The organism is Rossellomorea sp. RS05 (assembly GCF_039822645.1).
GTDB classification, from domain to species: Bacteria; Bacillota; Bacilli; order Bacillales; family Bacillaceae_B; genus Rossellomorea; species Rossellomorea marisflavi_B.
In genome coordinates this window covers 115,343-172,128 of the sequence record NZ_JBDKWY010000008.1, presented here as the reverse complement: position 1 = coordinate 172,128, position 56,786 = coordinate 115,343, and the positions used below count along the sequence as shown (strand labels likewise).

64 protein-coding genes and 1 pseudogene (2 of these 65 running past the window's edge) are annotated in these 56,786 nt (G+C 47.0%); 29 read left to right on the top strand and 36 right to left on the bottom strand.

The window, feature by feature from the left end:
* Positions 1-23, top strand: the 3' portion of a protein-coding gene (locus tag ABJ225_RS18460; RefSeq protein ID WP_218245155.1) for a YesL family protein. It extends 610 nt beyond the left edge of the window; the window shows 23 of its 633 coding nt (coding positions 611-633); the start codon falls outside the window, past its left edge; the stop codon is at positions 21-23.
* A 90-nt stretch (positions 24-113) separates the two neighbouring features.
* On the opposite strand, the gene ABJ225_RS18455 is transcribed toward ABJ225_RS18460, so the two are convergent.
* The 5 genes and pseudogenes from ABJ225_RS18455 to ABJ225_RS18435 form a co-directional block, all read right to left on the bottom strand.
* Positions 114-305, bottom strand: coding sequence for a hypothetical protein (locus tag ABJ225_RS18455; protein WP_053428721.1), 192 nt, complete (start codon positions 303-305; stop codon positions 114-116).
* 387 nt (positions 306-692) lie between these two features.
* Positions 693-857 (bottom strand): annotated as a pseudogene (locus ABJ225_RS22420) (KGG domain-containing protein); the annotation flags it as partial.
* A 673-nt stretch (positions 858-1,530) separates the two neighbouring features.
* Entirely contained in the window at positions 1,531-1,845 is a 315-nt protein-coding gene (locus ABJ225_RS18445) for a carbon starvation CstA 5TM domain-containing protein (RefSeq protein WP_347321294.1), read from the bottom strand.
* A 66-nt stretch (positions 1,846-1,911) separates the two neighbouring features.
* Positions 1,912-2,745, bottom strand: coding sequence for a YihY/virulence factor BrkB family protein (locus ABJ225_RS18440; RefSeq protein WP_056533054.1), 834 nt, complete (start codon positions 2,743-2,745; stop codon positions 1,912-1,914).
* A 21-nt stretch (positions 2,746-2,766) separates the two neighbouring features.
* The gene (locus ABJ225_RS18435) at positions 2,767-3,171 is read right to left on the bottom strand and encodes a hypothetical protein (protein ID WP_218245152.1); all 405 of its coding nucleotides are present in this window, start codon (positions 3,169-3,171) and stop codon (positions 2,767-2,769) included.
* A gap of 191 nt (positions 3,172-3,362) precedes the next feature.
* Here ABJ225_RS18435 and ABJ225_RS18430 point away from each other — a divergent pair, with 191 nt between their 5' ends.
* Positions 3,363-3,584, top strand: coding sequence for a DUF1128 domain-containing protein (locus ABJ225_RS18430; protein WP_048006826.1), 222 nt, complete (start codon positions 3,363-3,365; stop codon positions 3,582-3,584).
* A 57-nt stretch (positions 3,585-3,641) separates the two neighbouring features.
* On the opposite strand, the gene ABJ225_RS18425 is transcribed toward ABJ225_RS18430, so the two are convergent.
* The 14 genes from ABJ225_RS18425 to motA all read right to left on the bottom strand — a co-directional run bounded on the left by ABJ225_RS18425 (position 3,642) and on the right by motA (position 19,189).
* Positions 3,642-4,154 carry a type 1 glutamine amidotransferase domain-containing protein gene (locus tag ABJ225_RS18425; protein ID WP_347321293.1) on the bottom strand — a complete coding sequence of 171 codons (513 nt, stop codon included), beginning with the start codon at positions 4,152-4,154 and terminating at the stop codon, positions 3,642-3,644.
* Positions 4,155-4,233: 79 nt separating this feature from the next.
* A complete protein-coding gene (locus ABJ225_RS18420; protein WP_347321292.1) occupies positions 4,234-5,535 on the bottom strand; it encodes a lysine N(6)-hydroxylase/L-ornithine N(5)-oxygenase family protein in 1,302 nt (433 codons plus the stop codon).
* A 99-nt stretch (positions 5,536-5,634) separates the two neighbouring features.
* Entirely contained in the window at positions 5,635-6,624 is a 990-nt protein-coding gene (locus tag ABJ225_RS18415) for a class I SAM-dependent methyltransferase (protein WP_218245150.1), read from the bottom strand.
* On the bottom strand, positions 6,621-7,931 hold the full coding sequence (locus ABJ225_RS18410; RefSeq protein WP_347321291.1) for an FAD-dependent oxidoreductase: 1,311 nt from the start codon (positions 7,929-7,931) through the stop codon (positions 6,621-6,623). The genes ABJ225_RS18415 and ABJ225_RS18410 overlap by 4 nt, the downstream gene beginning before the upstream one ends.
* Positions 7,932-8,088: 157 nt before the next feature.
* Complete coding sequence (locus tag ABJ225_RS18405) at positions 8,089-10,503, bottom strand: PAS domain-containing protein (protein WP_218245148.1); 2,415 nt, start codon at positions 10,501-10,503, stop codon at positions 8,089-8,091.
* 151 nt (positions 10,504-10,654) lie between these two features.
* Positions 10,655-11,590 carry a pseudouridine-5'-phosphate glycosidase gene (locus tag ABJ225_RS18400; RefSeq protein WP_218245147.1) on the bottom strand — a complete coding sequence of 312 codons (936 nt, stop codon included), beginning with the start codon at positions 11,588-11,590 and terminating at the stop codon, positions 10,655-10,657.
* Between the two features lie 18 nt (positions 11,591-11,608).
* On the bottom strand, positions 11,609-12,703 hold the full coding sequence (locus tag ABJ225_RS18395; RefSeq protein WP_053428731.1) for a carbohydrate kinase: 1,095 nt from the start codon (positions 12,701-12,703) through the stop codon (positions 11,609-11,611).
* A 394-nt stretch (positions 12,704-13,097) separates the two neighbouring features.
* A complete protein-coding gene (locus tag ABJ225_RS18390; RefSeq protein WP_347321290.1) occupies positions 13,098-14,033 on the bottom strand; it encodes a siderophore ABC transporter substrate-binding protein in 936 nt (311 codons plus the stop codon).
* Between the two features lie 29 nt (positions 14,034-14,062).
* Positions 14,063-14,824, bottom strand: a complete 762-nt coding sequence (locus ABJ225_RS18385) for an iron ABC transporter ATP-binding protein (RefSeq protein ID WP_218245145.1) — start codon at positions 14,822-14,824, stop codon at positions 14,063-14,065.
* A complete protein-coding gene (locus ABJ225_RS18380) occupies positions 14,821-15,771 on the bottom strand; it encodes an iron chelate uptake ABC transporter family permease subunit (RefSeq protein WP_347321289.1) in 951 nt (316 codons plus the stop codon). Before ABJ225_RS18380 ends, ABJ225_RS18385 begins: the two co-directional genes overlap by 4 nt.
* Entirely contained in the window at positions 15,764-16,714 is a 951-nt protein-coding gene (locus tag ABJ225_RS18375; protein WP_079515375.1) for an ABC transporter permease, read from the bottom strand. The genes ABJ225_RS18380 and ABJ225_RS18375 overlap by 8 nt, the downstream gene beginning before the upstream one ends.
* Positions 16,715-17,268: 554 nt before the next feature.
* The gene (locus tag ABJ225_RS18370; RefSeq protein ID WP_309517994.1) at positions 17,269-17,445 is read right to left on the bottom strand and encodes a hypothetical protein; all 177 of its coding nucleotides are present in this window, start codon (positions 17,443-17,445) and stop codon (positions 17,269-17,271) included.
* A gap of 174 nt (positions 17,446-17,619) precedes the next feature.
* Complete coding sequence (gene motB, locus ABJ225_RS18365; protein ID WP_218245141.1) at positions 17,620-18,411, bottom strand: flagellar motor protein MotB; 792 nt, start codon at positions 18,409-18,411, stop codon at positions 17,620-17,622.
* Entirely contained in the window at positions 18,398-19,189 is a 792-nt protein-coding gene (motA, locus tag ABJ225_RS18360) for a flagellar motor stator protein MotA (protein WP_056533013.1), read from the bottom strand. Before motA ends, motB begins: the two co-directional genes overlap by 14 nt.
* 152 nt (positions 19,190-19,341) lie before the next feature.
* Here motA and ABJ225_RS18355 point away from each other — a divergent pair, with 152 nt between their 5' ends.
* Positions 19,342-19,527, top strand: a complete 186-nt coding sequence (locus ABJ225_RS18355) for a histidine kinase (RefSeq protein ID WP_218245140.1) — start codon at positions 19,342-19,344, stop codon at positions 19,525-19,527.
* A gap of 51 nt (positions 19,528-19,578) precedes the next feature.
* On the opposite strand, the gene ABJ225_RS18350 is transcribed toward ABJ225_RS18355, so the two are convergent.
* The gene (locus ABJ225_RS18350) at positions 19,579-19,956 is read right to left on the bottom strand and encodes a DnaJ family domain-containing protein (RefSeq protein WP_218245139.1); all 378 of its coding nucleotides are present in this window, start codon (positions 19,954-19,956) and stop codon (positions 19,579-19,581) included.
* A 130-nt stretch (positions 19,957-20,086) separates the two neighbouring features.
* Between ABJ225_RS18350 and ABJ225_RS18345 the strand changes: the two genes are divergently transcribed.
* A complete protein-coding gene (locus ABJ225_RS18345; protein ID WP_218245138.1) occupies positions 20,087-20,254 on the top strand; it encodes a hypothetical protein in 168 nt (55 codons plus the stop codon).
* Between the two features lie 38 nt (positions 20,255-20,292).
* Here the strand turns inward: ABJ225_RS18345 and hmpA are convergent, their stop codons facing one another.
* Positions 20,293-21,465 (bottom strand): NO-inducible flavohemoprotein, encoded by a 1,173-nt coding sequence (gene hmpA / locus ABJ225_RS18340; protein ID WP_347321288.1) that lies wholly within the window; start codon positions 21,463-21,465, stop codon positions 20,293-20,295.
* Positions 21,466-21,627: 162 nt separating this feature from the next.
* Between hmpA and ABJ225_RS18335 the strand changes: the two genes are divergently transcribed.
* From ABJ225_RS18335 to ABJ225_RS18320, 4 genes are all read left to right on the top strand, one after another.
* On the top strand, positions 21,628-22,086 hold the full coding sequence (locus ABJ225_RS18335) for an RrF2 family transcriptional regulator (RefSeq protein ID WP_218245136.1): 459 nt from the start codon (positions 21,628-21,630) through the stop codon (positions 22,084-22,086).
* Positions 22,083-22,241 carry a hypothetical protein gene (locus tag ABJ225_RS18330; RefSeq protein ID WP_347321287.1) on the top strand — a complete coding sequence of 53 codons (159 nt, stop codon included), beginning with the start codon at positions 22,083-22,085 and terminating at the stop codon, positions 22,239-22,241. The genes ABJ225_RS18335 and ABJ225_RS18330 overlap by 4 nt, the downstream gene beginning before the upstream one ends.
* A 41-nt stretch (positions 22,242-22,282) precedes the next feature.
* Positions 22,283-23,515, top strand: coding sequence for an aminopeptidase (locus ABJ225_RS18325; RefSeq protein ID WP_309517998.1), 1,233 nt, complete (start codon positions 22,283-22,285; stop codon positions 23,513-23,515).
* Positions 23,516-23,635: 120 nt separating this feature from the next.
* Positions 23,636-24,013 (top strand): hypothetical protein, encoded by a 378-nt coding sequence (locus ABJ225_RS18320; RefSeq protein WP_347321286.1) that lies wholly within the window; start codon positions 23,636-23,638, stop codon positions 24,011-24,013.
* 1 nt (position 24,014) lies between these two features.
* On the opposite strand, the gene ABJ225_RS18315 is transcribed toward ABJ225_RS18320, so the two are convergent.
* Entirely contained in the window at positions 24,015-24,872 is an 858-nt protein-coding gene (locus tag ABJ225_RS18315; protein ID WP_218245133.1) for an alpha/beta fold hydrolase, read from the bottom strand.
* Positions 24,842-25,561, bottom strand: coding sequence for a DUF6944 family repetitive protein (locus tag ABJ225_RS18310; protein ID WP_347321285.1), 720 nt, complete (start codon positions 25,559-25,561; stop codon positions 24,842-24,844). The genes ABJ225_RS18315 and ABJ225_RS18310 overlap by 31 nt, the downstream gene beginning before the upstream one ends.
* Positions 25,562-25,778: 217 nt before the next feature.
* Here ABJ225_RS18310 and ABJ225_RS18305 point away from each other — a divergent pair, with 217 nt between their 5' ends.
* The 10 genes from ABJ225_RS18305 (at position 25,779) to ABJ225_RS18260 (ending at position 35,182) form a co-directional block, all read left to right on the top strand.
* Complete coding sequence (locus ABJ225_RS18305; protein WP_218245131.1) at positions 25,779-27,068, top strand: MDR family MFS transporter; 1,290 nt, start codon at positions 25,779-25,781, stop codon at positions 27,066-27,068.
* 206 nt (positions 27,069-27,274) lie between these two features.
* Positions 27,275-27,403 carry a DUF2639 domain-containing protein gene (locus tag ABJ225_RS18300; protein ID WP_079514766.1) on the top strand — a complete coding sequence of 43 codons (129 nt, stop codon included), beginning with the start codon at positions 27,275-27,277 and terminating at the stop codon, positions 27,401-27,403.
* Positions 27,404-27,584: 181 nt separating this feature from the next.
* Positions 27,585-28,088 carry an acyl-CoA thioesterase gene (locus tag ABJ225_RS18295; RefSeq protein WP_347321284.1) on the top strand — a complete coding sequence of 168 codons (504 nt, stop codon included), beginning with the start codon at positions 27,585-27,587 and terminating at the stop codon, positions 28,086-28,088.
* Positions 28,089-28,219: 131 nt separating this feature from the next.
* Positions 28,220-29,191, top strand: a complete 972-nt coding sequence (locus ABJ225_RS18290) for a BMP family lipoprotein (protein WP_218245130.1) — start codon at positions 28,220-28,222, stop codon at positions 29,189-29,191.
* 26 nt (positions 29,192-29,217) lie between these two features.
* Positions 29,218-30,876, top strand: a complete 1,659-nt coding sequence (locus ABJ225_RS18285; protein ID WP_347321283.1) for a methyl-accepting chemotaxis protein — start codon at positions 29,218-29,220, stop codon at positions 30,874-30,876.
* Between the two features lie 375 nt (positions 30,877-31,251).
* A complete protein-coding gene (mreBH, locus tag ABJ225_RS18280) occupies positions 31,252-32,256 on the top strand; it encodes a rod-share determining protein MreBH (RefSeq protein WP_218245128.1) in 1,005 nt (334 codons plus the stop codon).
* Positions 32,257-33,088: 832 nt separating this feature from the next.
* Positions 33,089-33,268: a hypothetical protein gene (locus ABJ225_RS18275; RefSeq protein WP_218245127.1), complete on the top strand. Its 180-nt coding sequence runs from the start codon at positions 33,089-33,091 to the stop codon at positions 33,266-33,268.
* 190 nt (positions 33,269-33,458) lie between these two features.
* Complete coding sequence (locus ABJ225_RS18270; protein WP_347321282.1) at positions 33,459-34,025, top strand: RNA polymerase sigma factor; 567 nt, start codon at positions 33,459-33,461, stop codon at positions 34,023-34,025.
* Entirely contained in the window at positions 34,022-34,741 is a 720-nt protein-coding gene (locus ABJ225_RS18265) for an anti-sigma factor (protein ID WP_347321281.1), read from the top strand. Before ABJ225_RS18270 ends, ABJ225_RS18265 begins: the two co-directional genes overlap by 4 nt.
* Positions 34,742-34,954: 213 nt before the next feature.
* On the top strand, positions 34,955-35,182 hold the full coding sequence (locus ABJ225_RS18260; RefSeq protein WP_056532971.1) for a hypothetical protein: 228 nt from the start codon (positions 34,955-34,957) through the stop codon (positions 35,180-35,182).
* Between the two features lie 38 nt (positions 35,183-35,220).
* Here ABJ225_RS18260 and ABJ225_RS18255 read toward each other — a convergent pair whose 3' ends face one another.
* From ABJ225_RS18255 to ABJ225_RS18230, 6 genes are all read right to left on the bottom strand, one after another.
* Positions 35,221-36,288 (bottom strand): nitric oxide synthase oxygenase, encoded by a 1,068-nt coding sequence (locus ABJ225_RS18255; RefSeq protein ID WP_347321305.1) that lies wholly within the window; start codon positions 36,286-36,288, stop codon positions 35,221-35,223.
* An 82-nt stretch (positions 36,289-36,370) separates the two neighbouring features.
* Entirely contained in the window at positions 36,371-36,880 is a 510-nt protein-coding gene (locus tag ABJ225_RS18250; protein ID WP_347321280.1) for a GNAT family N-acetyltransferase, read from the bottom strand.
* Positions 36,881-36,931: 51 nt separating this feature from the next.
* Positions 36,932-37,879, bottom strand: coding sequence for an NAD(P)/FAD-dependent oxidoreductase (locus ABJ225_RS18245; protein WP_347321279.1), 948 nt, complete (start codon positions 37,877-37,879; stop codon positions 36,932-36,934).
* A gap of 16 nt (positions 37,880-37,895) precedes the next feature.
* Positions 37,896-39,764 carry a ribosomal protection-like ABC-F family protein gene (gene abc-f / locus ABJ225_RS18240; protein ID WP_347321278.1) on the bottom strand — a complete coding sequence of 623 codons (1,869 nt, stop codon included), beginning with the start codon at positions 39,762-39,764 and terminating at the stop codon, positions 37,896-37,898.
* Positions 39,765-39,953: 189 nt separating this feature from the next.
* The gene (locus ABJ225_RS18235) at positions 39,954-40,067 is read right to left on the bottom strand and encodes an RAxF-45 family protein (protein ID WP_283957840.1); all 114 of its coding nucleotides are present in this window, start codon (positions 40,065-40,067) and stop codon (positions 39,954-39,956) included.
* 248 nt (positions 40,068-40,315) lie between these two features.
* A complete protein-coding gene (locus ABJ225_RS18230; RefSeq protein ID WP_347321277.1) occupies positions 40,316-41,677 on the bottom strand; it encodes an aminotransferase-like domain-containing protein in 1,362 nt (453 codons plus the stop codon).
* 130 nt (positions 41,678-41,807) lie between these two features.
* On the opposite strand from ABJ225_RS18230, the gene blaOXA reads away from it, so the two are divergent.
* The 3 genes from blaOXA to ABJ225_RS18215 all read left to right on the top strand — a co-directional run bounded on the left by blaOXA (position 41,808) and on the right by ABJ225_RS18215 (position 43,906).
* The gene (gene blaOXA, locus ABJ225_RS18225) at positions 41,808-42,647 is read left to right on the top strand and encodes a class D beta-lactamase (RefSeq protein WP_481900640.1); all 840 of its coding nucleotides are present in this window, start codon (positions 41,808-41,810) and stop codon (positions 42,645-42,647) included.
* Positions 42,648-42,714: 67 nt separating this feature from the next.
* Positions 42,715-43,107: a hypothetical protein gene (locus tag ABJ225_RS18220; protein WP_347321276.1), complete on the top strand. Its 393-nt coding sequence runs from the start codon at positions 42,715-42,717 to the stop codon at positions 43,105-43,107.
* 247 nt (positions 43,108-43,354) lie between these two features.
* Complete coding sequence (locus ABJ225_RS18215) at positions 43,355-43,906, top strand: DUF6241 domain-containing protein (protein WP_218245121.1); 552 nt, start codon at positions 43,355-43,357, stop codon at positions 43,904-43,906.
* Between the two features lie 41 nt (positions 43,907-43,947).
* On the opposite strand, the gene ABJ225_RS18210 is transcribed toward ABJ225_RS18215, so the two are convergent.
* The 3 genes from ABJ225_RS18210 to queF all read right to left on the bottom strand — a co-directional run bounded on the left by ABJ225_RS18210 (position 43,948) and on the right by queF (position 46,476).
* Positions 43,948-44,796 carry a YitT family protein gene (locus tag ABJ225_RS18210; RefSeq protein WP_347321275.1) on the bottom strand — a complete coding sequence of 283 codons (849 nt, stop codon included), beginning with the start codon at positions 44,794-44,796 and terminating at the stop codon, positions 43,948-43,950.
* 173 nt (positions 44,797-44,969) lie between these two features.
* Positions 44,970-45,860 (bottom strand): EamA family transporter, encoded by an 891-nt coding sequence (locus ABJ225_RS18205; protein ID WP_347321274.1) that lies wholly within the window; start codon positions 45,858-45,860, stop codon positions 44,970-44,972.
* A 118-nt stretch (positions 45,861-45,978) separates the two neighbouring features.
* Positions 45,979-46,476 carry a preQ(1) synthase gene (queF, locus tag ABJ225_RS18200; RefSeq protein ID WP_048006792.1) on the bottom strand — a complete coding sequence of 166 codons (498 nt, stop codon included), beginning with the start codon at positions 46,474-46,476 and terminating at the stop codon, positions 45,979-45,981.
* 261 nt (positions 46,477-46,737) lie between these two features.
* Here queF and ABJ225_RS18195 point away from each other — a divergent pair, with 261 nt between their 5' ends.
* The 4 genes from ABJ225_RS18195 to ABJ225_RS18180 all read left to right on the top strand — a co-directional run bounded on the left by ABJ225_RS18195 (position 46,738) and on the right by ABJ225_RS18180 (position 49,252).
* Positions 46,738-47,388: a cobalamin B12-binding domain-containing protein gene (locus ABJ225_RS18195; protein ID WP_053071995.1), complete on the top strand. Its 651-nt coding sequence runs from the start codon at positions 46,738-46,740 to the stop codon at positions 47,386-47,388.
* A gap of 128 nt (positions 47,389-47,516) precedes the next feature.
* Positions 47,517-48,017, top strand: coding sequence for a hypothetical protein (locus ABJ225_RS18190; protein ID WP_048006791.1), 501 nt, complete (start codon positions 47,517-47,519; stop codon positions 48,015-48,017).
* An 18-nt stretch (positions 48,018-48,035) separates the two neighbouring features.
* A complete protein-coding gene (locus tag ABJ225_RS18185) occupies positions 48,036-48,593 on the top strand; it encodes a beta-class carbonic anhydrase (RefSeq protein ID WP_048006790.1) in 558 nt (185 codons plus the stop codon).
* Between the two features lie 188 nt (positions 48,594-48,781).
* Positions 48,782-49,252, top strand: a complete 471-nt coding sequence (locus ABJ225_RS18180; protein WP_347321273.1) for a DUF6434 domain-containing protein — start codon at positions 48,782-48,784, stop codon at positions 49,250-49,252.
* Here the strand turns inward: ABJ225_RS18180 and ABJ225_RS18175 are convergent.
* Positions 49,231-49,950, bottom strand: coding sequence for a 5-formyltetrahydrofolate cyclo-ligase (locus tag ABJ225_RS18175; protein ID WP_079514750.1), 720 nt, complete (start codon positions 49,948-49,950; stop codon positions 49,231-49,233). The two genes, ABJ225_RS18180 and ABJ225_RS18175, sit on opposite strands and share 22 nt — an antisense overlap.
* Positions 49,951-50,138: 188 nt before the next feature.
* Between ABJ225_RS18175 and ABJ225_RS18170 the strand changes: the two genes are divergently transcribed.
* Together ABJ225_RS18170 and ABJ225_RS18165 are read left to right on the top strand one after the other, a co-directional pair.
* Positions 50,139-50,645 carry a peroxiredoxin family protein gene (locus ABJ225_RS18170; protein ID WP_347321272.1) on the top strand — a complete coding sequence of 169 codons (507 nt, stop codon included), beginning with the start codon at positions 50,139-50,141 and terminating at the stop codon, positions 50,643-50,645.
* Between the two features lie 169 nt (positions 50,646-50,814).
* Positions 50,815-51,834 carry an NADP-dependent oxidoreductase gene (locus ABJ225_RS18165; RefSeq protein ID WP_373921159.1) on the top strand — a complete coding sequence of 340 codons (1,020 nt, stop codon included), beginning with the start codon at positions 50,815-50,817 and terminating at the stop codon, positions 51,832-51,834.
* Positions 51,835-51,858: 24 nt separating this feature from the next.
* Here the strand turns inward: ABJ225_RS18165 and fosB are convergent, their stop codons facing one another.
* Positions 51,859-52,296, bottom strand: a complete 438-nt coding sequence (gene fosB / locus ABJ225_RS18160; RefSeq protein WP_079514749.1) for a metallothiol transferase FosB — start codon at positions 52,294-52,296, stop codon at positions 51,859-51,861.
* Positions 52,297-52,430: 134 nt separating this feature from the next.
* Between fosB and aldA the strand changes: the two genes are divergently transcribed.
* Complete coding sequence (gene aldA, locus ABJ225_RS18155) at positions 52,431-53,876, top strand: aldehyde dehydrogenase (protein WP_079514748.1); 1,446 nt, start codon at positions 52,431-52,433, stop codon at positions 53,874-53,876.
* A 1,635-nt stretch (positions 53,877-55,511) separates the two neighbouring features.
* On the opposite strand, the gene ABJ225_RS18150 is transcribed toward aldA, so the two are convergent.
* A complete protein-coding gene (locus ABJ225_RS18150) occupies positions 55,512-55,691 on the bottom strand; it encodes a hypothetical protein (RefSeq protein ID WP_347321271.1) in 180 nt (59 codons plus the stop codon).
* Positions 55,692-55,830: 139 nt separating this feature from the next.
* On the opposite strand from ABJ225_RS18150, the gene ABJ225_RS18145 reads away from it, so the two are divergent.
* Positions 55,831-56,373: a GNAT family N-acetyltransferase gene (locus ABJ225_RS18145; protein ID WP_347321270.1), complete on the top strand. Its 543-nt coding sequence runs from the start codon at positions 55,831-55,833 to the stop codon at positions 56,371-56,373.
* Between the two features lie 94 nt (positions 56,374-56,467).
* Here ABJ225_RS18145 and ABJ225_RS18140 read toward each other — a convergent pair whose 3' ends face one another.
* On the bottom strand, positions 56,468-56,786 hold the end of the coding sequence (locus ABJ225_RS18140; RefSeq protein WP_056532917.1) for a BglG family transcription antiterminator. 1,595 nt of this gene lie beyond the right edge of the window; 319 of the gene's 1,914 nt are visible here — the last part of the coding sequence; its start codon lies beyond the right edge, outside the window — the gene reads right to left on this strand; its stop codon occupies positions 56,468-56,470.

The following is a 56,786-nucleotide window of genomic DNA, read 5'->3' as shown; positions in this document are numbered from 1 at the left end:
CACTAGCGAAGGGAATCGACTGATTATCAACCCGGATTCTCATTCTAATTCAAGCATGAACGGCATAAGCGCATAAAAAAAGACAGGTCCCGAGGACACTGTCGATTTGATGATTAGCTACCCATTTTCCGTCGGGTATTGCTTGGCTTTTTCGTTTGCTGACTCTGCATGCGCTGATTCGAAGCAAGACCATTCTTACCCTGTTTCCCACTTGATTGGGCTTCTTTCTTCTTGGCGAGCTGCTGCTTCATGGCCTCTTGAAGACTGATCTTCTTCGGCTCTTTAGACGAATCCTGATTTGTCATAATGGAATCTCCTTTTGATTCGGGATGATTTCATTATAATACACGCCATCCACAAATGGCACCCGCTAATTCGTGAAGTGAGTTTTTCATTATAAAAGGGGCCAGTGAATGGCCCCTTTTGTAACCCGCTCTAATGATATCCGTTTTGACCATTTGCTGAGCCGGATGTTTTATTTTTCGGCTTTTGATTTTGATTCTGCTTGGTGCCACCGTCTTTTTTGGACTTCTTACTCATGTTCCTCACTCCCTATCACAAGAATGGTGAAACATGCTTAGTATGCCCTCCTCTCTCCATTCAACAGTTGGTAATTTTTCCGGTACCTAAAAGGACCTTCTTTTTCAAGAGGCCCCTTTGGTTTATGATCAGTTATTCGATTGATTTGAACCGTTTGAGCTATTGCCGCCCTTTGCACCAATCTCTTGGTAGAACTCTTTATCATGATTGTTGGATGTGGCTTGTCCGCCTTTTTCTCCGATATCCTGATAGAATTCTTTACCGTGATTATTAGAAGTAGCTTCTCCACCTTTTCGTCCAGCATCTTCGTAGCTCATCTTATTATTGTTGTTTTGGTTGCTGCTACTTACGTTCTGGTTGTTGTTACTGTTGTTGTTGCTGCTGTTACTGTTATTAGTGTTATTGCTATTATTGCTGTTGTTGCTGTTGTTGCTATTACTGTTGTTACTGTTACTATTATTGTTACTATTGCTGTTACTATTGTTATTGGTATTATTGTTGCTGTTGTTATTATTATTGTTTGCCATGGAAAAATCTCTCCTTTTAGGTATCATTTATTTTACTGATCAGGTTTTGTACTCGGTCTCAATTCGCTGATATCGCAGTGAGATAAAATGCTGTGTCATGTGATTTGCCGACTTTTCCCGATTCTTGATACATTCATGTTTTACCGACTGTACGTAAGTTGAACTGGAACTAACTGCTTTCTTTTAGTGAAGATCACCATAAAAAAATTACATATTTTGAATTTCCTCCCTTCTCTGTAGGTTACATTTGCTTATTTACCATCCTTTTGGAAAGATAAACATTCGAAAATGGATCTATTTTCCGCCAACCTTAGAGCGGCAGTGTTTTGCGAATGAAAAGTTTTTTTATCCTTTAAACGCCTTTTTGTCTCTTAACAAAACACCTCTTTTTTATGCAACGGACAAAAAAATAAGCACCCGCTGAGTCATCGCCTCAGTGGGTGTCTTCATTTTTTTTGCCATATTACGATGCAGCTGGAACCTTTTCATCCACTTCAATTTCGATTCCTCCAGCCAGCCGCTTTCTTAATGTATAAGCGAAAGCGACAATGGCTGCTGTTGTGACAAGCCCGGCTCCCAGATAAGAAAGGTTCATGGAAAGACCGAATCCGATCGGGGCATTCAGGATGTACGTGAAGGTCACCATGGTCATGAAGATCGCAGGCAGCGTCGCGACCCAGTGCGGTTTCCGCTGCAAGCCGAGGTAAATGGCTCCGACCCAAAGGGCAATCAATGCTTTCGATCGGTTGGATGGCAAGGGTTCGGCTAATCCGTTCATTTTTATCGTCATTACCCAGTTCACACATAGAAAAAAGCCCCTCTTGGTGAAGGGGCTTCTTGACGTTCAGCAGGCAACATTGTCCTTCTTGGTTCTCATGGCATTGATCTCTCCACCGATCATGATGATGATCCCAGTCAGATAGAACCAGATCATCAGGACGATGATTCCCCCGATGCTTCCATACGTGGCAGAATAGTTTCCGAAATTCCCCACATAAAAGGAGAAGGCAAGAGAGGCGAGCACCCACCCCACTGTTGCAAAGATGGCACCTGGCAAGGCACTAAGGCACTTGATCTTCATGTTTGGGGCAAAGTAGTACAGGACCATGAAAATGACGAAGAGGATGAGGGGACTGATGGCCCAACGGATCCCGCTCCATAGGGTAAGGAACTGATCGGAAAACCCGAATTGCGAGAAAAGGAACAAGCCGATCTGCTTACCGAATACAGGGAGCAACAGCGCGACAACAAAGACCAGGATCATACCGAGCGTAAGGGCAACGGATGTCAGGCGCTGAACGATGAACGATCTTGTTTCCTCGATGTCATACGCACGATTCAAGCTCTTTACAATGGCATTCATTCCGTTGGATGCCGACCAGATTGTCGCGATGATACTGATGGATAGCAATCCTGAATTACGGTTCGACATGACATCCGAGAGGGTTCCTTCAATCATTTTAAGCGTTTCCCCTGGCGCGTAGTCTCTTACCACCCCGAGCAGGTCATCCTGCTGTACAGGTAAATATGGCAGGAGCGTCACGACAAATATAAGCAGCGGGAAAAGCGACAGGAGAAAGTAATAGGCAATCTGAGCTGCCAAGCCTGTCACATCATTGGCGCTGATCTGTTGAAACAGGCCCTTGGAGTACTCCTTTACCTCTTTCTTTCGAGCCATGTGCTCACCTCATTCCATTCATTAATACCCTTTGAATGAAGAATCGATGGGTTGATCCCCATCCTCCAGTTCGTTGGGTGCTTCCTTGAACGCTTCCTTATAAGCTTCAGTAGAGTCTTCGAACGTTTCTTTTGTTTCTTCAATCAGGTCTTTCACCTGCGGGGTCATCCCCTTCAATTCATCCACCTTTTCACTGATGAAGCGGAAATCCCGGGTAACCTGATCTGCCGTGACGGACAGTTTTTCGTACACTTCCTTGGAAGCTTCGACCAATTGCTTCGGATCTTTTGCATAAGTGGAGATGTAGCTGGTTCCATTCTTGAGTGAAGCCCCCACTTCCCTGCGAGTTGTCTTGTCCAATAGGGATAATAATCCCCCGGCCACCGCACCTAAGAGTACACCCTGGAAGAATTTACTTTTACCCATATGTATGACCCTCTTTCCTATTTAATTGAGAACGTTCAAGGAACTTATCCTTTACTTTCCCATTCCTTAATAGTGTAAAACATTCCCGTGAAAAAATCCTCTCAATATGATTCTGTCTGAGCTATGTTGACAGGTGACTCGAATCATGGAAAGATAAGCTTAGTGATTTACCAGGAAAGGGTGCTGACTAAATGGATTTGACACAGAATTCGGCTGAGAATATCGATTATATGGTGACCGCCATCAAGGAGAAACTGAACGTCGTCAATGCAGGTGCCATCAAGTCTGAGGACTTCAATGAACAAATGTATGAAGATCTTCAGGATCTCTATGAAATGGTCATTAAAAAGGACCGCTTCAGTCCGAGCGAAATGAATGCCATCATCGATGAACTGAGAAGCTTGCGCAAATAATGTAGAAAGGGGGCATCCCCGGGCAGTAGCCCTGGGGACGCCCCCTTTTCATTTGAATTATTTCAATAGTGCAAGTGCCTCACGGTTGAATGCAGGGATGTCATCTGGTGTACGGCTTGTGACAAGTTGGTTGCCGCAAACGACGACTTCCTTATCCTCGAAATTAGCTCCTGCGTACTCCATATCCACCTTGATGGACGTGAATCCAGTAGCTTTTCGGCCTTCCAGTGCCTTCGCCGTGATCAATAGTTGAGGTCCATGGCAGATGGCAAAGACAGGCTTCTTCTCATCCATGAAATGTTTGGTGAATTTCACGAAACGATCATCTGCACGAAGCTGATCTGGTGAGAATCCTCCAGGAAGAAGAAGCGCATCAAAATCTGCTGGATTGACGTCGTCAATTCCTTGATCGATGGTTACGCTGGCGTCTCCCTGCTTCCCTTTGACGGTTTTCCCATTTTCCGATTCGATGGTCACGACTTCATGACCTGCTTCCTTGAATGCTTTTTCCGGATCTGTAAATTCCACATCTTCGAACATATCGGTGATTAATGTTGCGATTTTAGCCATGCGATTAAACACTCCTATTTTAGAATAATGTTGGTTATGGTATATGTTTACCCGGTGCAAGTTCCCTTAAACGTTCTTTTTACTTTCGGGAGAACTGGGAGAAGATCGTATTGCTCTGAACTTTATACACGTCTTTCCTGCAAATTGCGTTGATGATCCGCATATTCCTCTCGACGGATAGTCCAAGGTTCGTGGCACTCGATCCATGTGAATGCTCGAGATTCGTCACTGTAAAGAAGTAGTGATCACGTTCAGGTTTCTCCTTGAACTGAAGCTGATAATCACGGGAGACTTTGAATTTCTTCTCATCCTCCCACACGATCTTGTCCTCGAATTCTTCAAAAAACCATTCGGGAATATTTGGTTTATATCCAGTGGCGAGGACCACCTTATCCGCTTCGTGAGTGAAAGAGTCCCCTTCCTGCCACTGCTCGCAGCTCAGTTCATATCTCCCATCAAGTTCACGGATTTCCTTTACCTCAGTAAGGGGCTGGATCGTAATATTCAACGGATCACCGCTCGATGAATGGTGGTAAAGGACCTTGTAGATCGCGTCCAGGGTTTCCTGATCAATGCCGTGCCTCAGTCGGTCAAGGGTCTCCAGGGCCTTCTCCCGTTCTTCAAACGATAAGGCATGGAAGTAGTCAACATAGTCCGGTGCCAGGAGCTCCTGCCCGAGCTTTGACGCTTCAAGTTGGAGGATTCCTTCGGATCGAGTGAACCAATTGAGCTCGTATTCGTGATGCCGCTTTTCTTTCAGAAGGTCATAGAATACTTCCGCTGCGCTTTGCCCCGATCCGATCACGGTGATCGATTTCCCCTTCATCGTCGATTCTTTATGGAATAGGTACTTGCTCGTATGATGGACATCTTCCTCAGGCAAACCTTCCATCCCTTTAAGAATAAGGGGCTTGCTTCCCGTTCCGAGGACCACGTGATCGGCTTCATACATTTCCATCTCTCCTGTGGTCCTGTTTCTCACGTTCACGCGATAGCCGTCCTCTATTTCTACAACATCCGTCACTTCGCTGTTGAATTGGCAGGTCGGCAGCTGCCCTGCCACCCAGCGGGCATAATCGTTGTATTCCTGCCTCGGCATCTCGAATGTCTGGAAGAAGAAGAATTTGTACAAACGGTTATGAGTATGTAAATAATTTAGATAGCTGAACTTACTTTGAGGATTGGCGAAGGTCACCAGATCCGCCATGAACGGTACCTGGAGATCCGTCAGATCGATGAGCATACCGGGATGCCACATGAATTCCGGTGTTTGATCGAAGAACTTCACCTCGAGGTCTGTCCCTTCTTCCATCAAAGCAGCCAACCCGAGATTATAGGGACCGATGCCGATTCCGACACAATCCAATCGTTGTTTTACCACAAGCTATTCCTCCTTCTTCTCTTTTCCCTTATTTTTACCCATAATTATGACGGCGCTACCCTATTTTTGATAAATCACCAAAAAAACCGATCCATGGGATCAGTTCTTTTTGAACGTCATGGCGTACCATCCGCCTTCTTTCACAATCGGCTCCACTGCCTCGCATGTAAAGCCCGTTTTCTCAGCAAGGGTTTCCATCTCTCCATGGGAAGGGATGGGATATAGATTCTGAAAGCTCATGAAGAAACTGTTAAAGGCGCTGGAAAACTGCTGGCCGTGCTTCGACTTCTGCATGGGGCTCAGGACGAAGAAGACCCCTCCTTCTTCCAGCCATTCCGATGCCTTATAGAAGAAGTCTTTACGTTCGGAGGGATCAATATAGTGGAAAAGGTTATTGGCCATGATCATGTCGAAGCCGTTTTCCGGTTCATATGAGTGAAGATCCGCACACACGACCTCTATATTCGGATAGGATTCAAGCGCTTCGGCAGCAGTTTTGGCAACGCCTTCATGAATCTCGATGCCGACCATCTTTTTATCAGGATGGCGCTCCCCGATCCGACGTATATAGCCTCCCTCCCCGCATCCGAGATCGAGAATCGTCGAGACATGGTGCTTCTTGATTGCTTTCTGAACCTTCGGAAAAGCGAATCGCTCCAGGAGAATCGATGTCTTGGCCACGGTCGAACCGTGGAGGTCAGAGTTGAAGTGCTGCTTTCGCTGATTTCTGAGCAGTTCCGGGTAGGAAAGTAGGGCTGGGATATGAAGCTCCATCATTTCCTTGAGGAGGATACCCGATGAATGGGGATCGCTCTTTGAAGAAGGAAGCTTCCACTTCCCCCTGGTCGACACTTTTGAATCGTCCTTCCTTCTTAAATGCTTCAGGGAGATGCCTACCTCCACCCACTGCTCCAACAGATCCATTTCAAGATTTTTCTGGATGGCGATTTCCTGTATGGTGGCGGGTCGGGAGAAGCTGTCGAACAGATCGAGCTCATACCCGACATAGGCGTGCCAACTATATAGAAACGGAACATTCTTCTTCATCCATGACCGAGCCCTCCACACCTTCACGATTTCACCGATCATATCAGTTCCTCCTTTTCCTTCCATGGATAGTCTTGCTCTTCCGTGAATGATGCACCGAGTTTCTCTTCCTTTGATAAAAATGATGTACGGAGGGGAAAAAGCCCCCCTTGGACCATCCGGTCATACAGGGTTTCCCTCCACATACCGAGACCTGAAATATTCAGCATCTGTTTGAACTGGGAGACTCGATCCTTCTCCATGCGCTGCAGGCTTTTATTCCGAAGCCACCCCACCGGTCTGTAGGGATAAGAGTAGGCAAGTGCTGAAAGATGACTGAGATGGAGCTGATGGGAGACCCTCCGTTTCCGCACCTTTGGATACCACTCAAGATTGGCGGGATCCAGTCTGTCAGATGCATACATATCACATAGCAGTTCCCCGAGTACGCTTCCGTCCTGGATCGCCATATTCATTCCTTCCCCTGCCATAGGGTGAACCGTATGGGCCGCATCACCGATCAATGCGAGATGATCTTTCACATAGGTATCAGCATGATATTTCATCGGGACCATAAGCTGGATCTGCTTCCACTCGGTAATCTGATCCACGTATCCTTCAAGATCGGGACAGAGCTCTATGTAAAGCTTATGAAATTCCGAGATCGGCTTCTTACGCAATGACTTGTATTCCCCTGCAGGGATGAGATACACAGAACGTACTTCCTCGTTTGGAAGAGGGAAAAGACCGAGAAAGGATTGGTACGTCGACACGATCCGTCCTTTTGTCATATCGAGGGGTCTAGGGAAGGTGACCGTCAGAAAGTGATGATTGTACTTCTTCTCGCTCACTTCAATCCCCATGTAATTACGGGTAACGGAACTTCTGCCTTCTGCCCCTATGATGAATTCGCATTCGATATCAAAGGGTTCTTTTTCACTCCTGTCTTCCACTGTAACCGTCTTGCCGGAGATCTTTTTACATGCTGTGTTCCCCATATAGTGAAAGCTGGAGTATTCCTCCCCTTTGGCCCGTAGGATGTCTTTTAACTTCTCATGATGGATCATAAGGGAGTAAGGATATTTCCCTGGAAGGATTGAATAGCTCATGGAAGAATGCTCCGCCCGCTTCCCCTTCAGTTCCACCAGCTCCAGTTCCGCTATGCGGTGACCATGGGAAAGCACCGGCTCGATCACACCTAATGAATCAAAAATATCCAGGCTTTTTGGTTGAAGAAGCTCCCCCTTATAGACAGGGCTAGGTCCGGGCAGCCTTTCGATGACCGTTACATCGATACCGCATCTTGCCAACTTAAGTGCCAGGGTCAGTCCGCCGATTCCACCGCCGCTAATCAGAACATCCGTCTTCATTCCTTCTCACCTCTTTCCTATTAAGTAACCTCTTTCCAATTCCATGAAACGTCATAATGTGTTGTTTATTTCCCGGAAAATATCATTTCCTGTCTTTTTCATGACCAAATTGCTGTCGAATCAACAAAAAAACTCGCCGAATGGCGAGTTTCTTCTATTAATGAGTGAGTGAGGCAAGGGGAAGAAGGATATCAACCGATGTTCCCTCTTCAACATTACTCTGGATGGAGAGCGAGCCATTATGTTCCTTGATGATTTTCTGACAAATCATCAGACCGAGACCCGTCCCTTTTTCCTTCGTGCTGTAGAAGGGTTCGCCGAGATGCTTCATTCTCTCAGGAGGGATGCCGCTTCCATTATCCTGGATCGAAATCTTGGCGTGGTGGCCGTCATTCTCCAGCTGGACGTTCAATAGCCCACCGTCCTGCATCGCCTCCAGTGCATTCTTCATCACGTTGAGGATGACCTGCTTCATCTGATTGGAATCGCAATACACTTGAGCTTCTTCCACGGCGAAGCGGACATCGACTCCCTGTTTGAGACACTCCATCTTGATGAAATCAACGGAACTTGTCAGGAGCCTCGTCAATGATGTGAGTGAAAACTGTACCGCCCTCGGGCGTGCGAGAGCAAGGAATTCATTCGTGATGATCTCGATCCTGTCGAGTTCTCCCTTGATGACAGTGAGATAAAAGTCGTCTTCCTCCCTTTCATCCATGAGCTGAAGAAATCCTTTAAGGGTGGTCAATGGATTCCTGATTTCATGGGCAACACCTGCTGCGAGCTGACCAATCATGGCAAGCTGTTCAGATTTCTTCAATAGGTTTTCGTGATGCTTCTTCTCGGAAAGATCACGGATGATGGCAGAAATCCCGATCAGTGACCCTTCATTATTCAGTATCGGATTCATATTGAAGGAGATCTCGATTGATGTCTGGTCCTTCCGGTATCGGAGAGCTTCCTGGTCCTTGATGCGTTTCCCCGCTTTCACGACTTCCAGGTTTTTCTGAAACTGATGGTACTGGTCGGATCGGTGCAGGAAGGTGACCACATCTCCAACGATCTCTTCATTCGTCCACCCAAACATATCTTCGAATCGTTGATTCACCTTCAAGACCCTTCCGGTCGGGTCGAGGAGGACAATCCCATCCCCGGAATGTTCGAAGTATGCTTCGAGGAGTTCCTTTGCTTCCATTAGTTCATCTTCCATATTTAATTTTTCCGTCACATCCTGACCAAACCCATAGATGCCGATCACTTGACCTCTCACCCGGATCGGGATATTGGTGATGGTGACCCGCCTCTCTTTTCCTTTACCGTCTCTCACGATGGCCAAGTAACGGGATGATGTTCCGTTCAAGGCAATCTGGAAATTCTTCACTGCGTCTTCCTGGGATTCCTCAGCGAATAGAGACGTGTAATGCCGATTGACAAGATCTGAAAACCCATATCCCCAGTGTTCATACACAGCCGGATTGACGGACTGGATAAATCCGTATGTATCCACCATCAGAATATGGTCCGGGCTGTATTTCACTATGGATTTGTATTTTTCCTCGCTTTCTGCGAGCTGTCTTTGGATATCCTTCATCAGGGAAATATCCGAGATGGAGCATATCGCTTCGACCACCTTGCCATCTTTTTTGACCGGGACGATGGAGGCGAGATACTCAAGTCCTTTGTAGGCATCTTCGTACGTGTATTCTTCTCCTTTTGCCCAGACCACTTCTAGTTTCGGACGGATCTTTTCCAGATGGACCCTGTCGAATACTTCCTCGATCCTCTTGCCGTTCATCCTTTGAGGTGTGAGATCCAGTCTCGACAGCATTTTGCCGGAGGCGAGTTCAATCACAAAGTCATGACCGTATCTTACCACTTTGTAGGTGATCGCTTTTTGAAGACGGAGGATATTCTCCATTTCCGTCTGTAGGAGGACAAGCTCTGCCTGGGCGTTTTTTTTCTCGGTGATATCGTGGAAGATGATCCCAACGCTATCGATGCACCCACCACACTTGTAATCGATGGGTGAAACGGTGATGGTGCAGGTCAGCTCCCTGCCGCCTGCATGAAACCTCACTTCTTCCCCAGTGGCATCATGTCCCTTAAGCCCTTCTTTGACCAAATGGATGAAGGAGGGTTCATGAAGCTCCACAAGATCATAGAAAGACTGGTGAATGATCCCGTCGGTTAGCCCGAATAGGCTCTGAAAGGATGCATTCATTTCCAGTACCAGGCCATTCACATTCAGGATCAGAACACTCGTAGGTGTATTCTGAATGAGAGACTGGTAGATGGCAGATTTTGACTCTTTGCATGGTGACGGGTCCATCCCATGATTAATCAAGAGAAGGCATTCGGTCCCATCCTCCAATTGTTTGCGCCTCAATAGGCAGTCGTATCCTGCGACCGGTTCCGGTTTCAATAATGTTTCGGGAGACAGGCCGTTCCCCTTCAACCATTCTTCCATTTCTTCATTCAACGAAAGGATGGATTGCGTGAGGGGATCGACAAGGGCTGCAGGAGCCGGGATGGCATCTGCAGAAAATAAGTGTTTCCGTTGCATATCAGCCATATTACCTTCCTTTAATCATCAGTTTATACCCCTATTCTACTCCACCTTGCAACAGGAGTTAAGGAGCATTCGACTGATTTTTCCATCTAAATGAAATACCATGGGGTCTTCACACAGAAAAGCCTGAGCTGCTGTGGCTCAGGCTGCTAGATCAAACGGTTTGCTGCTGGGTTTGGGCCGCATAGTGAACGGCGATCTCCGCGCCCACTTCGGCATTATGTTTTACAAGGGCGATATTGGCTGTCAGGCTCTTACCTTCTGTCAGCTCTTTTACCTTCCCAAGAAGGAACGGCGTGCTATCTTTTCCCTTGATGTGCTGTTCTTCCGCTTCTTTCAGCGCATTTTCGATCATTGCCGTGATTTCAGCTTCATCCATTGCATGTTCTTCCGGAATCGGATTGGCAATGACCACCCCTCCGTTCAAGCCGATATCCCACTTGGCCTTCAATACGCCCGCCGTTTCTTCCGGGGTATCAACCCTGTAATTCACATCGAATTCACTGGATCGAGTATAGAATGCTGGAAGTTTAGCTGTGCCGAACCCTAGTACCGGTACACCCTTTGTTTCCAGATATTCCATCGTCAATCCGATATCCAGGATGGATTTGGCACCGGCACATACGACTGCCACATTCGTCATGGACAGCTCTTCAAGGTCTGCAGAAATATCCATCGTCGTTTCGGCACCACGGTGGACACCACCGATTCCACCTGTTACGAAGACGGCGATTCCGGCAAGCTCTGCACAGATCATGGTCGCTGCAACCGTGGTTGCTCCGTCTTTTTTCGAAGCAAGGATATAAGGAAGATCCCTACGGCTCGCTTTGATGACATCCTTCGCCTGTCCAAGATACTCCAATTCCTCATCTGAGAGACCGATCTTGATTTTACCGTTCAAAATGGCAATGGTTGCTGGTACAGCACCTTTTTCGCGGATGATGTCTTCCACTTCCCTTGCCATCTGCACGTTTTGCGGATATGGCATTCCGTGGGAAATGATCGTTGACTCAAGCGCCACGATGGCTTGTCCTGATTGGCGCGCCTCTTCTACTTCTCTAGAAAACTCCAAATATGATGTCAAATCCATGATTTTCATTCCTCCAATTTAGTTAAAATAACTGCTGAATTCTTCTTGCAGATTCCCCTGATTCAAAGTCGGGGATACAGTAAAATGAGAACGGATCGTAATGGTGGAGCAGGAAACGCCGATCCGACAGGAACCGTCGGTATCCGATCCTCTCAGATAGCCATAAATGATGCCGGCAACAAGTGCATCCCCTGCCCCCGTCACATCAGCCACATCCACCTTAGGAGGCAGGATTGCACTGGCTTCCTGATAGGCTGTGTAGTAGATCAGACCCATCTCACCTCTTGTGATGACCACCCGTTCGGCACCGCGCTGTGTAATGGCTTTCGCCGCTTTGAAGAAGTCGCCTTCCGTTTCAATCTCCATGTCGAGGTACATCTCTGCTTCCCCTTTATTGCAGATGAACCAAGTGACTCCTTCCAATGAATCGGGAAGATGCTTCACTTTGGGAGCTGATACCGGGATGATCGTCAACGGTACCCCTTCCGATGCGCATCGTCTGATGATGTATTCGATTACATCAGGCGGGAAGTTCGTATCCAGCATCACCATCTCCGATGACCCGATGATGGCCCACCGTTTTTCAATGAACGGGATATCGATCTTTTCGTAGATATTCATGTCTGCGAGGGCGAACATCATCTCCCCGTCCACATCCAGGATGGCCGAATAGGTACCCGTTGCTTCATTCAGCCTCTGGGAAGCGGATATATCGACATGTGTCTTCGTTTGATCAAGGATCCAGCTTCCTTCCGTATCCTCCCCGACCACTGTTACTAGATTGACTTCACTCCCAAGCCGCCCCAGATTTTCAGCGATATTCCTGGCCACGCCGCCTGTAGTTTGTTCTGTTGTTGCCGGGTTGGACGTTTCCGGAATCATCCGGTCGATGAATTGAAACTTCCGGTCTACATTTGCTCCGCCGATACAGGTGATGCCTTTTCTCCTTGGAAGGACATAGGCGCGTCCAAGGATTTTCCCTTGCTTCATGAGATTCGATATATGACCTGCCACAGCCGATCTGGACATATTGCTCCGCTCGGATATTTCCTGCTGGGTCATGAAAGGATTCTCTTCTATGTAGGTAAGCAACAGCTTCTCTTTTTCGTTCACTCACTCCACCCCTATAAAAAATGTAACATTTGTTAATATTTTAAACTTTTGTCCATAAATAAACAAGTCTGAATTTAGAAATATTTTTCACAATATAGAATTAGTGGAATAAAAGCACGATTCATGCGTTTGTTTTCACAAAAAAAAGAAATTGGGCAAAACCAAAGTTACTATTCCATGTTCTTTAAACCGTTCACGATTCTCGTGGATAGCCTCTAAGCCTTCTCGCATCAGCTACACCTCCCCCAGGAGTCTTGCACTCCAATCAACCTCTAGAAACAATGAAATATAAAAAAACCGAATTCATAAGCCTGATCTTGGCAAATGAATTCGGGTTTTACTATGACTAAAACACTCATGTCCAACCTCTTTGGAAATGGGTTACGATTCTCGATTAAAGTGCTTTTTTTGCATCCTCAATCATATGTTTCATGGATTGAAGACCACCACCTGATAGATACCATTCAGCTCCATTCAAGTAAATGATCCGGTCGTCATTAAAGGCCTGTGTCTTTTTGACAAGATCATTTTCGAACGATTCTTTGATGCTTGCTTTCGGATCGAATGCTGCGTCCCGGTCGATGACGAACAGAATACCAGGGTTCTGCTCCTTCACATATTCATAGGTTACCTTCTGACCGTGTGTAGATTTCTCGATTCCATCGTCAGCCGGTTTGAAACCGAAGACGTCATGGATGATCCCGAAACGGGACTCCGGTCCGAATGCGCTGATGTCCTCTGAACTTCCCATGATCACAAGGGCGTTGGAATCGAGGGACTCTGTTTCTTCCTGGATGCTTTTCACTTCTTTATCGACCTCTGCAAGCTCCTTCTTCATTTCATCCTCTTTGTTGAAGATCTTCGCAATGGTATTCATATTGCTTTTAAATGAATTCACATAATCCGTGCTGTCCACAGGGATATATACCGTCGGGGCGATATCGGCGAATTCATCATAAAGGTCCGCCTGGCGTGCAGAGATGAAAATCACATCGGGCTTCAAGGAATGAATGGCTTCGAAATCGGGTTCTTTCAGACTGCCGACATTGGTGTAATCGGAGTTTTTATAGTCCACGAGGTACGGAGGGACAGCCGCTTGCGGGACACCATTCACCTTAACACCAAGTTCATCAAGCGTATCGAGTACACCAAAGTCGAACACGACGACTTTATCAGGATTTTCTTTTACTTTCGCTTCTCCCAGTTCGTGTTTAATGGTGATTGTCTTGTCATCCGATGTAGCCGAAGAGGAGGATTGTTCTTTCTTTCCGCATGCCCCCAGTAAAAGTAAGATTGCCAGTGTTAAAGCAAGGAATGTCCATTTTTTCATGATTGATCTCTCTCCTTTTATATGTTTTTTTATGAATTGAAGTACACACAGATCCTGCAGTTGTCCACCTGCTGGACCGGTATGTCCATATCATAAATTTCCTTCAGGGAGTGCGTCTGGATGATCGACTGTGTCGGTCCCTCCTTGATGACTGCTCCGTCCTTCATAGCAACGATCCGGTCGGAATAGACCGAAGCGAAATTAATATCATGGAGGACGATGAGAACCGTCTTCCCCAACTCATCCACCAGCTTCCTGAGGATCTTCATGATTTGCACGGAATGCTTCATATCTAGGTTATTCAGTGGTTCATCGAGCAGGATATAATCTGTGTCCTGGGCAATGACCATGGCGATGAACGCCCGCTGTTTCTGGCCTCCCGACAATTCCTCGAGGTACCGATCCTGAAGCTCGTTCAGATTCATATACTCAATGGATTGCTGAACCATTTTTTCATCTTCTTCCGTCAGCCTCCCTTTTGAATAGGGGAAGCGGCCAAATGAGACGAGTTCTTTGATCGTTAAGCGTACATTCAAAAAATTGGACTGCTTCAGGATAGCTATCCGTTTGGCCATATCATTCGATTTGATCTTTTTACTATCATGCTGATCGATGATGACTTCCCCGCTGTCGGAATCCAGGAGTCTGCTCACCATTGAAAGTAACGTGGATTTTCCCGCACCATTCGGACCGATGAACGAAGTGATCTGCCCCTTTTGAATCTTGACCGACACATCGGCCACCACTTTTTTCTTCCCATACTTCTTCGATAACCCCCTGATCTCGATCATGATGACTTCGCCTCCTTCAATAGTAGATAGATAAAGTAAAGCCCTCCGATAAAGTTCACGATGACACTGAGGGTCGTTGAAAACGTAAAGATCCGTTCCACGAGCCATTGACCGCCTACCAGGGCAATGATGCTGATGATCCCGGCACCTGCGATCAGGATACCGTGACGGTACGTCTTGAACAGCTGGTAGCTGAGATTGGCAACGATGAGACCGAAAAAGGTGATGGGCCCCACCAGTGCCGTCGAGACAGCGATCAGGATCGACGACAGGACAAGCATGCTCCTCACCACTTTATCGTACGGAACACCTAGATTGATCGCCGTTTCCCTGCCCAGGGATACCACATCAAGTTCAGCCATTTGCCTCCATCCATATATGAGGACCAGGATGATGACACCCCCCGCCACCCAAACGAGGTCGGAACTGATATTGTTGAAGCTTGCAAACATCTTATCTTGCACACTCAGGAATTCATTCGGATCAATCAGTACCTGCAGGAACGAGGATATACTCTGGAAAAACGTCCCGAGTATGATGCCGATGAGAAGCAGGAAGTAGATCGGTTGCTTGCTCCCTTTGAACATGAGCTGATAGAGAAGCAAGGCAAACACGACCATGGCTGCGATGGATAGAAAGAAATTCGCGTTCTTATTCACAATCAGATAGTGACTCGACCCCAAGAAGAAAATAATGACCGTCTGTAGCAGCATGTAAAGGGAATCAAGTCCCATGATACTTGGGGTCAGAATCTTGTTATGGGTGATCGTCTGGAACACTACGGTGGAATAGGCAATGGCTACACCCGTCAGAAGCATGGCCAGCGCCTTCATCCCTCTCCGCGGCAGGGCATACTCATAGCTGCCATTCAGGCCGTAAAATAGGTAAGCCCCTATTGCCGCAATGGCAGCGACCGATAGTAGCATCAGTTTTGACCGATTACTCATATCCCTTCCTCCTTAAAAGCATGTAGAGGAAGATTGCACTTCCGATGACCCCGACCATCAGGCTGATGGAGATTTCATAAGGGAAGATAATGATCCTCCCGAGGATATCGCAGACTAGAAGAAAGATCGCTCCCACGATGGCCGTGTGAGGCAGCGTTCTCTGGAGGTGATCCCCTTTGAAAAGGGACACGATATTCGGGACGATGAGCCCGAGGAAGGGGATCATCCCCACGGTCAAAATCACGGTTACCGTCACGAGTGATGTAAGGATCAACCCGATGTTCACGATACTTCTGTAGGACATCCCCAGATTCTTCGAAAACTCCTCTCCCATCCCCGCAACCGTAAAGCGATTGGCGAAGAGATAGGCAAGTATGATGACCGGTACACTTATGTATAAAAGCTCGTATCTTCCCTTCATGATGAGGGAGAAATCCCCCTGCAGCCATGAAGACATATTCTGGATGAGATTCGCCTTGTAGGCAAAAAATGTCGTGACAGACGACAGGACATTCCCGAGCATCAGCCCCACCAAGGGAATGAAGACAGCATCTTTGAACTTGATCCGGTCGAGGATCTGCATGAACAGGAATGTACCCGCCATGGCAAAAGCAAACGCCACAAGAAGCTTCTCCATCGTGGATGCCTCGACAAAAATGATCATCGATACAAGGATCCCGAGCCTTGTCGCATCCATCGTCCCCGCCGTGGTCGGAGATACAAACTTATTCCGGCTCAGGCTCTGCATGATGAGGCCGGCAATGCTCATCCCCGCTCCTGCCAGTAGGATCGCCACAAGCCTCGGCAGCCTGCTGACCAGGAACACCTCCACCTCATCCGTCCTTCCACTGAGTAAATCCGCCGGCGAGATGCTGCTCACCCCGACAAATAAAGAAAGGGCTGAGAGGAGGATCAGTAAAATCAGTAAATATCTTTTTTTCAGTAGCACGATCATGTCATACCCTCAATCTTTCCTTCCTGTTTAATTGCAATTGAAAATCATTATCATTTGTATAACAATCATATTACAAGAGGGGATGATGAGCTGTCAACGACTAATTGAAAATGATTATCATTATTATTAGGGCTTTTTTCTTATTGCTCTTTTTAATGGAGATTGGCTTTTTGAGGAGTGATGAATGTGACGGGGATCGTTCCTTTTCGCTGCAGGCACTTGCTTTCCTGCGGGGTCTTGCCGCTCTTTTCCGCTGGAGTCAAGCGCCCACCGCTTCAATAAACTCTTCGGTTCTTATGTGGCGGGTAGTCCTATATAGTAGTGAGAAAGTCATTTACTTATGGTGGCGGAACGCCTTCTAACTAACTGATAAATTCATAAGGAATGTAGTGGGATTGCGTTCCTAATGAAACATGAACCCCATAGCCCCCTCCCCTATCACAGAGTGAAGTGCAGCGGAGGAAGTCCGACTCCTACGGGAATAGCGCGCAGGTTGAGTGAATTGAACAAGGAAAACATGATATGGAGTCAATCTGGTCTTCTTACTTTTTATCCGTTCGCAAATACTCCGGAATAAATAGGCCGCCTCCCAAGAAGAGAATGACCGAAATCACGCGAATGACATCATAATACTCACTGCCTTTGAAGAATGACACATTGACCACCAACCCAATTGCCCCAATCAATACAAGGATGAAGCCGATCCATCTTTTGAACACGTAACCCCCGCCTTTTCTGTTTTAGATGCCTATGTTCAACCATATAAAAATGGAAGATATTCTTAAAATTAGTTTATCATAGGATAAAGATTATTTGGATACTATTTCCTTTTTTTTCATTTCAAACAGCAAACATAAAAACCGCAAGCACCGGGCTTGCGGTCTACATTCTTATTATTCCTGCGTCACTCTCGGCAACACCAGAACTTCTACGCGACGGTTTTTCCCGCGACCCTCTGCTGTCGAGTTATCTGCAATGGGTTCGAACTCCCCGAATCCTTTGGCGCTGAACCATTCTGGTTCAAGATTCGGATTATCCAGAAGGATCTTCATGAAATTCACGGCACGCATGACGCTCAGTTCCCAGTTGGAATCATAGTTGGCCGTGCGGATCGGTACGTTATCTGTGTGCCCGCTGATGATGATATTCCGGGGAGGATTCATCACCAACAAGGAGGAAAGCTCTTTTGCCACATCTTGATCATTCCTCTCCACTTCAGCAGAACCTGAAGAAAAGAGGACGTTATCCCTGATCGTCAGAAGCAGGCCTTCATCCGTCAGTTTCGTGACAAACTGGAGCTGCAGATTATTGGTCTTAATGTACTGGTTGATCTTTTCCTGTACTTCACGCAGTTCTTCCTGATCTTGAAGAAAGGATTGTTTCTTGATATCTTCTTTGTCCACTGTCTTTTCTTCTTCCTTCTTGTCAGCAGCAGCTCCCTGCTTTTCCTTCTGATCGCTTGAATCCTGAGGGGCGACAGGACTTGGGTAATCCATCATCCCCGTGCCGCCCTTGAAGATTTCACTGAACACCTGGGATAATTCCTGGAATTTCTGTGCATCCACCGAACTCGAGGCATAGAGAACGATGAAAAGCGCCACAAGCAGGGTCAGAAGATCAGAGTAAGGCAGCAGCCAGGATTCGTCGATATGATCATCTTCCCGCTTCTTCTTACGCCGTCTCATCTTCTTCCTCCTTCATCAAGTTATACCGGTCCTTTGCAGGGAGATAGGAAGCCAGTTTCTGCTCGATAATTCGCGGTGACTCCCCTTCGATGATCGAAAGGATTCCTTCCACCGTCATCATTTTCAATTGGGATTCACGTTTCGATTTGCGCTTCAGTTTATTGGCGAACGGATGCCAAAGCACGTAACCCGTAAAGATCCCGAGGAGGGTCGCCACGAATGCGGCTGAGATTGCATGCCCCAATTCTTCCGTATTGTCCATATGACTGAGTGCGGCAATCAAGCCGATGACCGCTCCTAGAACCCCGAGGGTAGGAGCATATGTGCCTGCTTGTGAGAAAATCTGTGCACCCGCGCTATGACGCTCTTCCATGGCATCGATCTCTTCGTGAAGGACATCCCTTATGTAATCCCCCGTCTGACCGTCTATGGCAAGGGAAAGACCGTCCCTTAAGAACCGGTCATCGAGTTCCTGGATCCTTGCTTCCAATGCAAGCAGGCCTTCCTTCCTGGCAAGGTCCGCCATCTCGGAGAAAAAGGCGATGATTTCTTTCGGGTCCTGGGTGTTCTGTTCTTTAAAGAGGATCCCGAACAGCTTTGGTACTTTCTTGATTTCATACGTGGGAAAGGCTATGACCACGGAAGCCACGGTCCCCAACAGGATGATAAGGATGGCCGCAGGGTTGATGAGTGCCATGAGGCTTACCCCTTTGAAGACCATTCCGACTCCGATTGCAACCAATCCAAGTATGACACCTATAAATGACGTTTTATCCATCTGATCGCTCCACCTTATTCAACATAGTCTACTCCTAATATCGGACCCGTTTTACTTTTTTTGAGTAGGAATCCACTACTATTCATTTCTTGGCTGAGCGGAAGCGTTCTATGATAAACTAAGAGCAATGAATCAACAAAGGATGTGTCATCTTGAAACGTCGAATCATTACGATCCTGGCCATCATGATCCTTGTCGCCATCGCGGCAAACTGGATGGTCACTACCCAATACTCAGAACTGGAAGGAAGGGAACGTGCCCTGCTCATCGTTGGCGGCGCCCTGCTATCCGGCGTCATCTCACTTTTCCTGTTCCGTCCCGACGAACCGCGGAAATAAACAAAAAAGCATGAAGGAAAGGGTCCCTCTCCCTTTCCTTCATGCTTTTTCTCAGCCCATCAGCTTATCTTCAATGGAGCGCTGGTAGTCCTTGAATACAGATGAATTCGTCTTCACCCGCTTTTTCGATAGCATGGCATTGTACTTAAGCACCTTCTCATTCAGTTCCCTATGGAGCGACTTGGCTTCTATGTCGTCTTCACATGTACGGATCAAATCCTCGATCCTCATCATCTCACGCTTCAGTCCCGCCTCTTCCGTTGAATATCCGGCATTCTTCATCATCCGATGGGCCATCTTCAACTCTTCAGGAATTCCGGCATCATCATTCAGATCCATCGGTTTCCCGAAACCCGGAAGCTCATTGAACTCTCCATCCTGATAGGCCTTCCTGATCCGCTGCTCTGACATCAACGTTGAAAAATCCATTCCCATCCCTCCTTACTACCAGTATAGTCCATATTCACCTGAAGACTCATCCTCCATGCGAAGATTCCTTGACATATTTCCTTCCCTCCAAGTAAAAACTATCCTCATCCATCCATAAGGAGTGAAGAATATGTCACGCGGAAAAGCATTCGAATCAAAGAAAAAAGGCCATCCCGGTAAATTCCCGAATGGCGGGGAAGAAAAACCCCATTCTGAAAAACCTGCAGGCGATGAAGAATATATCGTGACACAGGAAGCGTTCAAGAATAGGGTCGATCAGGACGAGCATCGTCTCTGATCATGAAGAAAGGGTTCCGGAGCCGGAACCCTTTTTTCTTATGAATGCGTTTTTTCGACCTCTTCCACACTGGCGAGATCAAGACCAGGTCCGAAGAATTCATAATGGATCCTGGCAACAGGTACTCCGAGATGTTTCAACCTCTCAATGACAGCCTTCATGAATGGTACAGGACCACATACATAGTAGTCTGACCCATCACCCTCCAGATGCTCTTCCGATAGAGTCAGTGTCCCATACACAAAGGAACACTTCGCGTTGTGGTGACCTCTGATCATACTTTCTACTTCTGCTTTAAAAGAAAGGACCGCTTCATTCCGTGACGCATGGATGAAAGAGACCGGTCGGGCAGGCTGATTTCTATAGGCTGTTTCAAGCATGCTCACCATCGGGGTGATCCCGACTCCGCCGCTGATCAACACAAGAGGAGTGGTTTCTTGATTCAAGACGAAATCCCCTGCCGGTGCGCTCACTTCAAGCACATCTCCTTCCTTTAGATGATCATGGAGAAAGGCTGAGGCTGTTCCTTTCCCTTCCCTTTTCACTGAAATCCGGAAAAAGTTCGGATGGTGAGCACTTGAAAGGCTGTATTGGCGAATGTGGGAATAGGTTTCTCCAGGGATGTTCAAACGGACGGATATATACTGCCCGGCTTCATATTCCGGTACATCTCCTCCATCCTCCGGTTCAAGATAGAACGATGTGATCACATCGCTCTCCTTCACCTTCTTGGAAACGATGAAGGATTTGAAATCAGCAAATCCCGCTTTTTGACTCCGAGCCTGCTCGTATAATTCCTTCTCCACTCCTATGAATGCATCAGCTATGACTCCGTATGCATCCGCCCAGGCAGCGATGATGTCGTCCGTTGCGGCTTCACCAAGGACTTCTTTGATGGCCCGCATCAGATGTTCTCCCACAATCGGATAGTGCTCGGCCCTGACGCCGAGGCTTCTATGTTTGTGTCCGATCTGCTTGACGACGGGGAGGATGGTGTGAAGCTGATCGATGTTCTGTGCAGCTGCGTAGACGGCGTTGGCCAGGGCGGTTTGCTGGCGCCCCTGTTTTTGATTGGAATGATTGAAGATATGGAGAAGTTCAGGGTGCTCGGTAAACAGGTTTTTATAAAATACAGTGGTGATGTCAATTCCTCTGGCTTCCAGGATCGGTGCCGTTGATTTTACGGTTTCAATGTTTTTTTGAGATAACATATCCTTCACCTCTAAAGATATATTTTTAATACATCTTTATAATATGCCAGCAACATTCTAAAAACAATATATAAAATACTTCTTTAACATAACATTCACATTTAGACATGCATGCATTCACTTTTGTATAATGAAGAACAAGGGAATGGAAGGGTGAGAGAGATGAGACTAACTTTATATACAGATTACTCACTGCGCATGCTGATTTTTTTAGCATCTAAACCATCGGATGAACTCTCGAATATCAAGGAAATCGCAGATGCCTACAACATTTCGAAGAATCACCTCATGAAGGTGACTTACGAGCTTGGGAAGATGGGCGTCATCGAGACGATCCGCGGACGGAATGGCGGTATCAAGCTCGCCCAGTCCCCACAGGATATCAATATCGGAACTATCGTCAGGAAGACAGAAGAGGACTTCCACTTGGTGGAGTGCTTCGATGCTGCCAACAACTCCTGTATCATCACGCCTGTATGCGGGCTTAAGCATGTACTGGGAAAGGCACTGAATGCCTATCTCTCAGTCCTCGATGAATATACACTGAATGACCTAGTCCGGAATCCCTTGGACTATCGCTTCCTCTTTCAAGAGAAGAACGAACCAGATCCATCCACATGAAAGAAGAGCTTTCCCGCGCCACATCAGGGAAGGCTCTTCTTTCATCATATAGCCGCTTTCCTCCTTTGAGTAAGCTTTTCAATTTCTTTCACACCTTTTGTACATACTATATTCAGGCGAAACATTTGCAAACCGGGACAGCACTGATAAAATAAGAATGTAAGTGAACATTCTGAAAAAAAGGGGATACATACACATGTCAAATTTCAACCAACATCTCGACAAATACGCCAGTCTTGCCGTTGAAGTCGGGGTCAATATCCAAAAAGATCAGACTCTTGTCATCAATACATCCATTGATGCAGCTGAATTCGTCCGTGTCATCGTCAAAAAGGCTTACGAAAAAGGCGCGAAGCATGTATACGTGGAATGGGGCGATGACGTCGTTGCCCGTACCAAGTATGAGCTTGCACCAGATGAAGCATTCAAGGAATTCCCATTCTGGCGTGCCGGTCAGGTGGAAGGTCTTGCAGAAGGCGGAGCTGCTTTCATGAGCGTCGTTTCATCCAGTCCTGACCTGTTGAAGGGCGTGGACCCAGAGCGCATCTCCAACTTCCAGCGTGCGGCAGGTGAAGCCATGTCCAAATACCGTCAGTACATCCAGTCCGACAAGGTCAGCTGGTGCGTCCTCGCAGCTCCTTCCAAAGAGTGGGCTGCCAAGGTATTCCCTGAAGCGCCGGAAGATGAGCAGGTAGACCTGCTTTGGAATGCGATCTTCAAGGCGGTCCGTGCCGATCAGGCAGACCCCGTACAAGCATGGAAGGATCACGATGCCAACCTTCATGAGAAAGTTGAATACCTTAATGGCAAGAACTATCAAAAGCTTCACTACACAGCCCCGGGTACCGATTTGACCATCGAGCTTCCTAAAGGTCATCTTTGGGTCGGCGCCGGCAGTGTGAATGAAGAAGGACATACGTTCATGGCCAACATGCCAACGGAAGAAGTGTTCACCGTTCCACTTAAGACAGGCGTAAACGGCACAGTGGCAAGCACGAAGCCATTGAGCTACGGAGGAAATGTAATCGATAAGTTCTCCGTCACCTTCGAAAACGGTCGGATCGTCGATGTGAAAGCTGAAGAAGGTGAAGACATCCTGAAGCGTCTCGTAGACACGGATGAAGGTTCACACTATCTTGGAGAAGTCGCACTGGTTCCTCACCAATCACCGATTTCACAGTCCAACGTATTATTCTACAATACGCTGTTCGATGAGAACGCGTCCAATCACCTTGCCATCGGAAGCGCTTATGCGTTCTGTATCGAGGGCGGCAAGAAAATGAGCAAAGAAGAGCTTGAAAAGAATGGATTGAACAACAGCATCACCCACGTCGACTTCATGATCGGATCTGATAAAATGAATATCGACGGAATCAAAGAGGACGGTTCCTCTGAACCGGTCTTCCGCAACGGCGGATGGGCGTTCTGATTTGTTTTCCTTAAGCCTGTGCATCTCTCTGATGCACAGGCTTTTTTATGAAAAATATGAACATAATGGAAATAGTTATGGTATTATAAAACCGATTGTTCTACAAAGGAGGATTCATTTATGTTCAAACGGGTTTCTCTTATGACCCTCACACTTGTAACGGCAGTCGGATGTATCTTGGTCGCTGCTTTGCACCCAACAGGCCCCAATACGGTTTCCTATGATGAGCCCCTTGGTGTATGGCTGTCGATTGGCATGACAGTCTTGCTGTTCATCCCGCTCCTTGTACTCTCATTCTTTGGCAACCGGATCGTGCGGATCATCTCATCGATCATCCAGATCCCTGTGGTCATCTCGTTTCTAGGAATCATACCCATCTCCTTCTTTTTCTCCAAAAGCATCGGAATGGGCCTTCTTGCCCTCTTCGGAGTGATCGTCAGCATCGCGAGCATCGTGGTCACCCTGAAGACCGGTCGATCCAGGGAAATAGCTTCCTAGTTCAACGTAGAAATGAGCACACGTACCGAGTGAACACCTCAGGTTCTTCAATATCGGGAAAATGAGCGCTTTTTGACAGGATGGTCAATGCACTATGCTGCAAGCGGTCGTGAATGAGGCTGGCTACAGGAATTCCAGTGTTGCGGTCAAACGCACCGACCAATATGAGGGCAGAATGGGGGATGTCCGATAGGCGTTCTTCAAGCGACGGACGGGAAGTGTCATCCTCCAATGCCCTCATCATGAGACCGGTGTTGACAAGGCCGCTTTCCTCCCACCACTTCCGATTCATCGCAGCGAGCGATGGATCCTGGAAGAGGAGCTTGTCCACCATTGCTGTATCGGCATGATTCCAAAGAGCTTGATATGTCTCGTCGATTGTGGCACCAGAACTGATCCCTGTTGCTCCCACCGATGCAAATCCTGCTATCTGTACGAGCTTCTGAAATGGTGATTGGATCATGCTAGGCGCAGAAAGAACAAGCCTATTCACGGTATGAGGAAGCGTATTGGCAATCTCCAATGCAAGCTCTGCACCGAAAGAATAACCGAGCAAATTGACCTTTTCCCATCCGAACAGTCGATGAAATTCTTTAAAATCCGCCACAAGATGGGAAATCTTATAGGCTCCATCATCCTCAGGTTTATCCGTCCTTCCACAGCCCCTTTGCTCATAATAAATAATCGTACGCTCCATTGCGATCATAGACCCTGCCGTCCGTTCAAACACATAGTGATTTCCTCCAGGACCTCCATGGATTACGACGACTGGCGTTGTACCCCTTTCAATCCCCTCCACCTTCACCCAATGGGATATCCCATTGATTGTTACCTGATATTCCCCGTTCTCTTTAAACATCCGTTGTCCCCCATTCTCAAGCCGTGTGACTTCGTGGTACCGGCACTCCTCATCTCCTCCCATATTGTACCATCTCCTTGATTAAAAGGGTACGCACGTTTTTCTTCTACGAGAAGTCCCTCTTCTTCATAACGCTTGGTCAGGGCAACGGCAGCCAAGAGGGCGCCGGCAACCTGAGCATAGCTTCCGAATGTGGTGACGGGTAGACCTTTCTCTTCGTCCCCTTTGATGATGAATACTTCCCCAATCCCTTCAAGGATACATCCAATAGTCTGAATCGTATTCCCCGAGACAAGCAGTTCGATATAGGGACCTTCAAGTAATGTCGCTCCGTATGCTTCAAGCCCTGCCCCCACAGCCTGAATCACGTCACCCTTCACGTCCAGAATGAGGCCTTCTTCTTCTTCACCGGCGATTTGCAATTCTGTCGCCACCACGTTGGTTGCATTCCCTCCTCCTTGAATCCATTCCCCGGCAATCCGTATCCGCTCCCCTTCCGTCCCGTCGAATACCCGCAATGATGCGGCTCCTTGGATTCCATTACCTGCTGCCTCAAAGCCGTTCCCTATGGAAACAAGACGCAAGCCCCTTTGTTCCCCTTTAAGAATCACCGTCTCGCCCACAGCCGCAATGACCGTCCCTGCGACCTGGACCCATGCTCCTGTCAAGATATTCACATAATGGTTCAAACGAGACGCCCCCTCCATGCTCCTTAGGCAGTATATTCACCCTGTAAAAAAACGACTTTGTACTATTGGGATCCTTGGAAATTGAATCCCCTTCACGAGTTATTTCGAAAAAGAAAAAATATACAATCAATTCAAAAAATCAATCTTGTTTCTTTCTACGGTGCAGGCTATGATTATCTAGTTCACCCAACCACCTTCATGAGGGGAGGAATCATACATGAGAATCAGGGATTGGGATCGGAATTTAAAAGTTCGTTTATTCGGGGAAGCGGCGATCAACATCACATTTTGGATGTTCTTCCCGTTTCTGACGATTTATTTTACAGAAGCATTCGGCAAGCAGACTGCCGGACTGCTCCTTGTGTTGTCACAGGTGTTCGCCGTAGGGGCCAACCTGATGGGCGGGTACTGCGCCGATCGATTTGGGAGGAAACGGATGATGGTCATCTCGGCATTCGGCCAAGGGGCCGGTTTCCTCGTCTTCGGCCTCGCCAGTTCACCCTGGCTCGATTCTGCTTTGATTGGATTCATCTGCTTCAGCCTCGTCGGGATTTTCGGTTCCTTTTACTGGCCGGCTAGCCAGGCAATGGTGGCCGATGTAGTGGAAGAGAAAGACCGGAGTCATGTTTTCGCCGTCTTTTATACCTCCATCAATATTGCGGTCGTCGTCGGACCGATTCTTGGCGGGATCTTCTATGTGAACTACCGATTTGAACTCTTGCTTGCAGCAGGTTTGATATGCGTGATGCTCTCAATACTGTTGTCAAAAATGACAAGGGAAACAGCACCGCGGGATGTCACCAAGCTGAAGGTCACGGCAGGAAACAATCAAGCGTGGTATCATGCGATCACGAATCAATTCAAGGATTATGGAGTTATCATGAAGGACAGGACGTTCCTGCTATTCATCGTAGCCGGCATCCTAGTAGGACAGACCTTTATGCAGCTTGATCTGCTTCTGCCCGTCTATATTAAGGACGTTGTGGATAACGTGACTCTCTTCTCGATCGGGGACTGGTCATTGACCCTTGTGGGAGAGCAGGTATTCGGTTTGATCCTATCGGAAAACGGACTCCTTGTCGCCCTGTTGACTGTTGTGGTCACGCGGTTCATTACCAGGTTTAGAGAACGGAATGTTTTCATTCTTTCATCCATCGTCTATGCAATTGCCATCTTTATATTTGGTATGACAAGCTCGGTCTGGGTCTTCATCTTCGCCATGGCCATCTTCACATTTGCCGAACTGATGACGGCCGGAATCCAGCAAACCTTTGTTTCTAAGTTGGCACCTGAAGATATGAGGGGACAATATTTTGCCGCGGCGAGCCTCCGGTACACTATCGCCCGGACAATTGCCCCCTTATCCATCACCTTGAGCCTTTATATCGGGTATGATTGGACCTTCGCCATCCTTTCCCTGCTTGCTCTCGGAAGCGGAGGCATCTTCTACCTCATGTTTAAACGGTTTGAGGATAAGCAGGAAGAAGTTAAAGCGCCCATAGAATAAATCTGAAGGGAATGGTCCTCTGTGATCATTCCTCTTTAGGTTATGTGAGCAGGCCATCCCCCTACACTTTCAGAAAATGCCGAATTCCATCCCCCCTTTTTTCCTGAAAATATGAATGATAGAATAGGCAACTGTAATAACGAATCACGGCTCAAAACCCGAGCCGGTCCGAGATTCCAACCATTCAACGAAAGGATGTTTTTTCAATGCATGTAGGAAGCAAAGGCTGGTACGTGGAAGAACTTAAAAAATCGGGCGTTCGACGCTACGAGGAACGTAAAGTCGAAGCCTATAAAAAACATGTTCTTGCAAATCTGCTTGAACGCTCAAAATAACAACCACCAGACGGAGCCAACAGGGTTCCGTCTTTTTTCATGAAGACGCCGTACGAACCCTTTCGACAAGGTCGTGATATACTCTTCTATAGGGGAGCCTTTTCCCAGTAAACCATGTTTCAAAAAGCAGGTTTTGAGGAAACATATTAGAATGGCAATCCATACCAAGAGGTGAACTTCATTGAGAGAGAAAAAAACGATGAGCGAAACAAAAACAATCAAAACAGCCCATGTCCTCCCGCCTGATACGAATCATCACGGGACGATGTTCGGCGGTAAATTAATGGCCTATATAGACGATGTGGCTTCCATAGCCGCCGCCAAGCACGCCAGGAAACCGGTCGTCACGGCATCAACCGACTCCGTCGACTTCCTTCAGCCGATCAAGGTCGGAGACGCCGTCACACTGGAAGCAATGGTCACCTATACCGGTAAGAGCTCTATGGAAATCTGCGTGAAGGTGACATCGGAAGAACTCCTTACAGGCAAGACGAACGTCGCAGCCATCTCCTTCCTCACCTTCGTCGCAATCGAAGGCGGTAAGCCTGCCATCATTCCTGAAGTCGTACCTGAGTCTGAAGAAGAAATCTGGCTCAACGAAACCGCTGAAAACCGTGCAGAGCACCGGAAAGCACGTAAAATACACAGCCAGGAGCTTGCCGAGTTCTTCAGAAAAGCATATTAAAAATAAAAGATGCCAGAATTCGGCATCTTTTTTTATTTTCCTAGAGAGCCTCTTTAAAATCCCCTCCCCTTCTCCGATAATACTGTGGGACACATTGTCCGAGCACTAATACGATATGGAGGGACCATTCCTTGAAAAAAATCATCATGATTCTTCTTACCCTTGTGGTGATGTCCGGCTGTTCAGCCACTACGAAAAACACCTCATCGCCAAAATCATACAGCGTTGGAATCCTTTTATCCGACAGCGGTCTCGGTGACGATTCATTCAACGACCTTGCCTTCACCGGCCTTGAACGTGCACGTGATGAACTCGGCATCATTTTCGATTATGCAGAGGCACCTGACGGCAATATGGAGGGAGCCCTCGAAGAGCTCATCAACCAGAAGCATGATCTGATCATCGGTCTCGGTTTCTCAGCCCAGGAATCGATTGAAGTCGAGGCGAAGAAGCACCCGAAGCAGGCGTTCCTGTTGATCGACGCCATTTCAGAGCTTGAAAACGTCACATCCGTCACGTTCAAAGAGCATGAGGGAAGCTTCCTGGTCGGGATGGTTGCAGCCATGACCAACAAGACAGGTACCATCAGTTTCATCGGTGGCGAGGATGCACCCGTAATCCATAAATTCCAGTCGGGATTCGAGCAGGGTGCCCGCTACGTAAAGCCTGATATCAACATCCTCTCAGGTTACACGAACAGCTTCAATGATCTCAATGCCGGAGAAAGACTCGCAGGCGACCAAATTAAAAATAAGAGCGATTTCATCTATGCAGCAGCAGGAATGTCAGGGATTGGTGCATTGAAGACTGCGCAAGCAAAAGATGTCTTATCAGCCGGGGTTGATGCCGATCAATACTTCATAGCTGAGAAATCCGTTGCTACATCCATGATGAAGAATGTCGATATCGCCATTTTCAGTTTCATCGACGATACACTTAATGAAAAAAAGCAGACATCGTCTGCGTACGAACTCGGTCTCAGTGAGAATGGTGTCGGCCTCGCTCAAATCAGGATCGTCAATCTTAAACCTGATCAGATGAAGAAACTGGATGAAGCAAAAGAAAAAATCATCTCAGGAGACATCAATGTTGAAGCTCCATAACCAACAGCTAAGGAGAGCCCATTATCATGAGAATTAAAAACCGTCTAACCATCATAGGTCTTATCCCTCTCATCTTATCCATGTTGATCATCGGCTACATCGTATCCCAGTTGATCAATATGCATACCTCTGCGAAGGACGACGTTGACACACTCGTCCGGACAGAGCAATTAAAAGGGGATATGGTCGCCCTCCAGCAGACCTTGACCTATTACGCCTCCACTCCGTCTGAAGAAAATCGGCAAATCCTTGAAAATGCCATGAAGACGACGACATCCCGTGTGGATACGTTAAAGAAGAGAATGGTCACTACCGAACAGAAACGCTATATGAACACTCTGGAAATCAAATACACAGAGCTGAAAAACAAAACGGAAAAAGCAATAGAGGAGCGGAACCCGGCTGAAATCAGACGGCAATCCTCCAGGATATCAGGTCCTCTGAATGACCTCTACCTCCTGAACATCGAAACCAACGAGTGGTATGACGGCATCCTTGAAGCCAATAAACAAAAGATTACGTTCACGATTTGGTCGACGATAATCGGTTTCGTCATTGTCATCATACTTTCCGTTACAAGTTCTGCAATCCTCACCAGAAGAATCACCAAGCCAATCAACAACATGGTCCGGAATGCGCAGCGCATGGCCGAAGGGGATCTGACTGGAAACATCGGAGAAATACAGGATAAAAAGAGTAAGTTCGAGGTCGATCAGCTGCAAACAGCCTTCCATCATATGATGCTGAACCTAAGGGAAACGGTGCAATCGGTGCAGGTAGCCGGGGACAACCTGGAATCCTTCACCCATGAGGTACGCTCCCAGATGACGAACCTTGCCGAAAGCGCCAGTCAAGTGGCAGTGTCCACAGAAGAACTGGCAAAAGGCAGCCAGTCCATTTCAGAAGATATTCAATCGACCGCTTCCCTTATGGCAACCATGGGAGATGAATTCAGCAAGAATGTGAAGCAGAGCACCGCTTCTGCAGCCGATGGACGCTTGGCTCTTGCCTCAGTCGATCACGGTAGGACATCACTTCAGAAACAACAAGGGTACGCAAGGTCCATATCAGAGTCATCCGATGTGATCCTGAAAGCTGTTGAATCATTCGCTACCTACACGGCCAAGATCGAGCAGGCGTCCCACGCAGTCAGGGACATTGCAGAACAGACCAACCTCCTTGCCCTGAATGCTGCCATTGAAGCAGCAAGGGCCGGTGAAGCGGGTCGGGGGTTCTCTGTGGTGGCGGAAGAAGTCAGGAAGCTCGCGGAAGATTCAGCCGTTGCGACGGAAGGAATCAACCGCATGGTGGGCAATATCCAGAAAGGCGTAACCGGGATCATGGAAGCCTCCCTTAAAGGACAGGAACTTTCCAATCAGCAGGTCACTTCAATGACAGTCACTGAGGACGCCTTCCAGGAGATCTCCCTGAAGGTATCTGCCATCCATGAGAGCCTTGAAGTCCTTGAACATGATATGAACGCTTCCCATGAACGGACAGAGGAAGTCGCATCTGCGATCGAGAACATATCGGCGATCACGGAAGAAACGGCTGCCGGCACAGAAGAGATCTCTTCCTCCACCGAAGAGCAACTCCGGTACTTTGAACATATGACAAAACGCATCGAACAACTGAATGAAATGACGGAAGAAATGAAGAGAAAACTGGAACGATTCACTCTATGATTCTTTCATACCGGTATCCCCCTTTTATGGGGGATCTTTTTTATTTTGCCCCGACGAAACGACCGGGAAGGATGCCCCACATCTAAAAAACCTTTGAACTACCTGTTTTTCCCTCATCTTCCTCTCAAAAATTATTACAGAACGTTTAAATTTTCATAACGCAGGGAAAGAGCCAAAACGCCTCAACATACCCCAATAGGTAATTAAAATCCTCTTAGCTAAAGCTTTTCACCAAATGACAACCCCACCCCTTTTGTCATCCTTTGTAACAATTTGTCGGTGGTAAATATCTCCACCGACAAAACCCCCGAAAATCTCCTATACTGTATAGAAGGTTATACTGTGTAGAATTCTTATAGTTGGAGGAATACGACAATGCTATCAAACTCTGAAATCGGAATCGACTTAGGTACTGCAAATATACTAGTCTATAGTAAAAATAAAGGAATTATCCTGAATGAACCATCCGTCGTCGCCATCGACACAGAAACGAAATCTGTTCTGGCCGTCGGAGCTGAAGCGAAGAATATGATTGGGAAGACACCCGGTAAAATCGTAGCCGTACGTCCGTTGAAAGATGGCGTCATCGCAGACTTCGACGTCACCACTGAAATGCTGAAGCAAGTGATGAGAAAGGCCAGCAAAAAACTGGGCTTCTCCATCCGAAAACCAACCGTTGTCGTTTGTACCCCGTCCGGTGCAACATCCGTTGAACGCAGAGCGATCCAAGATGCCGTACGTGGCAGCGGAGCAAAATCCGTCACCCTCATCGAAGAGCCTGTAGCAGCTGCCATCGGAGCAGATCTTCCAGTAGGAGAACCCGTGGCAAACGTCATCGTCGATATCGGCGGGGGAACAACAGAAGTCGCCATCATCTCATACGGCGGCGTCGTTTCCTGCAACACGATCCGCATCGGTGGAGACCAGATGGATGAAGACATCATCCAATATGTACGCAAACGCTACAATCTCCTGATCGGTGAAAGAACAGCGGAACAAGTAAAGATCGAAGTCGGTCAAGCTCTCATCGAACACGATGAACGCACGATGGAAATCCGCGGACGTGACCTCGTCACTGGACTTCCAAAGACCATCGAACTTACGTCACTGCAAATCCAGGAAGCACTTAAAGAGTCTCTCTTACATATCCTTGAGACCATCCGTGCCACGCTTGAAAACTGCCCACCTGAACTGAGCGGTGATATTGTCGATCGCGGTGTCATCCTGACCGGAGGAGGTTCCCTTCTCAACGGCCTTCAAGATTGGCTGAGCCAAGAAATCGTCGTACCGGTCCACCTGGCACCGAACCCGCTTGAATCTGTAGCCATCGGAACAGGACGCTCCCTCACGGTCATTGACAAGCTTCAAAAAGTAAAATAATCATCCGCCTCCCTTGTTTCATATGGGGAGGCTTTTTTGTCTGCAATCTTAGGGGAGTGCGCGTTGGAAAACCAGTTAAAGACAAATTCGTACTAAGTGAAGTGTGAGGCTGGAAAACTAGTCCGTTCCTTTGCGCTGCAGGGGGTTGCTTTCCGCGGGGAGCATGTCGAGCCTTCTCGTGCCTGCGGGGTCTCGATCATCCCCCTTTTCCGAGGGAGTCAAATCCCTTCCGCTTCAATCCACTCTTTGGTATTGGACTTAGTGAGGTAACCGTTCATAAATAAGGTTAGAACGTCATACAGAAAAGGAACCGGGTATGTGATGGCCTGTTTCGAATTTTCCAATTACCATTCCTGCGCACAAATTGCAACGAACGGAACGGTCTCTTCTCCTCCATATACTCATAAAAAACAGGATGGCGATTATCTGTTCCGAACCAGCACTCTCCCCTTCCTCCGCACAGAGTGCAGTGCAGCGAAGGCCACCCGACTCCTATGGGAGAAGCGGGCAGGGTGAGACCCTGCAGGCAGCGCCGAAGCGGCTCACCGCACGCCCCATGGAAAGCGGGTGGCCGCAGCGAAACGGAACGATCTCTTCACCTCTACATACTCACAAAAAACAGGATGGCGTTAGCATGTTTCGAACCAGCATTCTCACCCTCCTCCGCACAGAGTGAAGTGCAGCGGAGGCCTCCCGACTCCTATGGGAATAGCGGGCAGGGTGAGACCCTGCAGGCAGCGCCGAAGCGGCTCATCGCACGCCCCATGGAAAGCGGGTGGCCGCATCGGAACGGAACGATCTTGCTCCCTCCATATTTTCATATAAAAACAGGATGGCGTTAGCATGTTTCGAACCAGCATTCTCCCTCTCCTCCGCACAGAGTGCAGTGCAGCGAAGGCCACCCGACTCCTATGGGAATAGCGGGCAAGGTGAGACCCTGCAGGCAACGCCGAAGCGGCTCACCGCACGCCCCATGGAAAGCGGGTGGCCGCAGCGGAACGGAACGATCTGATCTTCACCACATACTCATTACAAATCAGGATGGCGACTAGAAAGAAATCATATCCCTTACCCTAAACCCAACTTTTTCAAACATTTAGTGATCCAAAACCTCAAACTTTTCGTTAGCTTAGTAGAACTTTGAGTTCAGCACCGTTATTTAGTATCCTTATGATAACTACGTCAAAGGTTAGGAGCGAGCTATGTCCCATGATCTAAAGGATATTGAATTGTACCACCGCATTATCCATAAAAAAGATTCATCCGCCCTGCGCGAGCTCTACAGACAATATGAAAAACTCATCTACTCCTTTTCATATAAAATGACAGGAAACCGTGAGCTTGCCGAAGAAGTCATACAAGAGGTCTTCATGAAACTCTGGAAAACCCACGCACACTATGAAGAATCCAAAGGGAAATTTTCATCTTGGTTACTCACTATGACCCGGAACACCTGTCTGGATGCCATCCGGAAAGGAAAGAAACACGACACCGTGGAATATATAGAAAAAGACACCCTCCAGGTCGACCATGAAACGCCTCATGACCTCCTGGAATGGAAGGAAAAAGGGGCCGCCATACGAGATTGCATCAGTGGACTAAAGGAAGATCAGCAAACGATGGTTCAGCTCTTCTACTTCAAAGGTAAGACGCAGCAGTCCATTTCCGAGGCTACCGACACACCGCTCGGAACGGTCAAAGGCAGGATCCGCCTTGCACTAAAACATCTGCATACTTGTCTGAAAGGGAAAGGAGGTCAATTCGAATGACTCAACATCAATGCGATCACATACTGGATTACTACAACGGTCATTTATCTGAACTTGAAAAAGCGGCGTTCGAGAAGCATCTTGCCTCCTGCTCAGAATGCCAGGAATTCTTGAAAGAACTTGAACAGATATCCGGCTATCTGCCCTACTCATCTGAGTCGGTCGAACCACCACCCGACCTTGAGGACAGAGTATTTGCCCGTATATTGAATGAATCTGAGGAAAAACAAGAACCGGCTGCTGCTCCACGCCAGAAGCGCAGACGGCCATGGATCTTTCCATCCATCGCAGCCGCTCTCGCCCTGTCCATCATCGGAAACGCCTACCTCTTCACTCAGCTTGAAGATCAAAGACGTGTGGTGGAGGAAGCTACGATTGATGAGGTGGTCGAGTACGCAGAGCTTGCCCCTGTCAGCGGACAAGGTACGGGAACAGCGAGCATCATCAAGCAAGGAAAGCAAACCAGCATGGTTGTCCAGGCATCGGACCTTGCTAAACTCTCTGACAAGGAAGTGTACCAGGTCTGGCTCATCAAGGATGAAAAGCCCGAGCGTGCAGGAACTTTCGTCACGAGCGGTGATGGGAAAGGATCGGTCATCTTCAAATTTAATGAAGAATTCACGGAAAAAGATTGGGATCAAGTGGCCGTGTCTCTTGAACCTGACGCCAACAGTGAGCTGCCACAAGGAGAAATCGTCCTCGCAGCAGATATTTAACAATCAAAAGAAGAGCTCAGCGCTGGCTGGGCTCTTCTTCTTTATGTAATGAGGGGGACGGCGGTGTCCCCCAGTGTGAAGATGAAAGGAGTGGCTTCACATAATGTATTCTATGCAAGTGGTACAACCTGTGCTTGTACCATGGCCCATTTTCACTTTCACAGCATAAATGCCGTCTATACATGAGAAACTATCCAAAAGGATGTGATCGGATTGACGGAGCAACAGGTGGAAGACTTGTTTCACTATTATGGCCATGAAGATTTATATAAGCGCTTCAGGACACCATTGTTTGTGACAGGCATATTGGATGACGCCGAGATGTGGCTGCTGGAGGATTTCTTTGAGAACTTCTCCTTCGATCGTTCGACCCTGTTTGATGAGTTCCGATTTTGGTATCGCTATTATGAAGTATCCAAACGTCCCCCTTATTCCAGGTGAAACAAAAGCCGCTCACGGTGGTGTGAGCGGCTTTACTGTTAATAAGGCTTTTTTTGATAAAAGTAGTTTGTGGATTTCCACGTGTTGTCATATTCCTTATGGAACATATGGGTCGTGGCCGGTGAAACGGGCGGAATGAGCCATGTCCAATCACCTGTAACTTTCCGGTCTGCCTTTTTTTCATTTTCTTCAAAAAGACGGAACTGCTGGGCTGCCGTGTGATGGTCAACGATGTTCACACCCTGCTCCTTGAAGGAATGCAGGACGGCGATGTTCAGCTCGATGAGGGCTTTATCTTTCCACAGCGTAATGTTTCTGGATGTATCCAGTCCCATATGGCCTGCCACTTTGGGCAGAAGATTGTAGCGCGTTTCATCTGCAAGATTCCGGGCTCCGATTTCCGTTTCCATATACCATCCATTGAACGGGGCTGCCTTATAAGAAATACCTCCGACTTTGAGTTCCATATCCGATATGAGGGGAACCCCGTACCATTTCAGCCCCAGATCTCCGAACCATGAAAATTCAGGATGACGGAGTGGCACTTCAAGAGCTAGATCCGGTGAAATCCTCTTCCATACAGGTGTCCGGTCGCCTATCTGGACGACAAGTGGCAGGATATCAAAATCCGTCCCTTCCCCTTCCCATCCAAGTGCCCTGCACTTTTGGGTGAATTCGATGGAATGGGGATCCCCCTTTCCATCTTCATACCCCGCATATCGAACGAGCTGGTGATTCCAAAGGCGGATGTCCTCTTCGTCACGTTCAGACGGTCTGAATACCGTGATGGTCGGTCGGATCTTCCCACCATTCGTCGCATACTCCAAATGAGCTTCTAACGCGCCCAGTACCTCTTCTTCCGTGGCCGCATCCCGACGGTCGAACACCTGGAGGGAATTCCAGAACAATCGTCCGATGCACCGGTTGCTGTTACGCCAAGCAAGCTTTGCACCAAACGTCAGCTCCTCATTCGTATGGGTATAGGTACCCTTGGAATCAATTTCTTCCTTCACTTCACGCAACCGTTCTTTCAGGTCGGATCCGCTTTTCTCCGATTCATGATAAAACTGTATCAAAAAGGCCTGTGCTTCATCCAGGAGTGGCATCAATAGTATCTCATCCTTGCTTCTTTACTGTACCTGTTAGTATACCATTCCAATAGGACTTTTTCCTTTGGGACGAATTACATCACAGGCGTTTTTCATAACAGTGATATTCCTGGTGATCTTCAGGACGGGACTTGAAGCGGATGGAACCTCGATATTCATACCCGCTCTTCTCATACAGGACATTTGCCCCTTTATTCCTTCCATAGGCGTCAAGCCTTATACTCTTATACCCTTTGGAGGCTGCCATGGATTCACATTCACTCAAGAAGGCGGACCCCAATCCCTGTCCCTGGTATTCGGGGTCAAGAAAATAGGCGTGCACGACCCATTCATCGTCATACTTCCAGGCAATATCCTCCCATTCAGGAGACTGCCATTCATTCAGGGTCACACATCCCGCAAGGACTCCGTCTGCCAATAGGATATAAAGACTTCCTGCCTCCATTTCACGGAGGAAATACTCCCTGCTCGGATAATGATCTCCCCATTGGAGAAGCCCTTGTTGTTCCAACTCTTCCCTACAGCGCTCATATATGTCCATGATGATGTCGATATGTTTTTCTTCCGCTCTTTGTAGCAGTAATTCCATTCCGATCCCGCCTCTTTTTTCTCTAGTCTGCGGTTAATGGGGGATGCCTATTCAGGAATCTCCCACCCGATCAACAAGGAATTCACCAGCAGATTTTCCAGAAAGGTAGGCACTCTCAAAACGAGTTTTACCTGATTGATCACCTTTCGTCAAAAACGCGTCCCCGCACATGATCAACCTTTTTCCAGCCTCAAGGAAAGGCTGGTCGACGACTTCAGCCGCTTCGGCGTAGCGCCACCGTTTCAACTGGTTGCCATTGCCTTCACTTCCCCCTCCAAGATATGGACGAACGAGATCGATGATGGTGGCAAGGACCTTTTCATCCGATTCAAAAAAATGCTTCTCACTCCACTCACCTGTCATATATACAGAAAGTACAGGCGTAGAGGAAATCCCCTTTTTCATATGATCGACGATCCGTTCTACGCCGTGTGGCAGCTGAGCTCCATCCAGATGCCCCGGTGCTGAAAGACGCGAAGGACCCTCCAGTGTCAGCAACCCGACGAAGCAGGGATGGAAAACGACTGGGGCTTCCACACCAAGCAACTCAGCTGCCTGAGGTGCCGGTGCGGTGATGAGCACGTGATCCGCTTTGATCACCCCTCCTCCCTCGAGATTCAACTCGCATCCATCAGGATGTTCCGAGATGGACAGGATCTTGGTATTCAAACGCACGGGCAGTCCTGCTGCAAGATTCTTGGCTAGGGCATTCATGCCTTTCGTACCGGTGTAGCGGGGATGGGCATCACCGAACCAACGGCGGACCCATCCTTCTTGGAGCCATGACTCTACTTCTTTCTGGAGCTCCGGGGAGCGTACCGTAAAGAACTGGGCACCGTGGTCTGCTTTTCCTTCTCCGATCCGCCTCGTTGCGAGCCGTCCCCCGACACTCCTGCTCTTTTCCACGAGGAGGATGTCTGTAACGCCTCTTTCCATAAGAGTCCGTGCGGCCATGATCCCTGATAATCCGGCACCTATAATCACCACTTTTGTCTCCATGATAGACTTCCTCCTTTTACGATAGCTGTTCTTCAAATTGAATGTACTTTAAATCCCTCTCTTCTTCGAGCTGTTCCAGTTTTTCATGAAGTTCTTGGAGCACCCAGAGGTCCTCTTCTGTCTGGAGAAGTCCTTCAATCAAAGCAATTTCCGTCTCAAGTTCTTCAAGCTCTGCTTCTATGGTGTCTGTTGTTGCCATCATTTTTTCCTTTTCACGTGGTTTTGTCACCGTCTTTTTCTTCTCCACCGGCCGCTCAACCGGAATCCTTTCCTGGAGCTTTTCCTTCGCCCAGCTGTATGGACCTTCAAAGAAATAGAGCATCCCTTCGTGAATCCAGTACGTTTTCTGGAATAGCTTATTGAGGAAATAGCGATCATGGGATACAGCAAGGATGGTGCCATTGAACTCCTCTAAGGCCTCCTCCAGAACCTCACGTGACTCAATGTCGAGATGATTGGTCGGTTCGTCCAGAACAAGGAGATTGAGATCCTGATGCATGAGCTGGGCGAGGCGCAGTCTCATCTTTTCCCCACCGCTCAGCTGTCCAACCTTCCGGAATACATTCGGTCCATAAAACATGAACCGCGCAAGGATATGACGCGCTTCTCCTTCCGTCACCGCCACTTCATCCCGGAACGCGTCGATGAGACGGGCTTCAGGATCCGCCATGACAAAGTGCTGGGAAAGATACCCCATTTTCACATTGCTACCGATCTTCACGTCCCCGTCGTCAGCGGTCATCTCACCCATGAGGATCTTGACGATGGTCGACTTCCCCGTCCCGTTCTGTCCGACGATGGCCGTGCGGTCTTTGAAGCGTAGATCCATATGGGCGTCATGGAAGAGCGTGCGTCCATCAAAGGACTTCGAAGCTCCCATCATGGAGAAGACGATTTTCCCGCTCCGATCACCGCCTTCGAACTCCAAGCCCATCTTCTTGCGATCAAGCACCGGACGCTTCAGCTTCTCCATCCTCTCGAGGGCCCTTTCCATATTGCGAGCCCGCTTGTGAAGGCCCTCATTTGGAGGATTCGCCTGATTCGCCCATTCCCTCAAACGCTTGATGGCTTCTTTCATTTTTTTGATTTTCTTCTGCTGCTCCTGATAGGCCTGGAACTCAATCATAAGACGTTCTTCCTTCTCTTGCACAAATCCAGAATAATCGGTGTGGTATATGGTTATTTCCCCATCTTCAAGGTCATACACCTTATTGATCACATGATCCAGGAAGTAACGATCATGGGAGATACACATCACGGTGCCGCTATAATCGGTCAAAAACTGCTCCAGCCACTCGACGGCAGCAATATCAAGATGGTTCGTCGGTTCATCCAACAGAAGAAGGTCCGGTTCCTGAAGGAGGATGTATCCAAGGCTTAGCTTCGTCTGTTCTCCTCCGCTACAGGAAGAAAACACTTTATCCAAAAGCCCCTGGATCCCAAGTCCATTCACGACCATGGCAATCGACGCCTCCATCTCGTACCCCCCTTCATTGCTGAAAAGATCCTGACACCGCCCATACTCCTCAAGGATCGTGTCCAGGTCCCCCTGTCCGTCGCCCATTTTCACTTCCAACTCTTTGAGTTTTTCACCGATGGCCACGAGATCGGCGAACGCTGACTTCAGGACGTCGATTCCCAATGTCCCTTCCGGATACTCCGGTATCTGGGCAAGATAGCCGATTTTTGCGTTCTTTTTCATCGAAATCGTCCCCGAATCGGGGGTGTCGGTTCCTGCAAGAAGCTTGAATAGCGTCGTCTTCCCCGTACCGTTCCTTCCCACAAGCCCGATTCTCGCCCCATGGGGTATTTCAAAGGTCAAATCCTCAAAAACAGGATGGCCCCCGTACATTTTACTGATCTGTTGTGCGCTGCAAATAATCATTTTCCTCTTCCTTTCATTCATCCGTTAATTCGGCAAGAGGCACATGATCCACGACAAAAAAACCGTGCATAAGCAGTCCACGGCTTCTTCACCCTTAATCAGGCATAAAAAAAGAAGGCGAAAAACGCCCCCTCCTTCCGTTCTATCAGGTGATTGGAATTGAGACCTCTTACCGTTCAGTATTCATATTCAGTTGCTAAAAAAGGGCATACGTGTCCCCTTGAACGCAACAATATGAAAAATTGCACGGCAGTAGTAAATAAAATCCAAATACTTCCCACGCAATCCTACAGAACGATTCATCTCAATTCCACCTCCTTTTGGTAGCTCAAAATATAATGTTATTATAAGGCAATTCAGAATGATATGGCAACCATTTTATAAGTGCACGATTTTCCCTTTCTTCTGGGCTTTCGGTTTTGCTGAAAAGCGAGGGGAACTATCAACCGAGTTTAAAACCAGGGTAGTATTGGTTTCTCAAAGATCTAACCGCAGTCTTAAAAACAAATGCACCAGTTTTATATACAAACTCCTCCTGTTCATACATGTTCCTAACGGCTGAACTTTTTGTCTGAACGGATGTGCTTATCTATCTCCATCCCAATTCTTCTAATGCCTTCTTCAATTTTTTTATCTTCTATCTGGGAGACACTCAGTCTAATAACATTTTCTTTTTTATAGCGTGGCAGGTACATCCCAGTTGCATTTTGAACTAAAATGTTTTTCTTTTTAAGGGCATTTACCAGATGTTCTGCTTTTGATTTTAATGGTAATTGAATGGTCGAATAAAATCCTGAATTGGCGCCAGTAAAGGTAACCCCTAGTGGAAGGTGGGCTCGGAAAGACCGATTAAGGATACTCCCTTTTCTCTTATAAATTTCCCTGAGCCCTTCTATGTGAGCTTTATACATTCCACTTTGTAGATAAACCTCCAATGCTCCTTGAGTGATAACAGGTGTGTGGACATCTGCAGCAAATTTGGCTTTAGTAAAAGGTTCTAAAAGGGCTTCTGGTAGGACTGCTACGCCAAGCCTTAAACCTGGCAATAACACTTTCGAAAAACTCTTGGTGTACAGAACTCTGCCAGATGGATCGTAGGCAAATATCGGGTCCGCTTTTTTCCTAGTGTCCAAATCCCCCATATAGTCGTCTTCAATGATGTATACATCGTATTTTCGAGCTAGTTTAACGATTTTTTCCTTTTCTTTATTGCTATAACTGAATCCTGTAGGGTTTTGAAACCTGGACACGGTGTAGAAAAATTTAATGGGTCTTTCCCTAAAAATGTGTTCCAAAAGGTCTAGATCAATCCCTTGTGCCGTTACTTCAATACCAATTGCATTAATACCCCTTGTCAAAATTGACTCAATCATACTGAAATGGGTTGGTTGTTCTATACAAATTTCTGTCTTTTCATTAGGAAAAGGAAGGGAAACGAAAATATCAAGGGCCTGCTGGGATCCAGACACAACAGCTATTCTTTCTACCGGCGCAAACACTTGCAATTCTTGCAGTTGCTTCGATAATTGAAACCTTAGTGCAGATAAACCAAGCGGTTCCGAGTATTGAAACATGTCTTCCTTGTACAATTCGATGGCTTGGTTCATGCAATGCTGATACTCCCGATATGGCATATTCCATTTGTCCGGCCCTGCAGACGAAAAATCAATGATTCCATCATTGGTGGTAGCTTCTATTTGGCGGCCACCAACGAGAAAATAACCGCTTTTAGGAACAGAATAAATTCTATGTGCTTTTTCCATTTCACTGTAAGCTTTAATTATCGTATTGATACTGCATTGGAACCGTTCCGATAGGGTTCGTATGGAAGGCAATTTATCCCCTGGTTTGATATATCCGTCTCTAATAAGGAGTTCAATTTCCTTGATCACTTCTTCGTATAATTTTTCCATATGCAGTTCACCCCTTCTGTCTTGTATGGGTACAGACGGCATTTTCTCCTACTTTCACTAAACAAGTTTATCTCTTATTATAAGTTATCAGAAAGGTTAGACAATTAAAATCGGAATGGAGGAAAACAACATGAAAAAAGGAATTCGTGAAAGGTTCTACCGTGTAGTAACCGTCTTTTTTCTAGCAATCTTTATGGTTTTTGCAGGTTTAGCCCCCTCACATGGTGCAGAAATCGAGAAAACAAAGAATCTAGATGTTAGTGGGTTGTTTAATGGTAAGGAAGGTACGGTAGTTCTCAAGAATGTAAAAAATGATAAAAAGTATATTTATAATAAGAGAAGAAGTCAAGAGAGGTTAACCCCTGAATCGACTTTTAAAATACCCCACTCCCTTATCGGTCTGGAAAACAATGCGATTAGAGATGAGTATGAAGTGAAACGCTGGGATGGAATTTCCCGTCAGTTCGAGAGTTGGAACCGAGATCACTCATTGGCTTCTGCTATGAGAGAATCTGCTATTTGGTTTTATCAGGACATGGCAAGAGATATAGGGGAGATCAATATGAGTGAAGATATTAACGCTATAGGGTATGGAAACAGAGATATATCTGGGGGGATTGATGAATTCTGGCTTGACAGTTCGTTAAAGATTTCAGCTGTTGAGCAAGTCGATTTTATGGAAGAGCTAGTAGAGGAAGATCTTCCATTCTCAAAAAAAACCCAGAAAACTGTAAAGAGAATGATGATACAAGATGAACAGGATACGTATACCCTTCACGGAAAAACAGGAACGAGACTTTCAGATATGAAACTTGGCTGGTATGTAGGTTTTATAAAAACAGAAAAAGACACTTGGATATTTGCAGTGAACATAAACGGAACAGGAACAGAAGCAAAAGAAATACTTATTGACATTGCGAAACATAAAGGGATTATTGACATTGCGAAACATAAAGGGATTATTGACTAACGAGTCCCTCTCTCCCATAACGCAGTTCAATTCATATGCTAACGTCATACTTCATTAAGGAGAAATAATGAAAGGATACCGAATCACCAAAGTAGTGGGGATAACGGCAGGATTTGCAACCATTCTCGTAGCCATTGGCTTCGGTGTATTGGCTTTATTAGCAGAAGGATTATCCAAATCGTGGGGGATTAATCAAAAGCCGCATGAACATACTCCGTCCTATATGATCATCTTTCTTTTGATTTTGCTACTAGGAATAGTGACGTCAATCGGAACCTTTGGTCTACGGAAAAAGATGTGGAGATTTTTGTATAATAGTTTTTCGGTTGTGATGGGAATGGGTTTTGTTTCAATGTTTTTTGTTACATTCGGTGCACTAGGTACAAAAGGAGAACTATTATTGTTATCCGTTGGAGTGGTCTACCTGTTCTTAGGCTACATCACTTATAAAAGATATTAGCGCAAGTAGGCCCACTTACTTTCATTACATCAAATCTCCAATTAATGAATATTTTTACTCAGAAAATGTGTAAATATAGCGGCAACTGCTGTATTGTAATGATAGACTGATCAAACCACTAGAATAGTGACCCATTGAATCGAAAAACCATTTCCCTCTCTATAACTGGCCTTTACCATTGATCAGGACAGCGCCCAAAACAACACCCAAACAACCACAACCCAACCAACATATCAGGAGGCAGAACATGAAAAAGATATTGTCCATATCCCTTATTGCACTAGTGCTTGCCGCCTTTGTGGGGTTCGGGGCTTATAAGATATTTGAGAATGCATCAGCTTTTGAAGAAAAGGCTAATCCTGCAAAAGCTGAAAAACCTGAGGATAAAGACTCTCCTTACGCAACCAAAGAAGAAGAAGTGAGGGAACAGACGGGCACCATCGGGGGAATCGAGTATACCTTGAAAATCCCTGAAAATGCCGAAGAAAGGGAAATCGTCGCCATCATGCACAAAATGACCCACCAGAAGGTCCGCTCCCAGGATAAATGGGGAGCCATTCCCATGATGCCGGAAACGGTCCAACCCGTTCTTGAAACCATTCAAGCCTCTTCTTTCGACCATAAAGAAGAACTGCAAAACATCGCTGAAAAGTGGAAAAAAGAAGATTTTTCTACCATCGACAAGGATCATAACTACTTTTGGACCCTCCAGGGCGGCACAGTAGGAGAAGCCTACGGCATCATGAATAAGGAAGAGGAAGAAGCCTTCATCCAGAATAACTTCAAGCAAGCGGAGTGAACATATTATAAAAGCCTGAGGAGCGCTCCTCAGGCTTTCGCTTATGCCAAACGTTTAAAGTTTTGACCAAGGATTTCATTCATTGTATGGGCTGTAATGAATGCCTTGTTGTCTGTTTTCGTGATGAAGCCCTTTAGTCGGGAATAATCCTTGCGTCCCAAGATCGTGGTAATGACTTCCTTCTCATCAGAAGTGAAGGCACCTGTTGCCGTATGGACCGTTGCACCCTTCCCAAGCTCATGGACGATATACGACTTGATCTCCGTGCTGTGGCGGCTGATGATCACCACTTCCTTATTGGTATTGAATTGTGAAAGCACATAGTCAATCACCAATCCATTCAGGATCACCCCGAAGAACGCGTACATCCCTACCTGTGGACCGAACAGGATCGTCGAAGAAAGTGCGATGGTCAAATCCGAAAGCAGGACGCCGCGCCCCACTTCAATATTGAAGTATTTGTTCAGGATCATAGCGATGATATCGGTTCCTCCGGTGGAAGCGTCCTGATGAAATACGATTGCCATTCCGATTGCGGCGATGCATTGGCCGATGATGAGCTGGATAAGGACATCATTTGATAGCGGTGCATGGATCGGCGCAACCGTTTCAAGAAGCCACACAAAGAATGACAGGGCGAAACTCGCATACACTGTTTTTGCTCCGAAGCTGAAGCCAAGGAAAATCAGACCGACTACAAACAGGACCAGATTGATGAGAATCATGAATAGCCCCAGCGACATACCCGGGAACACGTGATTCATGATAATCGACAAACCGCTCACTCCTCCAGTCGCTAAATCATTGGGTGATAAGAAAAAATGAACGTTGACCGCCACCAGTAATGCCCCGACGTTCATCATCAAGAATGAAAAAATCTTTTGCCGCATCTCCGCAACCTCCTTTATATGAATTATCCGTGCTTTTAAAAAGTTGAACAACGCGCATTATAAAGCCCTTTGCACCCCTTTGTAAAGGGAAGCCGGTTTAATAAATAAGGTTTAATAATTGCGACAATTGAAAGGGTTTTAAAAAGGAAAAACCGCGAAACGATCCGGCGGCTTTAACTAAAACTTTTCTTTTGTCCTGGCTGTATTTGTGGGATGATGATTCCTGCCAAAATCAGGGCGATCCCCGCAAATTGAAAGACGGCCACCTGCTCATGAAGGATCCACATGGCGGCCAGGATGGCGGCAGGAAGCTCCGCTGCCCCCATGATCGTCGACATACTCGAATCAAGATGTGGTGTACCAATGGCAAAGAAGACAACTGGAAGGATGTTTCCGAATATGGCCACAAGCAGGCCGAAATCCGCCATTTCCATGACTTCGGACGGCTGCTGAATGAAGGAAGGCTGAAACACCGCCAGCACAACCAGTATGCCGCCCAATGAAATGATCATGCTTTTCTGGAAGGTTGGTACACTTCTCGCTGCCTTTCCGCTGAAAAACATGAACAGGGCAAACGTGACGGCAGCACCGAATCCATATAATAATCCAAGCGAGTTACCCGTCCAGTCGAAGCCCCGGGATGAACCAAAGCCGCCGGCGAATAACGTACCGATCCATAAAAACAGCACCGAAACCAGTTTCTTTTTTGAAGGTAGTTTCCTTATATAGAGGGCTTCGATCAGAACTCCGATCCATGTGAATTGAAACAGCATGACGACGGCGATGGAAGCAGGGATGAGACTCAGACTCATGCCATAAAAGATCCCCGTTAAACTTAAAAACACCCCTACCCCCAATAGCGCAGCTACCTGTCCGGCCGTCATCTTCACCTTGCGTGTGAATAAAAAGGCGGCGAACAGCATCACCAAGCCGAATAAATATTGAAGTCCTGTGATATCCGGGACCGAGTAGCCTTTTCCCAGACCCAGCTTCACAACCGAGGCGTGGATGCCATAGCTGCTTGCCCCGATGAGCACGCATAATGATGCACGATATGATTTCATATTGCTTCCCTTCTTTTCTGCATTTCTATTCCCCCTATCAGGGAGCCACTTCCTATTTTACTAGATTCAGCAAGCTGGAGACATAAAAAAAGACGATCGCATTGGATCGCCTTCACCATCAACGATTGTCAATGGTTTCAGGATACATATCATGATTCATCAAGCGATGAAACGCCATTTCCTCATATTTCGTACCCGGTTTCCCGTAGTTGGTGTAAGGATCAATGGAAATACCGCCACGTGGCGTAAATTTGCCCCAGACCTCGATGTAACGTGGATCCATGAGCTCGATCAGATCATTCATGATGATGTTCATGCAATCTTCATGGAAGTCACCATGGTTACGGAAGCTGAACAGATACAGTTTAAGCGATTTGCTTTCCACCATTTTCTCGCCAGGGATATAGCTGATATAGATGGTGGCAAAATCCGGCTGACCGGTTTTCGGACAAAGGCTAGTGAATTCCGGGCAATTAAATTTTACAAAGTAGTCCCGGTTGGGATGTTTATTATCGAATGCTTCCAGGATCTCCGGAGCATATTCGAATAGATAGTTTGTACCTTGATTCCCTAAAAGGGACAAGTCTGTAAGATCTTCATCTTTTCTGCCTGACATGAAACGTCCTCCTTATCAGTCGTACGAGGCATGGAACCGGTATCCATTGCAAATGCACCACATGTTTGGTACGCTTGAATGATAGTTTCAGGCGTAAAATTCACATTTGCCCCATGGCCTGTCGACTGGTTGTTCAAGCGTTATCATAATGGAAATCCATTCAAAAAGTCAACTAGTACAATTGTGTGATAGAAGAAGGATTTTCAATTTATTTATGGAATATAGAGTAAGGTATTTTTCACCATCTCAGGAGTGATGAAGATGAATCAGCTAGTCCAGACTTTCACGAAGTCAATCCTGCAAGGGGACGTGCATTCATTGCTTGAACTACACTCATCAGCCATCGAATCGAAGATGGACCACCTGTCTTTTTATGAAAAGGTCGTCAAACCTTCCATGTATCGAATTGGTGAAATGTGGGAGAAGAATCAAATCACTGTCGCTGATGAGCATCTAGCCACAGCCACCTTGAAGTATCTCCTCTCTTATCTGATGAATGAACATAAAGCAGGGAAAGATCAGCCGAAGGCCCTCCTATTCTGCATTGAAGGGGAGCAGCACAGTCTCGGGCTCGAATTGGCAAATGAAATCTTCAAAGAACATAAGTGGAACACCCGTTTCTTAGGGGCAAATGTTCCCATCAAAGATGCCGTCACGTTTATTGAAGCCTGGCAACCGCAGATGGTCGGGATTTCAATCGGGATGACCACTGAGCTGGGCAAACTGAAAACGTGCATCGAATCGATTAGAAAAGTAAATGAAAAGATTAATATAGTAGTAGGGGGAAGGCTTGTTGCCCAATATAAATTGGACTTCCTTGAGAAGGAACAGGTAATGACCTTCAATGATCTGGATGAATTGAACAGCCATCTTGCCGACCTTTCGAAACAATCCGTGTCACTGGAAAGCTGACCTCCTCCACCACGAGCTTTGCCAATCATAAAAGGGCCTCCCTGAATGTTATCCCACATGTCACCTTACCTCCAACACCAGTAAGGAGGGCAATGACATCCATACTCCCTTAATCTAGGAGTGATCATGTGGAAAACCTGCACCTATGCCCTATCCCTTACCTGTTGATCGATCGGAAGTTCAACGTGATCGATGCCTCCAACCCTGGTTACGAATTCCTTGATATCGGCGAAAATTTCCTTTCCATCGTCGAGGAAGAGAGTTCACCGAAATTTGCCCGAATGATTCATAAGGTCCCAGACGGTACCATGGAGCTCAATTTGAAGAAGGACAATGCCTTTGGTTTATTCGACCTCCATTATCGATTCTCTGATCATCACCAGCATTATCACGTTGCCATCATCTCAAAGGATGATCAGTACCAAAAGGTATCAGACAAGATGAATGGTCTATTTGACTTGATGGGAAACTCTCCTTTTCCAAGGAAAAATCCGAATGGAAACGAAGCTCTTGCCAAGGTTTCCTCCCTTTATTTAAAACTTTCCAATACATCGGACTGGAATCGACAAGAAGTGATGGATAAAATAAAAGAGATTGAAACCCTGCTTCAGCAGGAGTTGACTAATTAGCGAAAGGGAGAAGAACCAATGACTCTATTGAACACCATCCTCGACTACAACGAACAATTCGTGGAAGAAAAAGCGTATGAGCAGTACCGTACCACCAAGTTCCCGGATAAGCGGCTCGTTATCCTCACATGCATGGATACACGTCTGGTGGAACTACTCCCTAAATCCATGAACATTAAAAACGGCGATGTGAAAATCGTCAAGAATGCCGGTGCCATCCTTACACATCCATTCGGAAGTATCATGCGCAGCCTTCTTGTTGCCGTGTATGAGCTCCAGGCAGACGAAGTCATCGTCATCGGGCATCATGACTGCGGCATGAGCGCAATCGACAGCCATAAGATGGTCGATAAGATGAAAGAACGCGGTATCAGCGAGGATACGCTTGGAACGCTCAACTATTCCGGCATCGATCTACACGACTGGTTAAAGGGCTTTGACTCCGTTCAAGAAAGCGTCGCCCATAGTGTTGATATGATCAAGAATCATCCGCTCATGGACAAGAAAACGCCTGTCCACGGACTCGTCATCGACCCGGCAACCGGAAAACTGGATCTTGTTGTCGACGGATACTAAGCCATTGACCGAACACCTGCCTGAGGGCGGGTGTTTTTTTCTTCCAATAAAAGAACAAGCGTTCTATACTATAAGAATAAAACCACTATATGGAGGGAATACCATGAGGCCTGAATTATCGAACAAACCAGTTCAGAGAGTACTATTGGCTAAAATCAGAACTCCAACTGTTCTGCAGATCCATAGGGATGAGTGCAGCCGGATCCAAAGAAGAAATCAGCACGCGCATCGGTCATTTCCTTGAAACCGGGATCAAGATGAAACCTGCCCGGGCTACCAGACCAAAGGCCGTTCAACCGGTGACCCTCTCCCTTGATACGATCATTCCGGAAGGACATCGATGCAGTCAGCACGTGCGGTCCTTCTTCCAGTCCGTCATCCCGAACTTCCATTTCAGTACCTTTATCCAAAACTACTTCAGGGCAAACATCGGGAAGACCTATCGGGATGCCGTTCAAGCTTGGCATGAAGAGGAGAAACGGAAAAAAGACCCGTCCTATGAACGGGACATCTCATCGCAGTTTGAATATAACCGCTTCATCCGGGACTATTTCAACGACCCGCACAACACCGGTCACAGCAGAGACAATGCCATAGCTGCCTGGAACGAGGTGAAATCTAAGCCCGGAAGCAACCGCTATTCGCGGTCCCGGGATTGATGATGTTCCAGTTCTCTCAGGATCGGCATGAGCTCCTTCTCTTCGTCTGTCACATGTTCCCATTGTATCCCAGCAGGCTTTTCATAAGGTGTATTCGTCTCCAGTACCCCTTCTTCCGTCACAATATAGTCGACGGCCAGGTCGAATGAATCTCTTGGGATGTCATCATCCACAAGCTGGGCACTATGAATCGTTGTGACGACGGGTACTGCCGGGTTTCCGATTTCCCTCAGGATCGCATATTCACGATCGGCATACCCTTCCCCCTTACCCAACCTCCTTCCGTCTTTATGGATGGCTACTGACCCTACAACGATTAAATCAATGGTTGGGATCCCGGACAGAGGAACGACCCGTCCATACGCGTTCATATGTTTGATGCTTGCCGCCTTACGTGCTTCTCCTTCAGGAACATCTTCTGGCCTGATCATCACAAACCCGTCCTTCAAGCGGGGAGTCGGGATCAAAAGGATTTTCCCATCCTTCAAGACCGATGCCCTCAAAGGAAGCTGCGGTGCATCGGGATTCACCTTGATGACGCCTGCACGCTTATAGATATCCAACTCCCTTACAAGAGCGGCCGACTTCTCTGCCCCCTTCACATTCGGGATTCGATTTGTCAGAGGAAACGGGAATCGCCCCAGCTTTTCGTCCGTCAGCTTTCCCCATACTTTATGCCTGATTTCATTTTTATCCATATTACCCTCCCCTTCTTATCCGGAACCTATAACACAAAGGTTCTCGGACTATTCAATCATAGACTAACATACCCCCATCAAGCACATCGCCCATTCCTTCTATGTTTCAACTTCATAAGAGCGGGAAAAATAAGGACTGTAGATACGAAACATGCAAAACGTGTAAACCAAACAGGAGGAATGTAATCATGGCAACGTTTCAATTAAAAGATACAGTACCGGATTTTGAACTTCCATCCGTAGCAGGTGAAACATTCAGTTTTAAACAACATCAAAAAGAACATGACAGCTGGCACCTCATCGTATTCTTCAGGGGATCCTGGTGTCCCGTCTGCCAGGAAAAGCTTCGTGAATTCCAGGCAGGTAAGGAGTACTTCGAGAAGCACAGCGTCCATATCATCGGGATCTCCAGCGACTCCCTTGATAACCTGAAGGAAATGGTCGATAAAGAAGATATCACCTTCCCGATTCTATCAGATGAAAAATTGGAAGCCATCAAGGCATTCGATGTATTTTATCACGGAGAAGATGCTCCATATGAAGATCATGGACAGCACGGTGAGCCGGCCTACTTCCTGGTGAATGAAAAGGGAGAAATCCTTTATCAACAAAAACAAACCGGTCCATTCGGCCGCCCGCATCCGAATGAACTCCGTAAAACAATCAGCTACATCCAGAAGAACATCAAGGAATAAACGAGGAGCCGGTTTGATCACTCAAACCGGCTTTTTCTCAAGTCTTATTCTTTGTTTAGGGATTCCCATTTATGTTACGGTATCCATGATCCTTAATTGAGGGGTCAATTGCATGAAAAACATCCTATTGCATACACTAGATTTTTAATAATGAAGAGGAGGATCAGCCATGTTGCCAGACAAGCAAAAACAGATTCAACTTGTATCGCGTCCAAATGGAACACCTGTCGAATCGGATTTTCACTATAAGGAAATTGACGTACCTCGCCCCGACCAAGGACAGGTTCTTGTAAAGACCCTTTATCTTTCAGTCGACCCTTATATGCGTGGCCGCATGTCAGATGCCAAGTCCTATGTAGAACCTTTCAAATTGAATGAAGCCCTTGCCGGAGGCGTCGTAGGTGAAGTTGTCGACTCACAATCCGAGCATTTCAAAAAAGGCGATTTTGTCGTCGGCATGCTTCCTTGGCAGGAATATTCCTTGGCAAGCGAGAAAGCCGTGCGCGCCATCGATCCTGATGTAGCACCGATTTCAACTCACCTGAGTATCTTGGGCATGACAGGTCTCACCGCCTATTTTGGCCTTCTTGATATCGGTCAACCGAAAGAAGGGGAAACCGTTGTTGTATCCGGAGCTGCCGGTGCAGTTGGGTCGGCAGTTGGTCAGATTGCAAAGATCAAAGGCGCCCGCGTGGTAGGGATTGCAGGATCTGACGAGAAAGTGAACTATCTAAAAGAAACCCTTGGATTTGACGAAGCCATCAACTACAAAACGAGTAATATCCAAGAGTCCCTCGAAGCCGCCTGTCCCGATGGAATCGACGTTTACTTTGAAAATGTCGGTGGGGAAATCGGAGACGCTGCACTCAGCCTCCTGAATAAACATGCCCGTGTGCCCGTTTGCGGAGCGATCTCTTCCTACAACAAAACAGAAGAAGACCTAGGTCCGCGCGTGCAGTCAAGATTGATCAAAACGAGCGCCCTTATGAAAGGATTCGTTGTGAACGATTATAACGATCGTTTCAAAGAAGGAGCATCCGACCTCGGCAAATGGCTGAGCGAAGGGAAACTTCAATACGAAGAAACGATCACCGAAGGATTGGACAACGTAACAGAAGCATTCCTCGGATTGTTCGAAGGGAAAAACCTCGGTAAACAGCTTGTAAAAGTAGCTGAACCCGGCAAGTAATAATGAAAGCCATGATCATCTCGATCATGGCTTTTTTCTATCATCATAAAACTCCATATGTTTCTTTTCTTCACGGTAATAGCTTAACCGTTCCTCTAACGTTCCTGTATGAAATTCAAACTTATGACCATCGGGATCAGTGAAATAGATCGACTCCTTATCCCTGGAATCCCGCTCCCTTCCCCCAAGGATACACGCTCCGCTTTTTACCAGACGATCATACATGGTATCCATATCTTCTTCCTTAACAGAAAAAGCGATGTGTGTATAGGAGTGGTGAATATCCTGCCGCGGAATATCCTTTTCTTCATTCAGTGCCAGCCACATGCCATTCAAGTCAAAGTAGGCTGTCGATCTTCCTTTCACCAAAAGATCCGCATGAAATACTTCTTGATAAAAAGCAATCGATTGATCCAAATCCGATACAGAAAATAAAAAATGGTTCAATCCTTGAATCGCCATATCCCTACCTCTCCCCCTGTTTTTTCATTATACTACCATATCTTTTCACTCCATTCGACCTATCCATATGTTTAGTTCCAGACAGTGTAAGGGAATAGTATAGGCATATTCAAAGACTTACGAGGAGGATCTTCATGAAACAGTATCAGCTATACATTAATGGTGAATTTGTAGATAGTTCTTCAGGTGAAGTATCAGACGTCATCAATCCTGCCACGGAAGAAGTCATTTCCAAAGTCCCAAAAGGAACTGAAGAAGACGTTGATCAGGCAATCGACGCCGCTCATAAAGCATTCCTATCGTGGGAAAAGGTCCCGTCCACTGAACGTGCATCCTATCTCCACAAGATGGCCGATAAATTGGAAGAACGGAAAGAACATTTCGTCGAGATGCTGACGGAGGAAAACGGGAAAACCGTCAAAGCATCCGAAGACGAAATCAATACGGCGATCGACTACTTCCGCTACATGGCAGGATGGGCCCTCCGCTATGAAGGCGAAATCCTCCAAAGTGAGCGTTCGAACGAAAACATCCTAGTTTATAAAAAACCGATCGGCGTTGTATCCGGGATCGTCCCTTGGAACTTCCCGATGTTCATTCTTGCAAGGAAGGTGGCACCGGCCATCGTAACTGGTTGTACTATCGTACTCAAACCTAGTCAGTACACGCCGAATACAGCCTGTGAATTTGCCAAGATCGTCGATGAAATCGGCCTTCCAAAAGGTGTCTTCAACCTTGTAACCGGAAAAGGATCCGATATCGGAAACCGTATGGCCGGTCATCCACGGGTCGGACTCGTGACGATGACAGGAAGCTATCCTGCTGGATCCAAAGTCATGGAAGCCGCAGCCAATTCCATCACGAAGGTAAACCTTGAGCTTGGCGGTAAAGCACCGGCCATCGTGACGAAGCACGCCAACATCGACCTTGCCGTCGACCGCATCAAAACCTCACGGATCACGAACTCTGGACAGGCTTGTACGAATGCAGAGCGTGTCTACGTACACGAAAGCGTGGCGGAAGAATTCATTTCCAAGATCACCGAAGCTATGAAAAACACAACGGTCGGTGACCCTACAAGCCGTGACAGCGACATCGGACCCCTCGTAAACAAAGACCGGATCGAAGAAGTATCCGAAATGGTGAACAATGCCGTTGAGGCAGGCGCCCGTATTCTTACAGGCGGTAAGGTAATTGACGGAAAAGGCTTCTACTTCGAGCCGACTGTCCTGGTCGACGTGAAACAGGATATGGAAATCATCCAGGAGGAAATCTTCGGCCCTGTGCTCCCAATCATGACCTACAGCGACTTTGATGAAGTCATCGAATTGGCCAACGATACGGAATATGGATTATCCTCTTCCATCTTCAGTGAAAACCTGCATGAAGTCATGAGGGCTGCCAATGAACTTCACTACGGTGAAACATTCGTCAACCGTGAAAACTTCGAAGCCATACATGGGTACCACGCCGGACGCGGACAGTCTGGACTGGGCGGTGCCGATGGGAAGCATGGACTTCATGACTATTTGGAGACACATGTCATCTACCTTGAGTATGATGAAAACTATAAAGGGTAAGGAAAAAAGCACGGACCGTCTATCATGACGGTCCGTGCTTTTTTATCTTTATGAATGAGCAAAAAAATATCGCACAGGATGCGATATTTTAAGAAATGATGAAAAAGCTGGCCATCATGATGACAAGGAGGATGACCGCTACTCCGGAAGTCATCCATAAGATGTCATTGAAATCCATCTTTGTTTCCAAAAGTCGATCTCTCTTCATGCGTGCACCCCATTCCCTACTTGCTTCTCAATAATCCCAATGATAGTAAATCCAGATACGGATGACGTTTCGTCTTTGCATGTGGTACAGGTAAAAGCTTCTTCCATTGTCGACCTGTACTCACTAGAACACTGCCTACATTGAAGAATATGTAAGTCCATCCGGTCACCTTCACAGTCAAATTTTATCCGTTCTTTTCCTCTATTCAAGTAGGTCAACGTTCATCTTCCCCTATCGTTGTAAGTAGTACTTATTTACCCGACTTTTAGGGGATAAAACATATTTTAGAAGAGGTGGAAGAAGAATTAATCGGTTCTTGGTGGGTCTCTAGTACTCTCTTTGTGTAGGAGTAGGGATCGGCTGATTCTATATAGGGAATCAGCCTGCTTTATTTGGGCGTGAAGGAAGAATGGGTCGTTCCGTTTCGCTACGGCCACCCGCTTTTCATGGGGCGTGCGGTGAGCCGCTTCGGCAAGCCTGCAGGGTCTCACCCTGCCCGCTTCTCCCATAGGAGTCGGGTGGCCTTCGCTGCACTGCACTTTGTGTGTTGGAGTGGTATCCGATTGATTCGGTGCAAGGTAATCTCCCTATTATAAAAGGATTAAGGCAAGGCGTACTATGTTATGTGAATATGAGGAAGAGATGAATCCAAACAGGGAATCAACTCCCTATATTTAAATGAGATTGAGGGGAGAATGGGTCGTTCCGTTCCGCTGCGGCCACCCGCTTTCCATGGGGCGTGCGGTGAGCCGCTTCGGCTGGCCTGCAGGGTCTCACCCTGCCCGCTTCTCCCATAGGAGTCGGGTGGCCTTCGCTGCACTGCACTATGTACAAATCGATGAGCGTTGGCTAATTCTCAAAAGGAATTCTATGACCTCCAATAGCATTAAAATACATTCTTCTTCAACTAGTTTTAGACAAAGAATGATTTAGATCTCCCCTGCTATCCTATTGGATCTATTGAAGAAGTATAGCCTACTCAACTAGCACTTAGTGGACTGAAGCAGAAGGGATTTGACTCCTGTGGAAAAGGAGGATGATCGAGACCCCGCAGGCACGAGGAGGCTCGACTTGCTCCCCGCGGAAAGCAAATCCCTGTAGCGAAAGGGAACGGACCAGTCTTCAGGAACATTCCCCCTCACTATCAATGAAATGATGAGTTTAAAATTCGAATGGCTTCACATCCTGATCTATGAAAGAGCAATCCATCGCATTTCTAATCACCATCACAGAGTGCACTGAAGCGGAAGGGATTTGACTCCTGCGGAAAAGGAGGATGATCGAGACCCCGCAGGCACGAGGAGGCTCGACTTGCTCCCCGCGGAAAGCAAATCCCTGTAGCGCAAGGGAACGAACCACTTTTTCATGAGCTTTCCCCCTCACCATAAATGACGTAAAGACGATAAAAAACGTAATGACTTCTCCTCTTATTCTATGTAATAGCAGTACATCGCATTTCTAATCACCATCACAGAGTGGACTGAAGCGGAAGGGATTTGACTCCTGCGGAAAAGGGGGATGATCGAGACCCCGCAGGCACGAGGAGGCTCGACTTGCTCCCCGCGGAAAGCAAATCCCTGCAGCGAAAGGGAACGGACCCTACCCAAAGATACCCCCCCTACCAAGAATGCTTATCACCCAAACAAGGACTCTTTCACTTTTTATGGAATTATAAAGAGAGGACACATCAACAATCGGCTAAAAAAGATCGAACCCAAAACCAGACCAGAAAGGAAGTGCATACGATTGACTCACGAAAGCAAACTCATCATCTCTCCATTAACCGATGATCTAATAGAAGACATTAACAAAACAAACGACCCCTTCAGAATATACGGCCGAGTCGTCCCCCGCTTACAATCCGGGAAGTGGTCCTACGAAGAAGTTCTTTTTGATGAAGAGACAGAAACGCGGTTCCCCGACGACCACCTTGAATGGGACCAGTATATCGACCGGGAGGACAAAAAAGTTTTCTTAGCTTATCTGAACGATTCCTGTATAGGGCAGATTCGAGTCGTGAAAGAGTGGAATCGATTCTGTTACATCGAAAACATCGCAACGAAACGAGAATACCGAAGCAGCGGTGTCGGAAAGGTACTCCTACATCAAGCAGAGGAATGGGCACGGGAACGAAGTCTTATAGGCATGTCCCTTGAAGCACAGGATGATAATCTCGATGCATGCAGATTTTACGTGAAACAAGGGTTCAAGCTGGGTGGAGTTGATACTCTAAAACAAGCGTACAACCCAAATATCGACGCCACTTTATACTGGTACAAGTTATTCTAAGACACAAACAGACAGCCGTGAAGGATTCGGCTTTTTTCATGACTCACGCTAAAATGTAGAAACCACCCCGGGCATCAAAAACCGGGGTGGTCTCTTATTTATCCATGATGACGTTTGACAGGGCAACGAAATCTTCGAAAAAGCGGCACTTCAACAGCTCCTTGTACTTCTTGCTTTCGGTGAATTCGATGAAGAGATCATAGATTTTGGTTGCCTCTTCGTAGTTTTTGTTCCCCATGGCGATAAGGAACACGACACCTACTTCATGCCCATCATTCCATTCGACCGGGTGATCGAGGATGGCGATATTGATGATGGTTTCCTTGGCGATCAGTCCCAGCGGATGCGGTATGGCGATCCCTTTTCCAATCGCCGTGGAACCGAGGGACTCCCGTTCAAGAACCGATGCATGG

Coding starts and splice junctions, on each gene's coding strand:
- ABJ225_RS18270 (WP_347321282.1), top strand. CDS start 33,459: ATGTCCCATGATCTAAAGGATATTGAATTGTACCACCGCATTATCCAT.
- ABJ225_RS18400 (WP_218245147.1), bottom strand. CDS start 11,590: ATGGATTTGACATCATATTTGGAGTTTTCTAGAGAAGTAGAAGAGGCG.
- ABJ225_RS18170 (WP_347321272.1), top strand. CDS start 50,139: ATGGCAACGTTTCAATTAAAAGATACAGTACCGGATTTTGAACTTCCA.
- ABJ225_RS18245 (WP_347321279.1), bottom strand. CDS start 37,879: ATGGAGACAAAAGTGGTGATTATAGGTGCCGGATTATCAGGGATCATG.
- ABJ225_RS18425 (WP_347321293.1), bottom strand. CDS start 4,154: ATGGCTAAAATCGCAACATTAATCACCGATATGTTCGAAGATGTGGAA.
- ABJ225_RS18410 (WP_347321291.1), bottom strand. CDS start 7,931: ATGAAGACGGATGTTCTGATTAGCGGCGGTGGAATCGGCGGACTGACC.
- fosB (WP_079514749.1), bottom strand. CDS start 52,296: ATGGCGATTCAAGGATTGAACCATTTTTTATTTTCTGTATCGGATTTG.
- ABJ225_RS18185 (WP_048006790.1), top strand. CDS start 48,036: ATGACTCTATTGAACACCATCCTCGACTACAACGAACAATTCGTGGAA.
- abc-f (WP_347321278.1), bottom strand. CDS start 39,764: ATGATTATTTGCAGCGCACAACAGATCAGTAAAATGTACGGGGGCCAT.
- ABJ225_RS18435 (WP_218245152.1), bottom strand. CDS start 3,171: ATGGGTAAAAGTAAATTCTTCCAGGGTGTACTCTTAGGTGCGGTGGCC.
- ABJ225_RS18175 (WP_079514750.1), bottom strand. CDS start 49,950: ATGGATAAAAATGAAATCAGGCATAAAGTATGGGGAAAGCTGACGGAC.
- ABJ225_RS18330 (WP_347321287.1), top strand. CDS start 22,083: ATGAAAGAAGAGCTTTCCCGCGCCACATCAGGGAAGGCTCTTCTTTCA.
- ABJ225_RS18405 (WP_218245148.1), bottom strand. CDS start 10,503: ATGGCTGATATGCAACGGAAACACTTATTTTCTGCAGATGCCATCCCG.
- ABJ225_RS18415 (WP_218245150.1), bottom strand. CDS start 6,624: ATGATCGGTGAAATCGTGAAGGTGTGGAGGGCTCGGTCATGGATGAAG.
- ABJ225_RS18210 (WP_347321275.1), bottom strand. CDS start 44,796: ATGCGGCAAAAGATTTTTTCATTCTTGATGATGAACGTCGGGGCATTA.
- ABJ225_RS18230 (WP_347321277.1), bottom strand. CDS start 41,677: ATGGAAAAATTATACGAAGAAGTGATCAAGGAAATTGAACTCCTTATT.
- ABJ225_RS18440 (WP_056533054.1), bottom strand. CDS start 2,745: ATGGCTCGAAAGAAAGAGGTAAAGGAGTACTCCAAGGGCCTGTTTCAA.
- ABJ225_RS18380 (WP_347321289.1), bottom strand. CDS start 15,771: ATGAGTAATCGGTCAAAACTGATGCTACTATCGGTCGCTGCCATTGCG.
- ABJ225_RS18325 (WP_309517998.1), top strand. CDS start 22,283: ATGTCAAATTTCAACCAACATCTCGACAAATACGCCAGTCTTGCCGTT.
- ABJ225_RS18385 (WP_218245145.1), bottom strand. CDS start 14,824: ATGATCGAGATCAGGGGGTTATCGAAGAAGTATGGGAAGAAAAAAGTG.
- ABJ225_RS18305 (WP_218245131.1), top strand. CDS start 25,779: ATGAGAATCAGGGATTGGGATCGGAATTTAAAAGTTCGTTTATTCGGG.
- ABJ225_RS18235 (WP_283957840.1), bottom strand. CDS start 40,067: ATGAATCGTTCTGTAGGATTGCGTGGGAAGTATTTGGATTTTATTTAC.
- mreBH (WP_218245128.1), top strand. CDS start 31,252: ATGCTATCAAACTCTGAAATCGGAATCGACTTAGGTACTGCAAATATA.
- ABJ225_RS18335 (WP_218245136.1), top strand. CDS start 21,628: ATGAGACTAACTTTATATACAGATTACTCACTGCGCATGCTGATTTTT.
- ABJ225_RS18315 (WP_218245133.1), bottom strand. CDS start 24,872: ATGTTTAAAGAGAACGGGGAATATCAGGTAACAATCAATGGGATATCC.
- ABJ225_RS18250 (WP_347321280.1), bottom strand. CDS start 36,880: ATGGAATTACTGCTACAAAGAGCGGAAGAAAAACATATCGACATCATC.
- ABJ225_RS18275 (WP_218245127.1), top strand. CDS start 33,089: ATGGCGTTAGCATGTTTCGAACCAGCATTCTCCCTCTCCTCCGCACAG.
- hmpA (WP_347321288.1), bottom strand. CDS start 21,465: ATGTTATCTCAAAAAAACATTGAAACCGTAAAATCAACGGCACCGATC.
- ABJ225_RS18180 (WP_347321273.1), top strand. CDS start 48,782: ATGAGTGCAGCCGGATCCAAAGAAGAAATCAGCACGCGCATCGGTCAT.
- motB (WP_218245141.1), bottom strand. CDS start 18,411: ATGAGACGGCGTAAGAAGAAGCGGGAAGATGATCATATCGACGAATCC.
- ABJ225_RS18445 (WP_347321294.1), bottom strand. CDS start 1,845: ATGAACGGATTAGCCGAACCCTTGCCATCCAACCGATCGAAAGCATTG.
- ABJ225_RS18205 (WP_347321274.1), bottom strand. CDS start 45,860: ATGAAATCATATCGTGCATCATTATGCGTGCTCATCGGGGCAAGCAGC.
- ABJ225_RS18165 (WP_373921159.1), top strand. CDS start 50,815: ATGTTGCCAGACAAGCAAAAACAGATTCAACTTGTATCGCGTCCAAAT.
- ABJ225_RS18215 (WP_218245121.1), top strand. CDS start 43,355: ATGAAAAAGATATTGTCCATATCCCTTATTGCACTAGTGCTTGCCGCC.
- ABJ225_RS18430 (WP_048006826.1), top strand. CDS start 3,363: ATGGATTTGACACAGAATTCGGCTGAGAATATCGATTATATGGTGACC.
- ABJ225_RS18345 (WP_218245138.1), top strand. CDS start 20,087: ATGTCACGCGGAAAAGCATTCGAATCAAAGAAAAAAGGCCATCCCGGT.
- ABJ225_RS18255 (WP_347321305.1), bottom strand. CDS start 36,288: ATGCCACTCCTGGATGAAGCACAGGCCTTTTTGATACAGTTTTATCAT.
- ABJ225_RS18220 (WP_347321276.1), top strand. CDS start 42,715: ATGAAAGGATACCGAATCACCAAAGTAGTGGGGATAACGGCAGGATTT.
- queF (WP_048006792.1), bottom strand. CDS start 46,476: ATGTCAGGCAGAAAAGATGAAGATCTTACAGACTTGTCCCTTTTAGGG.
- ABJ225_RS18390 (WP_347321290.1), bottom strand. CDS start 14,033: ATGAAAAAATGGACATTCCTTGCTTTAACACTGGCAATCTTACTTTTA.
- blaOXA (WP_481900640.1), top strand. CDS start 41,808: ATGAAAAAAGGAATTCGTGAAAGGTTCTACCGTGTAGTAACCGTCTTT.
- ABJ225_RS18300 (WP_079514766.1), top strand. CDS start 27,275: ATGCATGTAGGAAGCAAAGGCTGGTACGTGGAAGAACTTAAAAAATCG.
- ABJ225_RS18350 (WP_218245139.1), bottom strand. CDS start 19,956: ATGGATTTTTCAACGTTGATGTCAGAGCAGCGGATCAGGAAGGCCTAT.
- ABJ225_RS18195 (WP_053071995.1), top strand. CDS start 46,738: ATGAATCAGCTAGTCCAGACTTTCACGAAGTCAATCCTGCAAGGGGAC.
- ABJ225_RS18455 (WP_053428721.1), bottom strand. CDS start 305: ATGACAAATCAGGATTCGTCTAAAGAGCCGAAGAAGATCAGTCTTCAA.
- aldA (WP_079514748.1), top strand. CDS start 52,431: ATGAAACAGTATCAGCTATACATTAATGGTGAATTTGTAGATAGTTCT.
- ABJ225_RS18285 (WP_347321283.1), top strand. CDS start 29,218: ATGAGAATTAAAAACCGTCTAACCATCATAGGTCTTATCCCTCTCATC.
- ABJ225_RS18320 (WP_347321286.1), top strand. CDS start 23,636: ATGTTCAAACGGGTTTCTCTTATGACCCTCACACTTGTAACGGCAGTC.
- ABJ225_RS18265 (WP_347321281.1), top strand. CDS start 34,022: ATGACTCAACATCAATGCGATCACATACTGGATTACTACAACGGTCAT.
- motA (WP_056533013.1), bottom strand. CDS start 19,189: ATGGATAAAACGTCATTTATAGGTGTCATACTTGGATTGGTTGCAATC.